Source organism: Inquilinus limosus (assembly GCF_002195995.1).
Taxonomy (GTDB): domain Bacteria; phylum Pseudomonadota; class Alphaproteobacteria; order DSM-16000; family Inquilinaceae; genus Inquilinus; species Inquilinus limosus_C.
In genome coordinates this window covers 1-54,728 of the sequence record NZ_NHON01000017.1, presented here as the reverse complement: position 1 = coordinate 54,728, position 54,728 = coordinate 1, and the positions used below count along the sequence as shown (strand labels likewise).

At 71.0% G+C, this 54,728-nt stretch carries 56 protein-coding genes (1 of these 56 running past the window's edge); 32 read left to right on the top strand and 24 right to left on the bottom strand.

Annotation, left to right across the window (positions count from 1 at the left end):
- Window positions 1-931, top strand: partial view of an aminotransferase gene (locus BWR60_RS11915; protein WP_088151242.1) — the 3' portion only. 479 nt of this gene lie to the left of the window's left edge; the window shows 931 of its 1,410 coding nt (coding positions 480-1,410); the start codon falls outside the window, past its left edge; the stop codon is at window positions 929-931.
- Complete coding sequence (cysQ, locus tag BWR60_RS11910) at window positions 931-1,725, top strand: 3'(2'),5'-bisphosphate nucleotidase CysQ (protein ID WP_088151241.1); 795 nt, start codon at window positions 931-933, stop codon at window positions 1,723-1,725. Before BWR60_RS11915 ends, cysQ begins: the two co-directional genes overlap by 1 nt.
- 459 nt (window positions 1,726-2,184) lie before the next feature.
- On the opposite strand, the gene BWR60_RS11905 is transcribed toward cysQ, so the two are convergent.
- The 3 genes from BWR60_RS11905 to BWR60_RS11895 all read right to left on the bottom strand — a co-directional run bounded on the left by BWR60_RS11905 (window position 2,185) and on the right by BWR60_RS11895 (window position 5,133).
- Window positions 2,185-3,192, bottom strand: coding sequence for an OmpA family protein (locus BWR60_RS11905; protein WP_088151240.1), 1,008 nt, complete (start codon window positions 3,190-3,192; stop codon window positions 2,185-2,187).
- A gap of 445 nt (window positions 3,193-3,637) precedes the next feature.
- On the bottom strand, window positions 3,638-4,276 hold the full coding sequence (locus tag BWR60_RS11900; RefSeq protein WP_088151239.1) for a cyclodeaminase/cyclohydrolase family protein: 639 nt from the start codon (window positions 4,274-4,276) through the stop codon (window positions 3,638-3,640).
- Entirely contained in the window at window positions 4,273-5,133 is an 861-nt protein-coding gene (locus BWR60_RS11895) for a bifunctional 5,10-methylenetetrahydrofolate dehydrogenase/5,10-methenyltetrahydrofolate cyclohydrolase (protein ID WP_088151238.1), read from the bottom strand. Before BWR60_RS11895 ends, BWR60_RS11900 begins: the two co-directional genes overlap by 4 nt.
- A 176-nt stretch (window positions 5,134-5,309) precedes the next feature.
- Here BWR60_RS11895 and folK point away from each other — a divergent pair, with 176 nt between their 5' ends.
- The gene (gene folK, locus BWR60_RS11890) at window positions 5,310-5,804 is read left to right on the top strand and encodes a 2-amino-4-hydroxy-6-hydroxymethyldihydropteridine diphosphokinase (protein WP_088151237.1); all 495 of its coding nucleotides are present in this window, start codon (window positions 5,310-5,312) and stop codon (window positions 5,802-5,804) included.
- Here the strand turns inward: folK and BWR60_RS11885 are convergent.
- On the bottom strand, window positions 5,801-6,829 hold the full coding sequence (locus BWR60_RS11885) for a LacI family DNA-binding transcriptional regulator (protein ID WP_088151236.1): 1,029 nt from the start codon (window positions 6,827-6,829) through the stop codon (window positions 5,801-5,803). The genes folK and BWR60_RS11885 overlap by 4 nt on opposite strands.
- A gap of 18 nt (window positions 6,830-6,847) precedes the next feature.
- A complete protein-coding gene (locus tag BWR60_RS11880) occupies window positions 6,848-7,924 on the bottom strand; it encodes an MGH1-like glycoside hydrolase domain-containing protein (protein ID WP_088151235.1) in 1,077 nt (358 codons plus the stop codon).
- Between the two features lie 218 nt (window positions 7,925-8,142).
- On the opposite strand from BWR60_RS11880, the gene BWR60_RS11875 reads away from it, so the two are divergent.
- From BWR60_RS11875 to BWR60_RS11865, 3 genes are all read left to right on the top strand, one after another.
- Entirely contained in the window at window positions 8,143-8,691 is a 549-nt protein-coding gene (locus BWR60_RS11875; RefSeq protein WP_088151234.1) for a hypothetical protein, read from the top strand.
- Entirely contained in the window at window positions 8,688-9,329 is a 642-nt protein-coding gene (locus BWR60_RS11870; RefSeq protein WP_144445598.1) for a hypothetical protein, read from the top strand. Before BWR60_RS11875 ends, BWR60_RS11870 begins: the two co-directional genes overlap by 4 nt.
- A 97-nt stretch (window positions 9,330-9,426) precedes the next feature.
- Complete coding sequence (locus BWR60_RS11865) at window positions 9,427-10,365, top strand: bifunctional riboflavin kinase/FAD synthetase (protein ID WP_088151232.1); 939 nt, start codon at window positions 9,427-9,429, stop codon at window positions 10,363-10,365.
- A gap of 12 nt (window positions 10,366-10,377) precedes the next feature.
- Here BWR60_RS11865 and BWR60_RS11860 read toward each other — a convergent pair whose 3' ends face one another.
- Both BWR60_RS11860 and BWR60_RS11855 read right to left on the bottom strand, forming a co-directional pair.
- Complete coding sequence (locus BWR60_RS11860; protein WP_088151231.1) at window positions 10,378-10,686, bottom strand: type II toxin-antitoxin system RelE/ParE family toxin; 309 nt, start codon at window positions 10,684-10,686, stop codon at window positions 10,378-10,380.
- Window positions 10,683-10,952, bottom strand: coding sequence for a CopG family ribbon-helix-helix protein (locus BWR60_RS11855; protein ID WP_088151230.1), 270 nt, complete (start codon window positions 10,950-10,952; stop codon window positions 10,683-10,685). Before BWR60_RS11855 ends, BWR60_RS11860 begins: the two co-directional genes overlap by 4 nt.
- 285 nt (window positions 10,953-11,237) lie before the next feature.
- On the opposite strand from BWR60_RS11855, the gene ileS reads away from it, so the two are divergent.
- The 7 genes from ileS (at window position 11,238) to BWR60_RS11825 (ending at window position 19,000) form a co-directional block, all read left to right on the top strand.
- Entirely contained in the window at window positions 11,238-14,123 is a 2,886-nt protein-coding gene (gene ileS / locus BWR60_RS11850; RefSeq protein ID WP_088151229.1) for an isoleucine--tRNA ligase, read from the top strand.
- The gene (gene lspA, locus BWR60_RS11845; RefSeq protein ID WP_088151228.1) at window positions 14,120-14,656 is read left to right on the top strand and encodes a signal peptidase II; all 537 of its coding nucleotides are present in this window, start codon (window positions 14,120-14,122) and stop codon (window positions 14,654-14,656) included. Before ileS ends, lspA begins: the two co-directional genes overlap by 4 nt.
- Complete coding sequence (locus BWR60_RS11840; RefSeq protein ID WP_144445597.1) at window positions 14,653-15,291, top strand: DUF3035 domain-containing protein; 639 nt, start codon at window positions 14,653-14,655, stop codon at window positions 15,289-15,291. Before lspA ends, BWR60_RS11840 begins: the two co-directional genes overlap by 4 nt.
- A gap of 78 nt (window positions 15,292-15,369) precedes the next feature.
- The gene (pgi, locus tag BWR60_RS11835; RefSeq protein ID WP_088151226.1) at window positions 15,370-17,010 is read left to right on the top strand and encodes a glucose-6-phosphate isomerase; all 1,641 of its coding nucleotides are present in this window, start codon (window positions 15,370-15,372) and stop codon (window positions 17,008-17,010) included.
- 139 nt (window positions 17,011-17,149) lie between these two features.
- On the top strand, window positions 17,150-17,944 hold the full coding sequence (gene tam / locus BWR60_RS11830; protein WP_088151225.1) for a trans-aconitate 2-methyltransferase: 795 nt from the start codon (window positions 17,150-17,152) through the stop codon (window positions 17,942-17,944).
- Window positions 17,945-18,012: 68 nt separating this feature from the next.
- Window positions 18,013-18,156, top strand: a complete 144-nt coding sequence (locus BWR60_RS36980; protein ID WP_179221727.1) for a hypothetical protein — start codon at window positions 18,013-18,015, stop codon at window positions 18,154-18,156.
- 31 nt (window positions 18,157-18,187) lie between these two features.
- Window positions 18,188-19,000: an MBL fold metallo-hydrolase gene (locus BWR60_RS11825; RefSeq protein WP_088151224.1), complete on the top strand. Its 813-nt coding sequence runs from the start codon at window positions 18,188-18,190 to the stop codon at window positions 18,998-19,000.
- Between the two features lie 34 nt (window positions 19,001-19,034).
- On the opposite strand, the gene BWR60_RS11820 is transcribed toward BWR60_RS11825, so the two are convergent.
- The gene (locus BWR60_RS11820; RefSeq protein ID WP_088151223.1) at window positions 19,035-19,982 is read right to left on the bottom strand and encodes an alpha/beta fold hydrolase; all 948 of its coding nucleotides are present in this window, start codon (window positions 19,980-19,982) and stop codon (window positions 19,035-19,037) included.
- Window positions 19,983-20,059: 77 nt separating this feature from the next.
- Between BWR60_RS11820 and BWR60_RS11815 the strand changes: the two genes are divergently transcribed.
- The 10 genes from BWR60_RS11815 (at window position 20,060) to BWR60_RS11770 (ending at window position 28,456) form a co-directional block, all read left to right on the top strand.
- Complete coding sequence (locus BWR60_RS11815) at window positions 20,060-20,677, top strand: TetR/AcrR family transcriptional regulator (protein ID WP_088151222.1); 618 nt, start codon at window positions 20,060-20,062, stop codon at window positions 20,675-20,677.
- A gap of 125 nt (window positions 20,678-20,802) precedes the next feature.
- Entirely contained in the window at window positions 20,803-21,513 is a 711-nt protein-coding gene (locus BWR60_RS11810) for an SDR family NAD(P)-dependent oxidoreductase (protein WP_088151221.1), read from the top strand.
- A 99-nt stretch (window positions 21,514-21,612) separates the two neighbouring features.
- Complete coding sequence (locus BWR60_RS11805; RefSeq protein ID WP_088151220.1) at window positions 21,613-22,170, top strand: fasciclin domain-containing protein; 558 nt, start codon at window positions 21,613-21,615, stop codon at window positions 22,168-22,170.
- An 83-nt stretch (window positions 22,171-22,253) separates the two neighbouring features.
- The gene (locus tag BWR60_RS11800) at window positions 22,254-22,811 is read left to right on the top strand and encodes a sigma-70 family RNA polymerase sigma factor (protein WP_088151219.1); all 558 of its coding nucleotides are present in this window, start codon (window positions 22,254-22,256) and stop codon (window positions 22,809-22,811) included.
- Window positions 22,808-23,533, top strand: coding sequence for an anti-sigma factor (locus BWR60_RS11795; protein ID WP_088151218.1), 726 nt, complete (start codon window positions 22,808-22,810; stop codon window positions 23,531-23,533). The genes BWR60_RS11800 and BWR60_RS11795 overlap by 4 nt, the downstream gene beginning before the upstream one ends.
- Window positions 23,534-23,587: 54 nt before the next feature.
- Window positions 23,588-25,444 carry a DNA mismatch repair endonuclease MutL gene (gene mutL, locus BWR60_RS11790; RefSeq protein WP_088151217.1) on the top strand — a complete coding sequence of 619 codons (1,857 nt, stop codon included), beginning with the start codon at window positions 23,588-23,590 and terminating at the stop codon, window positions 25,442-25,444.
- Window positions 25,445-25,450: 6 nt separating this feature from the next.
- The gene (locus BWR60_RS11785) at window positions 25,451-26,080 is read left to right on the top strand and encodes a YdeI/OmpD-associated family protein (protein ID WP_088151216.1); all 630 of its coding nucleotides are present in this window, start codon (window positions 25,451-25,453) and stop codon (window positions 26,078-26,080) included.
- 119 nt (window positions 26,081-26,199) lie between these two features.
- Window positions 26,200-26,583, top strand: coding sequence for a DUF6481 family protein (locus tag BWR60_RS11780; RefSeq protein ID WP_088151215.1), 384 nt, complete (start codon window positions 26,200-26,202; stop codon window positions 26,581-26,583).
- Window positions 26,584-26,603: 20 nt separating this feature from the next.
- Window positions 26,604-27,077, top strand: a complete 474-nt coding sequence (ybaK, locus tag BWR60_RS11775; protein ID WP_088151214.1) for a Cys-tRNA(Pro) deacylase — start codon at window positions 26,604-26,606, stop codon at window positions 27,075-27,077.
- 188 nt (window positions 27,078-27,265) lie between these two features.
- Complete coding sequence (locus BWR60_RS11770; RefSeq protein ID WP_088151213.1) at window positions 27,266-28,456, top strand: NAD(P)/FAD-dependent oxidoreductase; 1,191 nt, start codon at window positions 27,266-27,268, stop codon at window positions 28,454-28,456.
- A 134-nt stretch (window positions 28,457-28,590) separates the two neighbouring features.
- Here BWR60_RS11770 and BWR60_RS11765 read toward each other — a convergent pair whose 3' ends face one another.
- Complete coding sequence (locus BWR60_RS11765; protein ID WP_088151212.1) at window positions 28,591-28,941, bottom strand: putative quinol monooxygenase; 351 nt, start codon at window positions 28,939-28,941, stop codon at window positions 28,591-28,593.
- An 84-nt stretch (window positions 28,942-29,025) separates the two neighbouring features.
- Window positions 29,026-29,325 carry an HlyU family transcriptional regulator gene (locus BWR60_RS11760; RefSeq protein WP_088151211.1) on the bottom strand — a complete coding sequence of 100 codons (300 nt, stop codon included), beginning with the start codon at window positions 29,323-29,325 and terminating at the stop codon, window positions 29,026-29,028.
- Between the two features lie 377 nt (window positions 29,326-29,702).
- On the opposite strand from BWR60_RS11760, the gene cml reads away from it, so the two are divergent.
- Complete coding sequence (gene cml / locus BWR60_RS11755; RefSeq protein ID WP_088151210.1) at window positions 29,703-30,881, top strand: CmlA/FloR family chloramphenicol efflux MFS transporter; 1,179 nt, start codon at window positions 29,703-29,705, stop codon at window positions 30,879-30,881.
- Between the two features lie 38 nt (window positions 30,882-30,919).
- Here cml and BWR60_RS11750 read toward each other — a convergent pair whose 3' ends face one another.
- The gene (locus tag BWR60_RS11750; protein WP_088151209.1) at window positions 30,920-31,285 is read right to left on the bottom strand and encodes a nuclear transport factor 2 family protein; all 366 of its coding nucleotides are present in this window, start codon (window positions 31,283-31,285) and stop codon (window positions 30,920-30,922) included.
- Window positions 31,286-31,395: 110 nt separating this feature from the next.
- On the opposite strand from BWR60_RS11750, the gene BWR60_RS11745 reads away from it, so the two are divergent.
- Window positions 31,396-32,193, top strand: coding sequence for a helix-turn-helix domain-containing protein (locus tag BWR60_RS11745; protein WP_088151208.1), 798 nt, complete (start codon window positions 31,396-31,398; stop codon window positions 32,191-32,193).
- Between the two features lie 108 nt (window positions 32,194-32,301).
- On the top strand, window positions 32,302-32,448 hold the full coding sequence (locus BWR60_RS36975) for a hypothetical protein (protein ID WP_179221726.1): 147 nt from the start codon (window positions 32,302-32,304) through the stop codon (window positions 32,446-32,448).
- Here BWR60_RS36975 and BWR60_RS11740 read toward each other — a convergent pair whose 3' ends face one another.
- Window positions 32,449-32,988, bottom strand: coding sequence for a metallophosphoesterase family protein (locus BWR60_RS11740; RefSeq protein WP_088151207.1), 540 nt, complete (start codon window positions 32,986-32,988; stop codon window positions 32,449-32,451).
- 159 nt (window positions 32,989-33,147) lie between these two features.
- On the opposite strand from BWR60_RS11740, the gene BWR60_RS11735 reads away from it, so the two are divergent.
- The gene (locus BWR60_RS11735) at window positions 33,148-34,302 is read left to right on the top strand and encodes an esterase-like activity of phytase family protein (protein WP_088151206.1); all 1,155 of its coding nucleotides are present in this window, start codon (window positions 33,148-33,150) and stop codon (window positions 34,300-34,302) included.
- A 250-nt stretch (window positions 34,303-34,552) separates the two neighbouring features.
- Window positions 34,553-34,801 (top strand): hypothetical protein, encoded by a 249-nt coding sequence (locus BWR60_RS36970; protein WP_088151205.1) that lies wholly within the window; start codon window positions 34,553-34,555, stop codon window positions 34,799-34,801.
- 47 nt (window positions 34,802-34,848) lie between these two features.
- On the opposite strand, the gene BWR60_RS11725 is transcribed toward BWR60_RS36970, so the two are convergent.
- The 8 genes from BWR60_RS11725 to BWR60_RS11690 all read right to left on the bottom strand — a co-directional run bounded on the left by BWR60_RS11725 (window position 34,849) and on the right by BWR60_RS11690 (window position 48,781).
- Window positions 34,849-36,114, bottom strand: a complete 1,266-nt coding sequence (locus BWR60_RS11725; protein WP_230983028.1) for a TCR/Tet family MFS transporter — start codon at window positions 36,112-36,114, stop codon at window positions 34,849-34,851.
- 38 nt (window positions 36,115-36,152) lie between these two features.
- The gene (locus BWR60_RS11720) at window positions 36,153-37,106 is read right to left on the bottom strand and encodes a glycosyltransferase family 2 protein (protein WP_088151203.1); all 954 of its coding nucleotides are present in this window, start codon (window positions 37,104-37,106) and stop codon (window positions 36,153-36,155) included.
- A gap of 55 nt (window positions 37,107-37,161) precedes the next feature.
- The gene (locus BWR60_RS11715) at window positions 37,162-40,260 is read right to left on the bottom strand and encodes an efflux RND transporter permease subunit (RefSeq protein WP_088151202.1); all 3,099 of its coding nucleotides are present in this window, start codon (window positions 40,258-40,260) and stop codon (window positions 37,162-37,164) included.
- A gap of 334 nt (window positions 40,261-40,594) precedes the next feature.
- Complete coding sequence (locus BWR60_RS11710) at window positions 40,595-41,812, bottom strand: efflux RND transporter periplasmic adaptor subunit (RefSeq protein WP_088151201.1); 1,218 nt, start codon at window positions 41,810-41,812, stop codon at window positions 40,595-40,597.
- Window positions 41,813-41,827: 15 nt separating this feature from the next.
- A complete protein-coding gene (locus tag BWR60_RS11705) occupies window positions 41,828-43,138 on the bottom strand; it encodes a glycosyltransferase (RefSeq protein ID WP_088151200.1) in 1,311 nt (436 codons plus the stop codon).
- 49 nt (window positions 43,139-43,187) lie between these two features.
- Window positions 43,188-47,525, bottom strand: a complete 4,338-nt coding sequence (locus BWR60_RS11700) for a non-ribosomal peptide synthetase (protein ID WP_088151199.1) — start codon at window positions 47,523-47,525, stop codon at window positions 43,188-43,190.
- A gap of 47 nt (window positions 47,526-47,572) precedes the next feature.
- Entirely contained in the window at window positions 47,573-47,920 is a 348-nt protein-coding gene (locus tag BWR60_RS38660) for an MbtH family protein (RefSeq protein WP_275542380.1), read from the bottom strand.
- Window positions 47,921-48,055: 135 nt separating this feature from the next.
- Window positions 48,056-48,781, bottom strand: a complete 726-nt coding sequence (locus BWR60_RS11690; RefSeq protein ID WP_179221725.1) for a helix-turn-helix transcriptional regulator — start codon at window positions 48,779-48,781, stop codon at window positions 48,056-48,058.
- A gap of 505 nt (window positions 48,782-49,286) precedes the next feature.
- On the opposite strand from BWR60_RS11690, the gene BWR60_RS11685 reads away from it, so the two are divergent.
- Window positions 49,287-49,643: a hypothetical protein gene (locus tag BWR60_RS11685; protein WP_088151196.1), complete on the top strand. Its 357-nt coding sequence runs from the start codon at window positions 49,287-49,289 to the stop codon at window positions 49,641-49,643.
- Between the two features lie 38 nt (window positions 49,644-49,681).
- Here BWR60_RS11685 and BWR60_RS11680 read toward each other — a convergent pair whose 3' ends face one another.
- Window positions 49,682-50,272 (bottom strand): DNA-3-methyladenine glycosylase, encoded by a 591-nt coding sequence (locus BWR60_RS11680; protein WP_088151195.1) that lies wholly within the window; start codon window positions 50,270-50,272, stop codon window positions 49,682-49,684.
- A 129-nt stretch (window positions 50,273-50,401) separates the two neighbouring features.
- On the opposite strand from BWR60_RS11680, the gene BWR60_RS11675 reads away from it, so the two are divergent.
- Together BWR60_RS11675 and BWR60_RS11670 are read left to right on the top strand one after the other, a co-directional pair.
- Window positions 50,402-50,716 (top strand): chorismate mutase, encoded by a 315-nt coding sequence (locus BWR60_RS11675; RefSeq protein ID WP_088151194.1) that lies wholly within the window; start codon window positions 50,402-50,404, stop codon window positions 50,714-50,716.
- 445 nt (window positions 50,717-51,161) lie between these two features.
- Window positions 51,162-52,019: an SDR family NAD(P)-dependent oxidoreductase gene (locus BWR60_RS11670; RefSeq protein WP_088151193.1), complete on the top strand. Its 858-nt coding sequence runs from the start codon at window positions 51,162-51,164 to the stop codon at window positions 52,017-52,019.
- A gap of 232 nt (window positions 52,020-52,251) precedes the next feature.
- Here BWR60_RS11670 and BWR60_RS11665 read toward each other — a convergent pair whose 3' ends face one another.
- The 3 genes from BWR60_RS11665 to BWR60_RS36325 all read right to left on the bottom strand — a co-directional run bounded on the left by BWR60_RS11665 (window position 52,252) and on the right by BWR60_RS36325 (window position 54,393).
- On the bottom strand, window positions 52,252-52,731 hold the full coding sequence (locus BWR60_RS11665; RefSeq protein WP_088151192.1) for a GNAT family N-acetyltransferase: 480 nt from the start codon (window positions 52,729-52,731) through the stop codon (window positions 52,252-52,254).
- 220 nt (window positions 52,732-52,951) lie between these two features.
- Window positions 52,952-54,037, bottom strand: a complete 1,086-nt coding sequence (locus BWR60_RS11660) for a 3-deoxy-7-phosphoheptulonate synthase (protein WP_088151191.1) — start codon at window positions 54,035-54,037, stop codon at window positions 52,952-52,954.
- Between the two features lie 89 nt (window positions 54,038-54,126).
- A complete protein-coding gene (locus BWR60_RS36325; protein ID WP_144445595.1) occupies window positions 54,127-54,393 on the bottom strand; it encodes a hypothetical protein in 267 nt (88 codons plus the stop codon).
- Between the two features lie 31 nt (window positions 54,394-54,424).
- On the opposite strand from BWR60_RS36325, the gene BWR60_RS11655 reads away from it, so the two are divergent.
- On the top strand, window positions 54,425-54,728 hold a 304-nt coding region (locus BWR60_RS11655), incomplete at its 3' end, for a hypothetical protein (RefSeq protein WP_218823455.1).

Sequence of the window (54,728 nt, the reverse complement as noted above, 5' to 3'; positions counted from 1 at the left end):
CTATCACGGCGTCACCGTGATGTCGGGCAGCCTGACCGGGCTGGCCTATGCGCAGGACGGCTTCGACCTGCCGGTCAGCCGGGTGGTGCATGTCGACACGCCGCACCATTATCACGGCGCCGCGCCGGGCGAGAGCGAGGAGGACTACGCCACCCGCCTGGCCGAGCAGCTGGAGGCGACGATCCAGGCCGAGGGGCCGGAGACGGTGGCCGCCTTCATCGCCGAGCCGGTGATGGGCGCGGGGGGCGTGATCGTGCCGCCGCGCACCTATTTCGAGAAGGTGCAGGCGGTGCTGCGCCGCCACGACATCCTGTTCATCGCCGACGAGGTGATCTGCGGCTTCGCCCGCACCGGCGCCTGGTTCGGCTGCGACAGCTTTGGCATCCGGCCGGACATCATGACCGTGGCCAAGCAGCTGTCGGCCGGCTTCCTGCCGATCGCGGCGACCCTGGTCTCCGGCCCGGTCTATGAGGCGCTGGTGGCGGGCAGCGACAAGCATGGGCTGTTCGGCCACGGCAACACCTATGGCGGCCACCCGGTGGCCGCCGCGGTGGCGCTGGAGACGCTGAAGATCTATCGCGAGATGGACATCGTCGACCGTGTCCGCCGGGTCGGCGCGTCACTGCAGGAGGGGCTGCGCCGTTACGCGGATCACCCGCTGGTCGGCGAGGTGCGCGGCCTCGGCCTGATCGCGGCGGCCGAGCTGGTGGCCGACAAGGCCGCCCGGACCAATTTCGACAAGGGGCGCGGCATCGGCGCCGGGCTGGTTCGCCGGGCCCAGGCGCATGGCCTGCTGACCCGCGCCCTGCCGGGCGATGCCATCGGCTTCTGCCCGCCGATGGTGATCGACGAGGCGGGTGTGGCCGAGATGCTGCACCGCTTCGACCTGGCGCTGGACGAGACCTGGTCGGCGCTGCGCGAGGCCGTGTGATGGCCGCCGGCGCCCTTCCCCCGGTCGAGGCCCCCCTGGTGGAGGCGGTCGTCGACCTCGCCCGCCGTGCCGGCCGGGTGGTGCTGGAGATCTACAACAGCTTCGACGGCGCCGCCCTGCGCAAGGAGGATGGCAGCCCGGTCACCGCCGCCGACCATGCCGCCGAGGCGCTGATCATCCCCGGCCTCCGGGCCCTGCTGCCGGGCGTGCCGGTGGTGGCGGAGGAGCAGTGCGCCGCCCAAGGCATCCCGCCCGCGGCCGACCGCTTCTGGCTGGTCGACCCGGTCGACGGCACCAAGGAGTTCCTGCGCCGCAATGGCGAGTTCACGGTCAATATCGGGCTGGTCTCCGGCGGCGTGCCGGTGCTGGGCGTGGTCGAGGCTCCGGCCTTCGGCCGCCGCTTCTGGGCGGCCGGGGGCGAGGCCTGGCAGCAGCAGGGTGACGAGGCGCCGCGGCGCATCGGCGTGCGCCGGCCGCCGGCGGAAGGGATGGTGGTGCTGACCAGCCGGTCGCATCGCGACGATCCCCGGCTCGACGCGGCGCTGGAAGGCCGGTCGGTGGCCGAGCGCCGGATCCTCGGCAGTTCGCTGAAAATCGCGCTGATCGCGGCGGGGGAGGCGGATCTCTATCTCCGCTTCGGCCCGACCATGGAATGGGACACGGCGGCGGCCGACGCCGTGCTGCGCGCCGCCGGCGGCATCATCGACGACGCGTTGTCCGGCCATCCGCTGGCCTATGCCAAGCCGGGCTTCGCCAATGCCGGCTTTGTCGCGCGCGGGGCCGCGGCCGGCTAGCTCAGCCGTTTCAATCGAAGGGGTGAATTGTTGCCTCTTCCGCTTGCGAGACCTTTCAACACGCCTCACCCTTCGCCGTCATTGCGAGGAGCGTAGCGACGAAGCAATCCAGGGGCCGGTTCGTACTGGCCCCTGGATTGCTTCGCTTCGCTCGCAATGACGTGCTCAGAATTCTGACAAGGTCTCCCTTGCAGGAGAGATCGGAGACGCGAAGCGGCTCCGGGTGAGGGGGTATTTCGTCGAGAGGCCGGGACCAGCCCTCACCCGCCAGCGCTGCGCGCTGTCGACCTCTCCCGCGTCCAGCGGGAGAGGCAACGCGAACCGGATGCTGCGGCCAAAGCAAAGGGCCGTCCCACGCGCTGGGACGGCCCTTTGCTTTGGCTCTTGCCGGATCCCGGATGAAGAAAGGGGCGCCCCGAAGGACGCCCCAATCTCCCGATGGGATCTTTATAGACCGTCTTAGTTGATGACGATCTCGACGCGGCGGTTCTGCGGCTCGCGCACACCGTCGGCGGTCGGGACCAGCGGATCGGACTCGCCGACGCCGCGGGTGACGATCAGGCTGTCGGCAACGCCGTCCGCGACCAGCTCGCGGCGGACCGACTCGGCGCGACGCACCGACAGGGCCTGGTTGTACCGGTCCGAACCCGAACGGTCGGTGTGGCCGGTGACGTCGATGCGGGTGGTCTTGCCCTGGAGGGCGTCAGCAGCGGCCGAGGCCACGATCTGCTTGGCTTCCGGGGTCAGACGCGAGCTGTCGAAGTCGAAGAACACCAGGTAGCTGCGGCCCTGGGTCTGCACGACCTCCTGGACCGGCTCCGGCGCCGGGGCGAAGGTGTAGCGAACGCCAACCAGGATGGTGTGGTTGTTGCTGCTGTCGTACTTCAGCTTGGCGCCCTGGTCGCTGAAGGTCGGCTTGGTGTTGCCGAAGTAGCGGTACTCGAGGTTCGCAGCCAGGTTCGGCGAGAAGTTGTACGACACACCCGCGATGCCCTGATAGGCGAACTGGGTGTTGAAGTCCTTGAACGTGCCGCCGCCGCCCTTCAGCTCGGAGTCGAGCAGGGCGACACCGACACCGCCGCCGATGTACGGCACGAACGGCGAGCCGAAGTCGAAGTCGTAGTAGCCGTTGGCCATGATGCCGATGGTCCGGAAATGACCATTCTTGAAGATGGTCTGACCGTTGACCTTGGCATCCTTGACATCGTTGGTGCGCAGGCTGACTTCGGCGTCCGCACGGAACGAGCCCCAGTCGTAACCGAGGTAGATGTCGCCGGCCGGGCCGATGTCGTAGCGCGACTTGCCGTCGATGTTGGTGTTCTTGACGCTCCAGCTGTCATTCTGGCGAATGTTCACGCCAGCGCCGGCACCGACATAGAGGCCAGTGGCCTGATATTCCTGCGCCATCGCCGGGGCTGCAACGAGCAGGGCGGCCGCACCGACGGCGTACATCACGTTCTTGTTCATATCCAATACCTCGCTGATCACGGTTCAACCGAGGTCTCGTCCCCCGCTTCCTTCAAGGGCTGCGACCAGACCGCTCCCTTTGGATGTACGATGGTCGGGCGTAGACCGCAATTGAAATGGACCATGCTGTTGCGAATTTCGCGCAGTGTTGCAGCGATGCACCACCGTCCGGCACGGCCATTCGAGATCGGGTTAACCGATTGTTCGGATTTTGGAAACGGAAAAGCGCCGGGCTTCATGAGGCGGCGTGAATGCAACAATTCCATGACAGGGCCGGGGTTTGCCTCGATTTCGGCAAAACCAAGGATTTGCAAATAAATTCAAATAATTGGATCGGAAATCTTCGACGGGATCGTCATTCCGGCCCTGCATCGGACGATCCCCGACGGTCCGGCCCGGCCCGGATGGCCACCGGCCGGGCCGTCCGATTCCGGAGAATCAGCGCTCAGCGCAGCCGGTCGCGCACCAGCCGGGCAATGCCGTCCGCGCGCTGCCCGGCCGCCGCCAGCAGGCGGTCGCGGCTGTCGGCATAGACCTGGCGGCGGCCCGCATCGTCCAGCCCGCGCAGATTGACGTCGACGGCGTAGAGCACCGCCTCGACCGCGCCGCGCAGGGTGGCGGCGCCGGCGCCGACGTCGCTGACGATCTGGGTCGTCGCCAGCGTCGCCGCCTGGCCGGCCAGGTCCAGGGCCTCCAGCGCCGACTGCGCCGCGTTCAGCGGGATCTCGGTGGCGGCGATCGTCGCCTCCCGCAGCGCAGTGCGCCGGGCCGCCTTCTCCTCCTCGGTCGCCTTGGGCAGCTTCAGCGCCGCCATGTAGGCGTCGAACACGGCGATGTCGGCTTCGGCATGGGCCGACAGCTCGGCGATCAGCCGGTCGCCCGACAGGATCAGCGTGTCCAGGAAGCCGCGGTCGGGCGTCTTGTTGGCGGTGATGCGCAGCGCCATCACCACGAGGCCGAGCCCGAGCGTCGCCGAGACCATCGCCGCCGAACCGCCGCCGGGCGTCGGCGAATCGCTGGCCAGCGTGTCGCGGAAGGTGGTCAGCGGCCAGCGCCACAGGCTGTCCTCGGTCTCGACGGTCATCTCACATTCCTCCCGGCGCGGCGCTGCAGCTCCATGGCCCGCAGCAGGTTGGCGAAGATCAGCGTGGCGGTCAGGGGGCCGACCCCGCCCGGCACCGGCGTCAGCGCGGCTACCACCGGGCGGACGCTGTCGGCGTCGACATCGCCGACCACGCGGCCGTCGACCACCGAGATGCCGGCATCGACCACCACCTGGCCCGGCCGGGCCATCGTCCCCGTGACCAGGCCGGGCCGGCCGGTCGCGACGAAGACGATGTCGGCGGCGGCGACCGCGGCGGCCAGGTCGCGGGTGCGGCTGTGGCACACCGTCACCGTGGCGTCGCGGTTGACCAGCATCGGCGCCAGGGCCCGGCCGACGGCGCGGCCTCGGCCGACCACCACCGCGCGGGCGCCCTTCAGGTCGGCGGCGGTCCCGGCCAGCCGGATGCAGGCGTCCGGGGTGGCCGGCAGCAGGGCGTCGGCCTCGCGCCCGGCGGCGATCAGGCCGAGATTGTGCGGCGTGAGCCCGTCGACATCCTTCAGCGGGTCGAGCTGCCGGACCGCGACGTCGGCGTCCAGCCCGGCGGCCAGCGGCAGCTCCAGCAGGATGCCGTGCACGCCCGGATCGGCCGACAGCGCGGCGAGGCGGGCATCGAGCGCGGCCTGGCCGCCGGCGGGATCCACCGTCTCGACCCGGAAGCCCAGGCCCAGCGCGTCGGCGGTGCGCTGCTTGGCGGCGGCGTAGCGGGCGACCGCGGCGTCGTCGCTGGCCACCACAACGGCCAGGCAGGGGCGCAGGCCCGGCGGCGTCTCCGCCAGGATCCGCGATCGGATCCGCTCCGCGATCGGCTTGCCCAGCAGGGCGGCGGCTTCGGCCATGGCGTGGTCCCGTTCAGGCGTCCGGCCCGGCATACACCATCGCGGCGCGGCCCGGCTCGACATTTCCGACGGACAAGGCCATAACGCCGCCGCCCCGCGCCACTGGGGCCGCGACACCGACCGGCCGATTCGCGGCGCAACGCGAATCCGGCCCGCAGCAAGCCCCGGAGCGAGCCATGGTCCCCGTCCTGTTCGCGCTCGGCACCAATCTCGGCGACCGCGAGGCCAATCTGCGCCGCGCAATCGCCTGGCTGCGGCGCGAGACCGCGGTCGACGCCGTCTCCGCCGTCTATGAGACGGCGCCGATGTACGACACCGACCAGGGCGCCTTCCTCAACATGTGCGTCGCCGCGCGCACCGATCTCGCCGCCGAGGCGCTGCTGGCCCGGCTGAAGGCGGCGGAGGCGGAGATCGGCCGGGTGCCGAGCCGTCCGAACGGGCCGCGGCTGATCGATCTCGACCTGCTGCTGTACGGCGATCGCGTCATCGACCTGCCGGAGCTGGCGGTGCCGCATCCGCGCATGGCGGAGCGTGGCTTCGTCCTGGCACCGGCCGCCGATGTCGCCGCCGGCTGGATCCATCCGGTCGAGGGTCGCAGCGTGGCCGAGCTGCTGCAGCGGCTGGGGCCGCTCTCCGGCGTCACCCGGCGCGGGGATCTGCGCCCGGATTAATCGGCCGGCGCCGGCCCGGCCGAGCCGCGCTCGACCAGCTCCGGCACCCCCAGCTGCGACGGCGGCGTCTCGCCGCGCAGCAGCGCCAGCACCTGCCGGGCCAGAGTCTCGCCGAAGGGGCGCAAGGAGGTGCGGAAGGTGGTCAAGGGCGGGGTGGCCATCACCGCGATCGGGATGTCGTCGCAGCCGATGATCGAGACGTCGCGGCCGACCGACAGGCCGGCGTTGCGCACCGCGCCGGCGGCGCCGAACGCCATCTCGTCATTGCCGCACAGGATCGCGGTCGGCCGCGGCGACAGCGCCAGCAGGGCCCGGGTGGCCGCGCAGCCGCTCTCGGCGGTGTAGTCGCCGCAGCGGTGCCAGGCCGGGTCGGCGGCCAGGCCGGCCTCGGCCATCCCCTCCTGCCAGCCCAGCAGGCGCTGCCGACTGCCATTGACCTGCGCCGGCGTGTTGATCAGGGCGATGCGGCGATGGCCGCGGGCCGTCAGCCAGGCGGTGGCGATGCGGCCGCTGGCGCGATGGTCGGCATCGACGAAGGGTGTTTCCGGCCGGTCGCCGTCGCGGCCGAGCATGGCGAAGGGAAAGCCCTGCCGGCGCAGATAGGCCGCGCGCGGATCGTCGACGCGGACCCGGGTCAGGATCACCGCGTCGACCCGGCGGCCCTCGACCAGCCGGCGCAGCGTCTCGATCTCGTGCTCGTCCGGCGCCGCGCCGGCGACCAGCAGGGCATAGCCCGCCGGCGCCAGCACCGCGTCGAGGCCGGTCAGGAGCGGCAGGAAATAGCTGTCGACAAGGCCCGCGGGCGACGGGGTCAGCAGGAAGGCGACCGCGTCGGCCCGGCCGCGGCGCAGGGTGCGCGCCAGGGCGTTCGGCGTGTAGCCGACCTCCCGCGCCGTCGCCAGCACCCGCTTGCGGGTCTCGTCGGCGACGTCGCTGTGGCCGTTGAGCGCGCGGGAGACGGTGTAGGTCGACAATTCGAGCAATCGGGCCAGTTCGACGATGCCCACCCGTTTGCCATCCGCCATTCGCGCGTCATCCTGTGATCAGTCCTCGATCTCCGCGAACAGCAGCACTGCGGCCGCCGTGCCGGAGGCGCCGGTGCCGCCGAGCCCCTCGCCGGTGATCGGGTCGAAATACTCGCGGAAGCCGCTTCGCTCGACAACGGCCATGCTGTCGCGGCGGATGCGCGCCGCCAGCTCCGGAAGGCCGGCGCGCCGCAGCCCGTCATGCAGCAGCCAGTTCAGGGCCGGCGAGACCGCGCCGTGCCAGGGGCGCCGGGGGTCGAATTCGGGCCGGCCGGGCTCGGCGCTCGGCACCGCGACCGCGGCCTGATCCAGCCAGCCCTCCAGCCCGGAGATCAGCTGCGGGTGCCGGTCCGCCAGGGTCGGGTCGGCGTAAAGCGGCAGGAACCCGCCGATCCCGGGCCCGCCGATGGTCTGGCCGGTGGCGGCATCGCGCGAATGATACAGGCCGCCGGCCGGGTCCCAGCAGGATTCCAGTGCCGTCCGGGTCCGGGCGATCATGCGGTCGACCTCGGCCATGCCGGCGCGGTCGTCGATCATGTCGAGGAGGAAGCGCAGGTCGCGATTGGCGCGCTGCAGGATGGCGTTGAAGCCGATCTCGGCGATCCGGAACGGGGGCTCGGCGGCGCCGCGGACGGGGCTGTCGTCGAGCCCGCTCTCCCGCGGATCGACGATCTCCGCCAGGCCGGTGACCGCGGAGTCCCGCGCCGTGGCGAACCAGCGATGCCAGTCCAGCAGCCTCGGGGCCAGCACCTGCAGGCGGGGGCGCGACCGCTGCACGCCGTAGCGTTCGAACAGGTGGCGCACGACGCAGGTGGCCAGCGGCGGATGGGTCGGCGCCAGTTCCTCCGGCTCGCCGGGACCATCGGAATGGATCAGGATGCGCGGCACCATGCCGTCCGGCCGCTGCCCGTCCAGCAGGGTCTCGATCTCGGTCCAGGCCCGGCCCTCGTCGAACGCGGCGAGGCCCAGCGCGGCCAGGCAGGACTCCCAGTTGCGCTGGAGTCCGGCGGGGGCGGCGTCGGTCGGTGCGGTATAGGAGCCGCGATCATTGCCCTGGAGGACGGCGATCGCGGCTGCGGTCAGCTCGATGGTCATCAATGCTCGCGTCGGTTCGGGCAGGCCGGCGTTCCGTGGATTTATATAAAGCTTTAGGAAAATTCAATGAATAATCCGACGGCGGCACCCGGGCCGGACGCGATGACGGCTTTACCGCGAGGCGGCGGCCAGCCACACTGATCGGCATGAGGCGCTTGGCGTCATGCGCCCCCGTCATCGTCCTGGCGGCATGGGGGGTGGCCGCCCACGCGGCAGAGATGACGGTCGCGGGGATCACCTTCAGCGACGCGGAAGGCGGCTTCGTGCTTGAATCCGCCACCGGCGCGGGCCGGCTGGACGACCCGTTCGTGGTGGTCGAGCGGATCACCGGCAAGGGTGAGGCGGCGCTGACCGTCGCCGGGCTGACGGCCGCGTTCGGCAATCGGGTCGGCACCGCCCATCTGGCCGGCTTCGCCCTGGTCAAGGTGGTGCGCAACGACACGGCGGACACCTGGCGCGACTTCCCGCTCGAGCTGCAGGAGCGGCGCGGCGACCAGAGCCCCTATGGCGACGGCCTGTCCTTCGCCCAGGCGCCGGAGGGGGAGCGCGGCGTCCGCGCCGACCGCTTCGCCGCGGCCCAGATGTATGACGAGCCACGCGACATGGTGGTGTTCCATGACGGCACGGTGCCGCCGGGCGGCACGGTGGTGCTGCGCGTCGTGATCACCGACAACACCCCGGCGGCGCGCTTCTATGTGGTGCAGCGCCGGCTGCAGCCGACCGCGTCCCTGCCGCCGCGGCACATCGTGGCCCGGGCCGGGCCGTGAGGGGCGTTCTGCGCCAGGTGGTTCTGGCTGGCCTGCTGCTGTGCCTCGTGTGCCTGGGGCTGCCGGGCGCGGCGCGGGCCGGGGAGATCACCGCGGAAGGGCTGGTGTTCAGCGATGCCGAGGGCGGCTTCGTGCTGGAATCGGCGACCGGGACGGGGCGGCTGGACGACCCGTTCGTGGTGGTGGAGCGGATCACCGGCAACGGCGAGGCAGCGCTGACCATCACCGGGCTGACCGCCGGCTTCGGCAACCGCATCGCCACGGCGCATCTGACCGGCTTCGCCATGACCAAGATCGTGCGCAACGACACCGGCCAGGCCTGGCGCGACTTCCCGGTGGAGCTGGAGCGCAAGCGCGGCGAGGGCAGCACCTATGATGACGGCCTGTCCTTCGCCCAGGGGCCGCAGGTGCACCGGTCGATCTGGGCCGAGGGCTTCGCCTCCGGCCGGGTGATCGACGAGCCGCATGACGGGCTGGTGTTCGAGGACGGCGTCATCCCGCCCGGCGGCACGGTGACGCTGCATCTGGTGGTCACCGACAACATGCCGGCCGGGCCAATCTATCTGGTGCAGCGCCGGCTGGCGCCGACCGCGCTGCTGGCGCCGGGCCGGCGCCGGACGGGCGCGACGCCGTCATAGCGCCCGGCCCTCGCGCCGGCCTGCCCCTGGCCGGCGGTCGCAGTCCCCGCTATATCCTGCCGGACCCGGCATGACCGGCCGGGCCGGGATAGGGCGCATGCAGATCTTTCGTCACACCGAAAACCTGCCGGCCGCGGCGCGCGGCGCGGTGGTCGCCATCGGCAATTTCGACGGCGTGCATCGCGGCCACCAGACCGTGGTCGCGGCGGCGCAGGCCGAGGCGCGCCGGCTGGGCGTGCCGCTCTGCGTGCTCAGCTTCGAGCCGCATCCGCGCAGCCTGTTCCGCCCGGACGACCCGCCGTTCCGCCTGACGCCGTTCCGGATCAAGGCGCGGCTCCTGGAGGCGCTGGGCGTCGACCTGCATGTGGTGCTGCATTTCGACCAGGCCTTCGCCGCCCGCTCGGCCGAGGATTTCATCGAGACCGTGCTGGTCGGGGCGCTGGGCGCCCGCCATGTCGTGGTCGGCTATGATTTCTGCTTCGGCCATCGCCGCGCCGGCACGCCGGAGACGCTGACCGCCTTCGGTCGGCTCCTGGGCTTCGGCGTCACCATCGTCACCCAGGCGTCGGACGAGACCGGCGGCCTCTTTTCCTCCAGCCGGGCGCGCGAACTGCTGGCCGAGGGTGATACCCGCGGCGCCGCCGAGATCCTGGGCCGGCCCTGGGAGATCGAGGGCCGGGTCGAGCATGGCGACAAGCGCGGCCGTGAGCTCGGCTTTCCCACCGCCAATGTCGAGCTGGGCGATTTCCTGCGCCCGGCCTACGGCATCTACGCCGTGCGCTGCGCGGTCGACGAAGGCGGGCCGCTGGCCTGGCACGACGGCGTCGCCAATCTCGGCATCCGGCCGATGTGGCGCACCGAGGCGCCGCTGCTCGAGGCCTATCTGTTCGACTTCTCCGGCGACCTCTATCACCGCCACCTGCGGGTGCAGCTGGTGGAATGGCTGCGCGGCGAGGAGAAATTCGACTCCCTCGAGGCGCTGGTCGCCCAGATCGACCGCGACTGCGAGGCCGCCAGGCAGGTGCTGGCGCGATAGGCCGCTGCCAGGTCAATTCGGCCATTCCTCCGCCGGCCAGCCCCGAGCTGTGTGGATGACGCGCAGAATGACGACGCTTTCCCGGCCGGCGATCGATCGCAGTTCGTAGGCGATGACATAGGGGAGGCGGCTTACCGATTTCTCGTAGGTGCCGGTCACCCGGCCAGGCCGGCCCGTGGCGAGGTTGCCAAGAGCTTCGCCCGCATCTCGAAGGCGATCGGCGATCCGCCTTGCGGCCAGGGGATTATCCCGCGCGATGAACGCAACCTGACCTTTGATGTCGTCCAAAGCTTCGCGCGACCAGCCGACAGGCCGCTTCACGACTTGTCTGAACGCTTCGCTTCGGCCGCCTCGATGGCGGCATAGATCTCGGCCATGGCCTCATCGTGCGGCACGATCCGTCCCGACTCCGCGTCGGCCACGCCACGCTTGATGCCTTCAATGATTTCAAGCTCGCGATCGACATAGGCCGCAACCGCTTCGCCGGCGAGGAACGACTTGCTCCGCCGTGTGCCGACCGCAATCCGTTCGAGCTTCTCTTTTACATCGGGCCTGATCCGGATCGTCATGGTGGTGCTGGCGCCCATCGCACAAACCCTGTGTTGACTTGTACACAACCTAGCACGCTATTGCCGTGCTCTCCAGGTCAGTGGCGCGCCTTGACCCCGGGCGCCCTTCCGGTACGATGAGACCCATGCGCAAGCCGGCCGCCCTGTTCCGAATTATCCGCCCGGCCCTCTGACGGGGGTCGGGTCACCGCGCCGCGCGCGCCCCTCCACATGCCGCCCCGCCGGCCCGATCGGGTCGTCCGGCTGGCATCCGAGCGTCAAAGCGGGTATTGAGCCCCGCGTGGATCCACGAGCCTTCATGTCATGACCGCCCAGCCTGCCGAGACACCGGGCGCCGCCCCGGCTGCTTCCGACTACCGATCCACCGTCTTCCTGCCGAAGACGGATTTCCCGATGCGTGGCGGTTTGCCCCAGAAGGAGCCGGAACTGCTGGCCCGCTGGGCGGAGACCGACCTGCTGGGCCGGATCCGCGCCGCATCCAAGGGGCGGGAGAAGTTCGTGCTGCATGACGGCCCGCCCTACGCCAATGGCGACATCCATATCGGCCACGCCGTCAACAAGATCCTGAAGGACATCGTCGTCCGCACCCGGCAGATGCTGGGCCGGGATTCCGTCTATGTCCCGGGCTGGGACTGCCACGGCCTGCCGATCGAGTGGAAGATCGAGGAGAAGTACCGCAAGGCCGGCCAGGACAAGGACGCGGTGCCGGTGCTGCAGTTCCGCGAGGAATGCCGCGCCTTCGCCCGGCACTGGGTCGGGGTGCAGTCGGAGCAGTTCCAGCGCCTCGGCGTGATGGGCGACTGGGCCGATCCGTACCTGACCATGACCGACGCGGCCGAGGCGCAGATCGTCCGCGAGATCCACAAGTTCCTGCTCAATGGCGGCCTGTATCGCGGGCTGAAGCCGGTGCTGTGGTCGGTGGTCGAGAAGACCGCCCTGGCCGAGGCCGAGGTCGAGTACCAGGACCTGACCTCCGACATGGTCTGGGTGCGCTTCCCCGTCACCAAGGCGTCGCGGCCGTCGCTCGACGGCGCGGCGGCGGTGGCCTGGACGACCACGCCCTGGACCCTGCCGGCCAACCGCGCCATCGCCTACGGCCCGGATTTCGAATACGGCGTCTACAGGGTCGACGCCGTGGCCGAGGGTAGCCTGGCCAAGGTCGGGGAGACGCTGCTGCTGGCCACGGCGCTGGCCGATGCGGTGGCCAAGGACCTCGCCGTCACCGGCTGGACCGCGATCGACAAGTTCGCGGGGGCCGAGCTTGCCGGCACCGTGGCCCGCCACCCGCTGGCGGGGCAGGGCTACGACTTCGAGGTGCCGTTCCTGCCCGGCGGCCATGTCACGGTCGATGCCGGCACCGGCCTGGTCCACACCGCGCCCAGCCACGGTGCCGACGACTTCGACCTCGGCCGCGCCCATGGCATCCCGGCCAGCGAGACGGTGACCGAGGACGGCCGCTACCATGTCAGCGTGCCGCTGTTCGCCGGCCATGTGATCTACCGGCCGGACGGCAAGAAGGGCGACGCCAACAAGGTCGTCACCGCGGCGGTCGAGGCCGCCGGCGGCCTGCTGGCCAAGGGACAGATCCGCCATTCCTACCCGCACAGCTGGCGCTCCAAGGCGCCGCTGATCTTCCGCGCCACGCCGCAATGGTTCATCTCGATGGAGACGAACGGGCTGCGCGAGACGGCGCTGGAGGCGCTGCGCCACACCCGCTTCGTGCCGGAGCAGGGCTACAACCGCCTGTTCTCGATGATCGAGAGCCGGCCGGACTGGGTGATCAGCCGCCAGCGCGCCTGGGGCGTGCCGATCGCGATCTTCGTCGACAAGGTGACCGGCGAGCCGCTGCGCGACCCGGCGGTGTGCCAGCGCGTCGCCGCGGCCTTCGAGCTCGAAGGCTCGGACGCCTGGTACAAGCACGACGCCCAGTTCTTCCTCGGCGAGACCTTCAAGGCCGAGGATTACGAGCAGATCTTCGACATCGTCGACGTCTGGTTCGAATCCGGCTCGACCCACGCCTTCGTGCTGGAGCAGCGGCCCGACCTGAAATGGCCGGCCGACCTGTATCTCGAGGGCTCGGACCAGCATCGCGGCTGGTTCCACTCCTCGCTGCTGGAAAGCTGCGGCACGCGCGGCCGGGCGCCGTATGACGCGGTGCTGACGCACGGCTTCACGCTCGACGAGCAGGGCCGGAAGATGTCGAAGTCGCTCGGCAACGTCGTCGCGCCGCAGACGGTGGTCGACCAGTCCGGCGCCGACATCCTGCGCCTCTGGGTGGTCTCGACCGACTATTCCGAGGATATGCGCGTCGGCAAGGAGATCTTGAAGTACCAGGCAGACGCCTATCGCCGGCTGCGCAACACGCTGCGCTACCTGCTGGGCGCCCTCGACGGCTTCCAGAAGGCCGAGCGGCTGCCGGCCGCGGAGCTGCCGGAGCTGGAGCGCTGGGTGCTGCACCGGCTGCAGGAGCTGGACGGCACGGTCCGCCGGGCGATCGAGGCCTATGACTTCCACGCGCTGTCGACGGCGCTGCACAATTTCTGCGCCGTGGACCTGTCGGCCTTCTATTTCGACATCCGCAAGGACTCGCTGTACTGCGACCGGCCGGACGATCCACGCCGCCGCGCGGTGCGCACCGTGCTCGACATCCTGTTCGACCACCTGACGGTCTGGCTGGCGCCGATCCTCTGCTTCACGGCGGAGGAGGCGTGGCTGGCCCGGCACGGCGACGGGGCCGACAGCAGCGTCCATCTGCAGATCTTCCCGGAGGTGCCGGAGGCGTGGCGCGACGACGCGCTGGCGGCGCGTTGGGCCCGGCTGCGCGACCTGCGCCGCGTGGTCACCGGCGCGCTGGAGCTGGAGCGCGCGGCCAAGCGCATCGGCTCGTCCCTGCAGGCCCATCCGGTGCTGCATGCCGGGGCGGAGGAGGCGGAGCTGCTGCGCAGCCTCGACTTCGCCGAGGTGTGCATCACCTCCGGCCTGACGGTCGAGACTGGCGCGGCACCGGACGGCGCCTTCACCCTGCCCGACGTGCCGGGCGTGGGCGTGGTCGTCGCCTCGGCCGAGGGCCATCGCTGCGAGCGCTGCTGGAAGGTCCTGCCGGAGGTCGGCACGGTGGCGGCCCATCCGGACCTGTGCGTCCGCTGTGCCGATGCCGTGGACGCCATCGGCATCGGGGCTCCGGCATGAGCGATCCGCGGCTGTTCCGGCGCGGCATCGTCATCGCCGTCGTGATCCTGGTCGCCGACCAGATCAGCAAATGGTGGGTGCTGAAGAGCCTGTTCGGCCTGCCCGACCCGATCACCACCGCCAGCTGGGCGCCGCCGATCCGGATCACCGGCTTCCTCGATTTCGCCATGGTCTGGAACTATGGAATCAGCTTCGGTCTCCTCGCCGGCGATACGCCGCTGGCGCGCTGGGGCCTGTCGGCCGTCGCGGCCGCCGTCGTCGCCGGGCTGGTGGCGTGGCTGTGGCGCAACGACCGGGGCCTCGTCGCCCTCGGCGTCGGGCTGATCATCGGCGGGGCGATCGGCAACGTGATCGACCGGCTGCGCTTCGGCGCCGTCGCCGACTTCTTGCATTTTCACGCCGGGGAGTATTCCTTCTGGGTGTTCAACGTGGCCGACAGCGCGATCAGCATCGGGGTGATGCTGCTGATCGCGGACAGCCTGTTCGGCCGGCGCACGCACCCGGTGACGGCGCAGCAGAGGGATCGAATGTGAGCGGGCAGTCTCGTTTTCTCCAGTCCACCTCCCTGTCCCAGCCCGTGCGGGCGCGGCGGGGCAGGCTGGTCACGCTGGCCGGCCTGGTCGTCGCCACCCTCGCCGTCGCCGGCTGCGGCGGGAACCAGACGGTGCAGGAGATGATCGGCTACGACCGGTCGACCCCCGACGAATTCGCGGTGATGCCGCGCGCGCCGCTGGCCATGCCGACCTCGATGGACGAGTTGCCGCCGCCGACGCCCGGCGCCCCGCGGCCGCAGGAGGCCCAGCCGCGCGAGCAGGCGGAAGCCATCCTGTTCGGCCAGGGCCAGAAGGTGACGCCCGCCGCCGCGGCTCCCGCCGCGACCGGGGCCGGCGCCTCCGCCATCCTGGCCAAGGCCGGGCAGGCGGACCAGGACATCCGCGGCACGGTGGACCAGGAGACGACGCAGCGGGCGGCCAGCGACGACGGCTTCATCGACCGCCTGATGTTCTGGAACTCCAAGCCGCTGCCCGGCACCGTGGTCGATCCCTACAAGGAATCGGCGCGCTTGAACACCAATGCCGAGGCCGGCAAGCCGCTGACGACCGGCGACACGCCGATCATCATCCGCAAGCGGCCGGCGCCGCTGGAAGGGCTCGTCCCGACCTTCTGAAGGTAGAGTTCCGCGGGCCGGCCCATGCCGGCCCGTTTTTCTTGATCCGACACGCTGCCGCACCGGAGGCGCCTGCCCATGTCCGATCTGACCCGCTCGCCCGCCTGGACCGCGCTCGACGCGCACCGCAAGACGATGGAGGGCGTGCAGATGCGCGACCTCTTCGCCGCCGACCCGAAGCGCTTCGACCGCTTCTCGCTGCGCCTCGGCGATGTCCTGCTCGACTATTCCAAGAACCGGGTGACCGAGGAGACGCTGGGCCTCCTCTTCGCCCTCGCCCGCCAGCAGGGCGTCGAAAGCTGGCGCGACCGCATGTTCGCTGGCGACCTGATCAACGGCACCGAGCACCGCGCCGTGCTGCACACCGCGCTCAGGGCCGAGCTGACCGGCTCGGTCACGGTCGACGGCCAGAACGTGCTGCCCGAGGTGGCGGCCGTGCTGAAGCATATGCGCGAATTCTCCGACGCGGTGCGCGACGGCAGCTGGACCGGCTATACCGGCAAGCCGATCACCGACGTCATCAACATCGGCATCGGCGGCTCCGACCTCGGCCCGGTGATGGTGTCCGAGGCGCTGGTGCCCTATCAGCACCCACGCATCAAGCTGCACTTCGTCTCCAATGTCGACGGCACCCACATCGCCGAGACGCTGAAGCGGATCGACCCCGAGACCAGCCTGTTCCTGATCGCGTCGAAGACCTTCACGACGCAGGAGACGCTGACCAACGCCCACACCGCCCGGCGCTGGTTCCTGCATTCCGGCGCGCCGGAGGCGGCGATCGCCAAGCATTTCGCCGCCCTGTCGACCAATGCGGCCGAGGTGTCGAAGTTCGGCATCGACACCGCCAACATGTTCGGCTTCTGGGACTGGGTCGGCGGCCGCTACTCGGTGTGGTCGGCGATCGGCCTGCCGGTGATGATCGGCATCGGCGCCGACGCCTTCGAGCGGTTCCTGGCCGGCGGCCGCGCCATGGATGCGCATTTCCGCTCCGCCCCGCTGGAGCAGAACCTGCCGGCGGTGATGGGCATCCTCGGCGTCTGGTACGTCAATTTCTGGGACGCGCAGACCCATGCGGTGCTGCCCTACGACCAGTACCTGCACCGGCTGCCGGCCTATCTGCAGCAGGCGGACATGGAGTCGAACGGCAAGTCGGTCGACCGCCAGGGCCATCGCGTCGATTACCAGACCGGCCCGGTGATCTTCGGCGAGCCCGGCACCAACGGCCAGCACTCCTTCTACCAGTTGATTCACCAGGGGACGAAGATCATCCCCGCCGACTTCATCGCGCCGGTGGAGAGCCACAACCCGATCGACGACCACCACCCGATCCTCTTGTCCAATGTGCTGGCGCAGACCGAGGCGCTGATGGTCGGCAAGACGCCGGACCAGGTGCGGGCGGAGCTGACCAAGGCGGGGATGTCCGGCGCGGCGCTGGAGGCGCTGCTGCCGTTCAAGGTGTTCGAGGGCAACCACCCGTCGAACACCGTCCTGGTGCGGACGATCGACCCCTACACCCTCGGCCTGCTGGTCGCGCTGTACGAGCACAAGATCTTCGTCCAGGGCATCATCTGGAACATCTACTCCTTCGACCAGTGGGGGGTGGAGCTGGGCAAGCAGCTGGCCAAGGCCATCCTGCCCGAGCTCCTGGGCGAAAAGGCGCCGGGCGCGCATGACAGCTCGACCCTCGGCCTGCTCGCCGCGATCCGCGACTGGTCCTGAAGCTTTGCCGGCCGATCCATATCGATTGCATATGGATCGGCCGGAATCACACTATTGGACATGATGGCTGCCCCGGCTCATCTCTAGGGTGTCCGGGACCAGCGCGTCCCGCGAGCCGCCCGCGAGCCGAGGACACGCCATGACCAAGGACTGGAACCCCGCCCTCTACCGCCGCTACGAGGACGAGCGCACGCGCCCGGCCCGCGACCTGCTGGCCCGTGTCGATCTCGATCCGCCGGCGAATGGCCGGCCGCTGGTGGTCTACGACCTCGGCTGCGGCCCGGGCAATTCGACCGAGCTGCTGGTCGAGCGGTTCCCGGGGGCCCGGGTCACCGGCATCGACAGCTCCGAGGCGATGCTGGCCGATGCCCGCGCCCGCCTGCCGGGCTGCGGCTTCGAGCGGCACGACGTCGCCGAGTGGCAGCCGGAGGACGCGCCGGACCTGATCTACGCCAACGCCACGCTGCAATGGCTGCCGGGGCACGAGATCCTGGTGCCGCGGCTGTTCGGGCTCTTGGCCCCCGGCGGCGTGCTGGCGGTGCAGATGCCCGACAACCGGGAGGAGCCGACGCACCGGCTGATGCGCGCGGTGGCGGGAGAGGGCCCCTGGAAGGAGACGATCGGCGAGGCCGCGCTGGTGCGGACGAAGATCCTGCCGCTCGACGCCTACTACGACCTGCTGGCGCCGCTGGCGGCCGAGACCGATGTCTGGCGCACCGCCTACCAGCATCCGATGGCCTCGCCGGAGGCGATCGTCGACTGGGTGCGCGGCACCGGGTTGCGGCCCTTCATCGACCCGCTGAGCGGCGAGCAGCGCGCCGGCTTCCTGGCGGACTACACCGGCCGTATCGCCGGGGCCTACCGGCCGAAGGCGGATGGCAAGCTGCTGCTGGCCTTCCCGCGGCTGTTCTTCGTCGCCCGCCGCCCGCGCTAGACGCGGGCCTTTCCGGCGGTGGGGCGGGTCCCCACATGGCGGGGAGGGCCATGACGACGGAGCCTGCCATGTCGATCCCCCACCTCGCCGCGATCGGGTCGCTGCTCAGCCTGCTGCTGCTGCTCGCCGCCTGCGAAGGCATCGAGGTCAAGCCGTACTCGCCGAATGCCGGCCGCAGCTCCCTCGGCGCGGGCAGCAGTGGCCGCCATTGAGGCTGCCGCGATCCCGTGACAGGATCGCGGCATGACTCTCTATCTCTGCCGCACCTGCGGCACCCAATATCCCGACAGCCCGGCGCCGCCGGCCGCCTGCCCGATCTGCGAGGACGACCGGCAATACGTGCCCGAATCCGGCCAGGCCTGGCTGACGGCGGAGGAGCTGCGGCGGGATCACCGCGTCACCTTCACCCCGGTCGAACCCGGCCTGCAGCAGCTGCTGGTCGAGCCGGAATTCGCGATCGGCGAACGCGCCTTCCTGATCGGGCTGCCCGGCGGCGGCGTGGTGATGTGGGACTGCCTGGCGCTGCTCGACGACGCCACCGAGGCGGCGATCCGGGGGATGGGGGGCCTGCGTGCCATCGCCATCTCGCACCCGCACTACTACACGACGATGGTGGATTGGGCGCACCGCTTCGACTGCCCGGTCCATCTCCATGCCGATGACCGGGAATGGGTACAGCGCCCGGACCCGGCGCTGTCCTTCTGGACCGGCGGGACCCTGGATCTGGGCGACGGCCTGACCGCGATCCGCTGCGGCGGCCATTTCGCCGGCGCCGCGGTGCTGCACTGGGCGGCGGGGGCGGAAGGGCGCGGCGTGCTGCTCAGCGGCGACACCATCCAGGGCGTGCCGGACCGGGGCTGGGTCTCCTTCATGTACAGCTACCCCAACCTGATCCCGCTGCCGGCCGCGGCGGTGCAGGGCATCGCCGACGCGGTGGCGCCCTACGAATTCGACCGGCTGTACGGCGCCTTCGTCGGCCGGCAGGTCAAGGCCGATGCCCGCGGCGCCGTGCTGCGCTCCGCCGATCGCTACATCCGGGCGATCCGGGGCGGCTGAACCGGCCGGCCCCGGGCGCGCGGATCCGGGCGGCTCAGCCGCCGGCCGCGGCGGTGGTGAAGGCGGCGAGCTCCCGTCCGAACCGGGCCGGTTCCTCGTAGAAGGGGCTGTGGCCGCTCTCCGCATAGACCGACAGGCGGCTGTCCGGGTGCAGCGCCTTGATCCGCTCCGACATGGCCAGCCGGACCAGCCGGTCATGGGCCCCGTGCGTCAGCAGGACCGGGCCGGCATAGGCCCGGAAGACGGGCTCGAGATCGGGCGTCGCGGTCTTCACGAAGCCTTCGTTCACGGCACGCGCCGTCATGCCGTTGACGACCAGCATGCGCTGCAGCTCCACCCCCGCCGGCGGCTGGTGGAAGCAGGCGGCAAGGAACTCCGCCGTCGCCGCGGTCCGTTCCGCCAGGTCGCGCGAGATCGCGGTCCGGGCGAAATCGCCGGCCAGCGGTGTCAGCAGGTCCGGCGACAGCTTGGTGACGGCGTCGACCAGGTTGATCCCCGCGATCTGCGCGCCGCCGTATTTCCGCAGATAGGCACCGGCCACGAAGCCGCCGAGCGACCAGCCCACCAGCACCGGGCGGCGCAGCCCCGCGCCGGCGATCACGGCGGCGACGTCATCCGCCCACCGGTCGGCGTCGGCATAGGCGTCCGGGGAGTCGGGCTTGTCCGAATCGCCGTGGCCGCGAAGGTCGAAGCGGACCAGGCGGAAGCCCGCCAGCGCCGGATCGGCGAACTGCCTGTCCCAGCTCAGCCGGCTCTGGCGCAGGCCGTGGATGAACAGGATCTCGGGCGCCCGGGGGTCGCCCTGCGCCTCGCCCGCCAGCATCGTGCCGTCGGCCGAGCGCACGGAGAACGGCCCGCGCCCGGCGCCTTCGGTCGGGGCCGGGCCGGAGGGTGACCCCGCGGCATGAGAGACCCTGGCCCGGCTGGCCAGGAAAGCGAGGCCGGCGGCACCGGCCAGGAACCCGCGTCGTGAGCGATCCATGTGCATCATCCTGTTGTTTAGTGATCGCTATTCAACGAACTTGACGGTGCCTGTCAAGCTGTTGTTTAGTGGCTGCTATGGAACCGGATGCGAAATCGCGCGGCGGGCGGCCCTGGAGCTTCGACCGCGACACGGCGGTCGAGACCGCGATGCGGCTGTTCTGGCGGCACGGCTATGAGGGGGTGTCGATCGGCGACCTGACCAAGGCGATCGGGATCGCGCCGCCCAGCCTCTATGCCGCCTTCGGCAGCAAAGCCGGGCTGTACCGGGAGGCGCTGGCCCGCTACGAGGACGGCGTCGGCGCGCTCAAGATGGACCCGCCCGGCTCCGTCGGCACGCTGGCGGAGGCCGTGCGGCACCTGCTCGAGGCCGCGGTCAGGGCGGTCACCCATCCCGACCGGGAGCGCGGCTGCATGATCTCCAGCGGGATGATCACCTGCCATCCGGGGCACGAATCCCTGGCCCGCGACCTCGCCGCGCGGCGCGACGCCATGCGCGAAAGGATCGCGCGGGCGCTGCTGCCGTTCACGGAGGGGGACAAGGCGGGGCGCCTGGCCCGGCACCTGGCCGCCATCATGCAGGGAATCTCGATCCAGGTGCGGGACGGCGCCACGCCGGCGGAACTGCAGGAGGTCGTCGACGACGTCGTCGCGGGTGTCGAGGTGTGGCAGCCCCGGGCCGGATCAGGCCCCTGACGGCCCTGATCGGCGCTCCGCCACCATCATGAAACCCACACCTGCCGGGCAACCGGCGGCTTGCTTGCCCCGCCGGCCGCTTCGCCGCATCCTGCCCCGCCAGATCGGACATAAGGGGAAGAGGCATGGCCCGCAGGATCGTGATCACCGGCGCCGGGGCGGGGCTGGGGCTGGAATTGACACGATGGTACGCGACGCGCGGCGACACCGTGGTCGGCGTCGCCCGCAGCGACGCGGCGGCGGCCGATTTCACCGCGGCGGCCGGGCCGGCGGGCATCCTCGTGAAGGGCGACGTCACCGACCAGGCCTGCGCCGACGCGCTGCGCCGGGTGCTGGCGGAGCGGGCGCCGGCGGTCGACCTCCTCTACAACAACGCCGGCATGTCCGGCCGCGGCGCCCAGCTGGCCGGCATCCGGGTCGAGGATGTGCAGCAGGCGCTCGATGTCCACTGCCTGGCGGCGCTGCGCATCAGCCAGGCGGCGATCGACGCGCTGCTGGCGGCGGAAAAGCCGGCCATCGTCAATGTCAGCAGCCGGCTCGGCTCGATCGGCCGGGTCGCGGCTGGCGATTTCGACCATCTCGGTATCGCCTACGCCACCCGAATCTCCAAGGCGGCGCAGAACATGCTGACCGCCTGCCTGGCCCGGGAGTTCGGGCCGCGCGGCCTCGCCGTCTACGCCGTCCATCCCGGCCGGATCCGCACGAAGATGGCCAGCGCCGACGCGGATCTGGAGGCGCCGGAGGCGGCGGCGCGGCTGGCCGGCTGGGTCGACCGCATCCGGCCGGACCGGCAGGTCTTCTACGGCGAGCCGGAGCTCGGCACTTTTCCCTGGTAACCGCTTTTTCCCGCCGGTCCTGAAACTTTCGCGGCACGCATTCCGTAAAGCCTCCCCGTCCCGGTCATCCGGCGACGCAACCCAATGGGAGAAACCGAGATGCGTGCCGTTCGTATCGTCTCCAGCGCCGTCGGCGCCTGCCTGTTCCTCGCCTCCGCCAGCCCGGTCTTCGCGGAAGCCACCGTCATGGTCGGCGGCGCCGCCATGTACCCGAGCAAGACCATCGTCGAGAACGCGGTCAACTCGAAGGACCACACCACCCTGGTCGCTGCGGTCAAGGCCGCCGGGCTGGTCGACACCCTGAACGGCGCCGGCCCCTTCACCGTCTTCGCCCCGACCAACGCCGCCTTCGGCAAGCTGCCCAAGGGCACGGTCGACACTCTGGTGATGCCCGAGAACAAGGCGATGCTGACCCAGATCCTGACCTATCACGTCGTGCCCGGCCGGCTGACCGCGGCCGAGCTGCAGAAGGCGGTCAAGGCCGGCCACGGCAAGGCCATGCTGAAGACGGTCGAGGGCGAGCCCCTGACCGTCGAGTGGAAGCATGAGCGGCTGGAGGTGGTCGACGCCAAGGGCGGCACTGCCTGGGTGACCATCCCCGACGTGCTGCAGTCGAACGGCGTGATCCATGTCGTCGACACCGTGCTGATGCCGTAGTGGCCGCCGAGAGCCTGGACGATTTCCCGACGGCGTGCCGGGGCTCTGCTGCTAGAGTCCCGGCACCCTTGAGGCGGGAAGCGATGCCGGCCGAGGACGACGACTTGACCCGGATGCTGCAGGCGGCCGGCCGCGGGGACCGGCGCGCCTTCAAGGCGCTGTACGATCGCACCGCGCCGCTGCTGTTCGGCATCGTGCTGCGCATCCTGCGCAACCGGGCGACGGCGGAGGAGGTGCTGCAGGATGCCTATCTCCGCATCTGGCGCAACGCCGCCGCCTTCTCGCCGGGAACCGGCACGCCGTTGGGCTGGATGGCGGCGATCGCCCGCAACCGCGCGATCGACGTCGCCCGGCAGCGGCGCGAGGTGCTGGTCGAGCCGGACGAGGACGGCCGCGACTGGCTGGAGGCGATCCCCGATCCGCGCGCCGAGGGGCCGGGCTTCGTCGCCCTGCGTCAGCTCGGCCATTGCCTGGGCCTGCTGGAGGACAGCCACCGCAGCTGCGTGCTGCTGGCCTATTATGAAGGCTATTCGCGCGAGGAGCTGGCGGCCCGCTTCGACCGGCCGGTCAACACCATCAAGACCTGGCTGCATCGCGGCCTGGCCGCCCTGCGGGACTGCATGGACGGAGCCGGACCATGACCGAGGAGCAGGAGGGCCGGATCGCCGAATACGTCCTCGGCACCCTGCCGGCGGAGGAGCGGGCGGTGTTCGAGCGCGAACTGGCGGCCGACCCGGCGCTCAGGGCCGAGGTCGCGGCCTGGGAGCGGCGCCTGGCCGGGCTGGCGGCGCAGGTGCCGCCGGTCCAGCCGGATCCTCGGGTCTGGGCGGCGCTGGAGCGGGCGATCGGTCCCGAGGCGCCGCCCGCCGCCGCGGACCCCGCGGTGCTGACGCTCTCCGCCGAGGCGCGCCTGCGCCGGTCGCGCGCCTGGTGGCGCAGCGCCGCCCTGGCGGCCGGGGCGCTGGCCGCCGGCCTCGCCGCCTTCATCCTGCTGCCGCGGGGCGAGCTGCCCGCCCGCCCGGACAGCTATGTCGCGGTGGTCAATCGCGGCGGCGACCTGCCGGCGCTGATCGTCCGGGTCGACACCCGCGCCGGCGTGGTCCAGGTCCGGCCGGTGCGGGCCGAGGTGCCGGCCGACCGCAGCCTCGAATTGTGGTTCGTCGCCGCCGGCGCCGCGCCGCGCTCGCTCGGCCTGATCGACACCGGCGGCCGCAAGCGCCTGGCGATCCCGGAGGCACTGCGCGGCTCCGCCCTCGAGGGCGGCACGCTGGCGGTCAGCGTCGAGCCGGCCGGCGGCTCCCCCACCGGCGCCCCGACCGGGCCGGTCGTCTATTCCGGCACGCTGATCGACGACCCGTCCTGATCGGGCTGTCCTGACCGATTCCCTCCGGCGCGATCCGGCTCTAGAATCGGCGGCATGACCATCGAGTCCCTGCGCACCATCCGCCGCCTGCCGCCGACCCTGGTGAACCAGATCGCCGCCGGCGAGGTGATCGAACGCCCGGCCGCGGCGGTGAAGGAGCTGGTGGAGAACGCGATCGACGCCGGCGCCCGCCGCATCGACGTGTCGCTGCGCGACGGCGGCCGCAGCCTGATCGCCGTGGTCGATGACGGCGCCGGCATGGACTCGGAGGAGCTGGTGCTGGCGATCGAGCGCCACGCCACCTCCAAGCTGCCGGACGACGATCTGGTGCGGATCTCGACCCTCGGCTTCCGCGGCGAGGCGCTGCCCTCGATCGGCGCCGTGTCGCGCCTGTCGATCGCCAGCCGCCCGCGGAACGCCGCCGAGGGCTGGAGCCTGTCGGTCGAGGGCGGCGCGGTGGCGGCCCCGGTGCCGGCGGCGCTGAACCACGGCACCCGGGTCGAGGTGCGCGACCTGTTCTACGCTACCCCGGCACGGCTGAAGTTCCTGAAGGGCGAGCGGGCCGAGACCCAGGCGACGGTCGACGTGGTCGAGCGCCTGGCCATGGCCCACCCGACCCTCAGCTTCACGGTATCCGACGCCGCCCGTACCCTGCTGCGGCTGGAGGCGGCGCAGGGCGAGCTGTTCGACGCCAGGCTGGCCCGCGTCGGCGCCGTGCTGGGCGGCGACTTCGCCGAGAACGCCTTGCCGATCGACGCGGTGCGCGAGGGCGTGCGCCTGACCGGCCATGCCGCGCTGCCGACGCTGAACCGCGCCACCGCCCAGGCGCAGTACCTGTTCGTCAACGGCCGGCCGGTGCGCGACCGGCTGCTGCTCGGCGCCATCCGCGGCGCCTATGCCGATGTGCTGCCGCGCGACCGCCACCCGGTGCTGGCCCTCTATCTCGAGTTGCCGCCGGAGGAGGTCGATGTCAACGTCCACCCGACCAAGGCCGAGGTAAGGTTCCGCGACCCGGCGCTGGTGCGCGGGCTGATCGTCAGCGCCCTGCGCCACGCCATCGCCGCCGCCGGCCACCGCGCCTCGACCAGCGTCGGCGCCGACACGCTGGCGGCGTTCGTCACCCAGGGCGGGGGCGCGCCTGACGGCCCCGCGCCGATGCAGGCCCCGCTGTCCCGGTTCAGCGGCCAGACCTCCTGGTTCCAGACCCGCGGCCCGGCGCGGCCGCCCGCCGGCCTGGCCGAATCGGCGGCCGCCTGGCAGGCCCCGATCGCGTCCGACCTCGCCCGTCCCTCGGCCCGCGCTGAGGTCGCAGTGGAGGAGCCGGCGCCGGACCATCCGCTCGGCGCCGCCCGGGCGCAGGTCCATGCCACCTACATCGTCACCCAGACCGCCGATGGGCTGGTGATCGTCGACCAGCACGCGGCGCATGAGCGCATCGTCTATGAGCGGATGAAGGCCGAGCTGCTGTCCGGCACGGTCCGGAGCCAGGGCCTGCTGCTGCCGGAGGTGGTGGAGCTGAACGAGGCCTCGGTCGACCGCCTCGCCGCCCGCCAGGCGGAGCTGGGCGAGCTGGGGCTGGAGCTCGAGCCCTTCGGCCCCGGCGCCGTGGTGGTGCGCGGCGTGCCGGCCCTGCTGGGCCAGTCCGACGTGCCCGGCCTGGTGCAGGACCTGGCCGACGCCCTGGCGGAATGGGACGATGCCAGGCCGTTGACCGAACGCCTGGCCCATGTCTGCGCCACCATGGCCTGCCATGGCAGCGTCCGCGCCGGCCGCCGCCTGAACGCGGCGGAGATGGACGCGCTGCTGCGCAGCATGGAGGTCACGCCCAATGCCGGCCAGTGCAACCACGGCCGGCCGACCTATGTCGAGCTGAAGCTGTCCGACATCGAGAAGCTGTTCCAGCGGCGGTGAGGCGGCATGACCGGCCCCGAACAGTTGGGCGAGCACCAGGGCCTGCCGCTGCTGCGCTGCGCCGACGCCGAGTCCTGGGCGGCCTGGCTGGCGGCGAATCACGCGACCTCTCCCGGCGTCTGGCTGGCCATCGCCCGGGCCGGCTCGGGCGCGGCGTCGGTGAGCTATGAGCAGGCGCTGGACCTCGCCCTCTGCCAGGGCTGGATTGACGGCCGCAAGCAGGGTGGCGATGCCGTCGCCTGGCGGCAGAAATTCACCCCGCGCGGGCCGCGCAGCGCCTGGTCGCAGCGCAACTGCGAGAAGGCCGAGGCGCTGATCGCCGCCGGGCGGATGGCGCCGGCCGGGCTGGCGGCGGTCGAGGCGGCGCGGCGCGACGGGCGATGGCAGGCGGCCTACGGCCTCAGCCGCCATCGCGGCGTGCCGGACGACCTGCAGGCGGCGCTCGATGACAATCCCGTGGCAGCGGCATTTTTCGCCACGCTCGACTCGCGCAACCGGTACGCCGTGCTGTATCGTGTGCAGACCGCCAGGAAGCCCGAGACCCGTGCCCGCCGAATCGCCGATTTCGTCGCCATGCTGGCACGCGGCGAGCGGATTCATCCCTCGCGAGCCGGCAGGGCCGGCCCGGCCGCGTGACCGGCATGCCGGAACGGCAGTTGGCACCGCCGGTGAGGAAGCATATCTAGGGCGTCCGCGCGGGAGGCATTCATCCCCCGCCGGTGAATCGGGGATACATGCAACGAGTCGACGGAACGATGAGCGGGTATAAGGAAAAGGGGTTCGGGGACCGGCTGAGCAGCGCTCAGAATGCAAAGAAGGCGGCGCTGGAGCGGTTCCGTGCCAAGGTCTCTCCGGACAATCCGGAGCTGGCCCGGCAGCGAGCGGAGCGGCAGGCCGTCGCCGAGGCGCGCGAGAAGCGCGAGGCCGAGCGACGTGCGGCGCGGGAAGCCGAGGAAGCACGGCTGAAAGCCGAGGCGGAGGCGCGGGCGCAGGAAGAGGCGCGGCTGAAGGCCGAGGCCACCGAGGCCGAGGCCCGGGCCCGGCGCGAGGAGGCCGAGCGGATGGTCGCCCTCCTGGCCGAGCAGAAGGCCGAGCGCGACGCCCGCTATGCCGCCCGCAAGGCGCGCGTCAAGCGCTGACCTGAGAGGCGCGGGCCGTCATGTCGAAGACCACCCGCGCCACCCAGGCGCTGGAACGCGCCGGCATCGGCTTCGCCGTCGCGACCTATGACTACGACCCCGGCGCCGACCGAATCGGGATGCAGGCGGCCGAGGCCATGGGCGTGCCGCCGCGGATCGTGCTGAAGACGCTGATGGCGGAGGCCGACGGCAAGCCGGTCTGCGTCGTCGTGCCGTCCGACCGCGAGGTCGGCATGAAGAAGCTGGCCGCGGCCTTCGGCGCCAAATCGGCGCAGATGATGCGCCCGGCCGATGCCGAGCGCGTCACCGGCTACCATGTCGGCGGCATCAGCCCGCTGGGCCAGAAGCGGCCGGTACCGACCGCGATCGAGGAAGCGGCGATGGCCGAGGCCGAGATCTTCGTCAATGGCGGCCAGCGCGGGCTGCAGATCCGCCTCAGGCCGCAGGACCTGCAGGCGGCGCTGAAGGCCAAGGTGGCGCCGCTGGTGGCCTGAGGGCGGCAATGTATTGCCTCTCCCGCTTGCGGGAGAGGTCGGAGACGCGAAGCGGCTCCGGGTGAGGGGATTTTGTCGAGGCCGGGACCAGCCCTCACCCGGTCTCGCTGACGCGAGCCCGACCTCTCCCGCCAGGCGGGAGAGGTTGCGCGCAAGATTGGGCGTGATCCGGCCGGAACGGAGACCCGGTGCAGTCCTTCGACGTGGTGGTGATCGGCGCTGGGGCCGCCGGGATGATGTGCGCGGCCGAGGCCGGCCGGCGCGGCCGGTCGGTGCTCGTGCTCGACCATGCCGCCGCGCCGGGCGAGAAGATCCGCATCTCCGGCGGCGGGCGTTGCAACTTCACCAACCTGCACGCGGCGCCGGCCAACTTCATCTCCGCCAACCCGCATTTCTGCATCTCGGCGCTGCGCCGCTACACCCAGCGCGATGTCATCGCCCTGGTCGACCGCCACGGCATCGCCTGGCAGGAGAAGACGCTGGGCCAGCTGTTCTGCGACGGCTCCTCCCGCCAGATCATCGACATGCTGCTGGCCGAGATGGGCCGGGCCGGCGTGACGCTGCGCCTGTCCACCCGGGTCGACTCGGTCGAACGCGACGCCGACGGCTTCGTCCTGGCGCTGGCGGGCGAGGCGACGGGGCCGGTGCGCTGCCAGTCCCTGGTGGTCGCCACCGGCGGCCGGTCGATCCCGAAGATGGGGGCCACCGGCTTCGGCTACGACCTCGCCGCCCGCTTCGGCCTCAAGGTCACCGAGACCCGGCCGGCGCTGGTGCCGCTGACCTTCGAGCCGGCGCTGCTGGAGCGGCTGAAGCCGCTGGCCGGCATCGCCGTCGACGCCGCTGAGATCGGCAGCGGCCGCACCCGGTTCCGCGAGGCGATGCTGTTCACCCATCGCGGCCTCAGCGGCCCGTCGATTCTGCAGATCTCCTCCTATTGGCGCGAGGGGCAGGAGATCGAGGTGTCGATGCTGCCGGGCACCGACGTGTTCGAGTGGCTGCGCGGCGCCCGCGCCGCCAGTGGCCGCCGGGCCCTGCACACGGTGCTGGCCGAGGCGCTGCCGAAGCGGCTGGCCCAGGCGATCGCCGACGCCGAGGGCGCGGCCGGCAACCTCGCCGACCTGTCCGACAAGGTGCTGCGCCGGGTGGCGGAGGCGGTGAATGGCTGGCGGGTGCGGCCGGCCGGGTCCGAGGGCTACCGCACCGCCGAGGTGACGCTGGGCGGGGTCGACACCGTCGGCCTCGATTCGCGGACGATGGAGGCGAAGGCGGTGCCCGGCCTCTATTTCATCGGCGAGGTGGTGGACGTCACCGGCTGGCTCGGCGGCTACAACTTCCAGTGGGCGTGGTCGTCGGGGTGGTCTGCGGGACAAGCCGTCTAAGAGCCGGTGAGCTTATCCTATGCCGTCATGGCGAGGAGCGTAGCGACGTGGCCATCCAGGGCCGCTCGCACTGGCCCCTGGATGGCCACGCCCCTTCGGGGCTCGCCATGACGGCATTGGGTGCGCGTTCCTCTTCAGCTGATAGCCGTCGCGAAATCGCCACGCATCGGCTGCCAGATGGCGATGCCGCGTTCCTGCCGCAGGATGTCCGGCAGCGCCGCGATATAGGCCTGGCGGTAGGCGCGGGGGATCTGCACCTGCACCAGCTCATCGAGGTCGGCCCAGGTCTCATAGATCATGAACAGCGTCGGGTCGTCCGGCGACCGGTGCAGCACGGCGTTGATGAAGCCCGGCTCGTGCCGCATCGCGTCCAGCACCGGCGTCAGCAGGCCCAGGAACTCGGCCTCGCGGCCCGGCTTCACATGCAGGGTGACGATGATGGCGACGGCGGTGTCGCCGGGGCGGGCGGTGGTGGAGACCGGCATCTCGTCCTCGGGGCTTGCAGATGCCCCGAGGATCGCCGCGGCCGGGAACGGAACCAATACCCTCGCAGGTAATGGCGGACGGCGTCAGTCCGCGAACACGCGGTCGCCCTGCTCGTCGATGATCTGCTGCGCCTTGGTCACCGAGAAGGCGGTGGCGTCGTCCTTGCTGGCGTGCTTGTCGGCGCGGATGAAGTGGTGGGTCTTGGTGCCCTCCGGGAAGTCCTTCTCGATCAGGCCCGCGGTCTGGTACTGGCCGCCGGCCTGGAACGGGGCCGGGCGGATGCGGAAGCCCTTGTACTCGACCGCCGGCCCGGCCGGGGCCTCGCCGGGCGAGGCCTCCTCGCGCTTGCCGCCGCCGAACAGGGATTTGAGGAAGGAGACCATCGTGCCGCCCGTTGCGCAGGAAAGGGGAGGCGCAGCCTAGCCTGGATCGGGCCAAGGATCACGTATCGTCAAACCCCATACCGTCATTGCGAGGGGGCGAAGCCGACGAAGCAATCCAGGGGCTACGCCAAACCGCCCTGGATTGCTTCGCTACGCTCGCAATGACGGTTGGTGGAGTGGTGTCGCTCGGTTGACGCCCCGTCCCGCACCGGCTACAGCCAATCCCGCCGTTATCCGGAGACCTGCGATGAGGACCGACTCCACCGCAACCCGCTGAGCCGCACCAACCCGTCCGGTTGTTGCGGCGCGCCCGATCACGGCCTTCCCAGTCCTGATGCGGACCGCCGCCGAAATCCCCTTTCCGCGGAGGTCTTCCCATGCCTGCACCCAGGCCATGGCCCTATTCCCTGGCAGCCACGCTGCTGCTCTTGTCCCCCTTCGACCTGATCGCCTCGCTCGGCATGGATGTCTACCTGCCGGTGGTGCCGGAAATGCCGGTGGCCCTGGCGGCGACGCCGGCGCTGGTCCAGCTGACCCTCAGCCTCTATCTGCTGCTGCTCGGCTGCGGCCAGCTGCTGTTCGGGCCGCTGTCCGACCGCATCGGCCGGCGGCCGGTGCTGCTGGGCGGTGCGCTCCTGTTCACCCTGGCCTCGGCCGGGCTGGCGCTGACCGCCTCGGCCGGCCTGTTCCTGGCGCTGCGCCTGGCCCAGGCGGCCGGCGCGGCGGCCATGCTGGTCGCCACCTTCGCCACGGTGCGCGACGTCTATGCGACCCGGCGTGAGGGCGCGGTGATCTACAGCCTGCTCGGCTCGATGCTGGCCTTCGTGCCGGCCTTCGGGCCGCTGCTCGGCGCCGCGGTCGACCATGGCTTCGGCTGGCGCGCCATCTTCTGGCTGCTGGCCGGGCTCGGCGTCCTGGCCGGGCTGCAGGCGCTCTGGCGCTGGCCGGAGACGCGGCCGGAGGATGGCGACGGCGTGCGGCTGCGCCATGTCGGCGCCATCCTCGGCAGCGGGCCGTTCTGGACCTACACGCTGGGCTTCAGCGCGGCGATGGGCGCGTTCTTCGTCTATTTCTCGACCGCGCCCGCGGTGCTGATCGGCGGGCTGGGCCTCGACCCGATCGGCTTCAGCCTGGCCTTCGGCACCGCGGCCCTGGTGATGATCGCGACCGCGCGCTTCGCCGGCCGCTTCACCGCGCGCTGGGGCCGGCGCGGCTGCCTGACCCGCGGCATGGCGCTGCTGCTGGCCGGGGCGGTGCTGCTGGCGCTGGGGCAGGTCGTGACAGGCCCGTCGCTGTGGGCCTTCCTGGGGCCGGTCTGGGTGATCTCGGCCGGCATCTCGGTCACCTGCGCCGTCACCGCCAACGGGGCGCTGCGGGGCTTCGGCCATGTCGCCGGCACCGCCACCGCGCTCTATGCCTGCCTGGAAGGGCTGATCGTCGGCGCCGCCGGCACGCTGGCGGTGCTGGTGCTGCCGGCCGGGCTGGCGCTGGCCGGGTTCTGCGCCGCGGCGGCGCTGGTCGTCACCGGACTGGCGCTGCGCCTGCCGGCTGAATGAAAGGGCAGGGGCGGGCCTTCCCGGTCCGCCCCGTCCCGTCACGCCGCCATCGCCGGGGCCTGGTCGAGGAAGCCGGTGATGCCGGACAGCAGGCCGCCGGCGATTTCGCCGAAATCGGTGCCGGCGACCAGCGGCGGCGCGCCGTCCGGTCCCAGCTCCCAGCGGAAGCGCACCTTCCCATTGTGCTCGTCGACCGGGCCGACGCGGCGGAAGCGGTGGCCGGGGAACCGCTCCTGCACCGCGGCGATCATGGCGTCGATGCCGGCCCGGCCGTCGCCCCGCATCATCGGGTCGAGATAGAAGGCGCCCTCGGTCCAGGTGGCGTCGATCAAAGCGCGCCGGCGGCCGGCATCGGTCTCGTTCCAGATCGCGATGTAGCGGTCGACCAGGTCGGTGGCGGTCATCTCGGCTCTCCATCGGTGGTTGCGATGGCCGGATCCTGTCCGGCCCGTACGGCGAAAGCGATTACCTGCCAGGTCATGGATGCGCCGCCCTCCGCCGGCTATCGTCGGGCATGGCCCACACCGCTCCCAGCTTCGGCGACCATCTGCGCGACTGGCGCCGGCGCCGCCGCCTCAGCCAGCTCGACCTCGCCTGCGAGGCTGACATCTCCACCCGCCACCTCTCCTTCATCGAGACCGGGCGGTCGCGGCCGAGCCGCGAGATGGTGCTGCACCTGGCCGAGCGGCTGGAGGTGCCGCTGCGTGAGCGCAACACGCTGCTGGTCGCCGCCGGCTTCGCCCCGGCCTATCCGGTGCGGCCGCTGGACGACCCGGCGCTGGCCCTGGCCCGGCGGGCGGTGGAGCGGGTGATCGAGGCACATGCGCCGAACCCGGCCCTGGCGGTCGACCGGCACTGGCGGCTGGTGGCCGCCAACGCCGCGGTGCCGCTGCTGCTGGGCGGGGTATCGCAGGATCTGCTGCAGCCGCCCGTGAATGTGCTGCGGCTGGGCCTGCATCCGGACGGGCTGGCGCCGCGGATCGTGAACTATGCCGAGTGGCGCGGCCATCTGCTGGAGCGGCTGCAGCGCCAGGTCGAGACGGCCGGCGACCCGGTGCTGGTCGAACTGCTGGCGGAGCTGCAGGCCTATCCGGCCCCGCCCGCGACCCTTGCCGTGCTGGCCCCGCCGGAGGAGGCGCATCCCGACGTGGTGGTGCCGTTCCGCCTGGCCACCGACTCCGGCGTGCTGTCCTTCCTGTCCACCACCACCGTGTTCGGCACGCCGGTCGACGTCACCCTGTCGGAGCTGGCGGTGGAATCCTTCTTCCCGGCCGACGCCGCCACCGCCGAGGCCTTGCGTCGCCTGGGCTGAACCGGTCCGGCAACGCTCCGTAACAAAATTGTCCCCGGCTTGTATTTGACATAATTCCCGTAACGTCGTCACATAGGTGTCAGACTTCCTTGGAAGGGGAGCCAGCCGATGCGACGGGTGTTGAACTGGATGCGGCTTCTGGCAGCCGCCATGGGCGACGACGACGGGCATGAGCGCGAGTTGCATGCCGCGCTGCGCAAGGCCAATCGCGGCCCGAACCGGTGCCGCCGGCCGCTGCCGGACCCCGAGGTCTGATCACCCCTCTTCCGGAGTCTTCTTTCCAGCCAACGGTTTCCGCCGGCGCTTGCGCGCGATGATCTGATCCAGCGTCGCCGGCCGCAGCTCCTGCACATCGACCCCGACATCGTATTGCCGCGTCATCGGCGCGAGCATGCCGTGCGAATGGCCGTGCAGGTTCAGCGACCCTCGGCCGATCTGGTTCCAGGTGCGGAACGGGTAGTGGCACAGGATCAGGTGCCGGCCCTCGATCTTCAGCTCGGCATAGGCCTGCACCGACTCCCAGCCCGGCACCGCCAGCGTCCCCGGCCCGTCATTGTTGCCGGTGACCAGGTGCTTGCGGCCGTGCAGCCGGGCCAGCAGCGCCGCCACCGCCTCCGGCGGCGGCCCGAGCGCGACGTCGCCCAGGTGCCAGACCTCGTCCTCCGGCCGCACGGTCTCGTTCCATCGCGCGACCAGCGCCGCGTCATGCTCCGCCAGGCTGGCGAAGGGGCGCCGGTCGATCCCCAGCACGCGCCGGTCGCCGAAATGGGTGTCGCTGGTGAAGTAGATGGTCATGTCCGCAGTCTCGGTCGAAGCAGGGCTGGCAGTCCGTAAAAACAAGGCATCGAATGCTACAAATAAAACAATGATCTCGTCACAATAAATTAACTTTCTGCCAGAATCCGGACTGTGCTTGATCCGTCCCCGGAAGATCCAATCCGATGGAGATGGGGGATGATGATTCGTTCCGTTGCGGCCGCCCTGTGGGTCGCCGCCGCGCTGCTGGGCGCCCAGCCGGCCCAGGCGCAGACGCCGGCATCCGACTCCGTGCAGCAGGGCTGGCCGGGCCATGGGGGCGGCGACATCGGCGAGCTGCGGCTGATCGGCCAGGCGACGCTGCCGAATGCCCCGCCGTTCCAGGGCACCGTTGTCGGCGGCCTGTCGGGCCTGGACTGGAACCCGTTCACCGGCCGCTGGACGGCGCTCAGCGACGACCGCTCCTCGGCCAACGGCCCGGCGCGCTTCTACACCCTGGCGATCGACTATGACGCCCTGGCCGTGCGCGGCATCCGCGTCACCGGCGTGACGCCGCTGCGCGACAAGGCCGGGCAGACCTACGCCCCCGGCGCGGTCGACCCCGAATCGATCCGGCGCGACCCGCTGCGCGGTGTCCTGTACTGGAGCAGCGAGGGCGACATCTCGGCCGGCATCGACCCGTCGGTCAACGTCATCTCGCCGGGCGGCTTCCTCCGCCGCAGCATGGATCTGCCCCAGCGCTTCAAGGCGTCGGCCGCCGGCAAGAGCGGCCCGCGCAACAACCTGGTGTTCGAGGGGCTGGCCCTGTCCCGGGACGGCCGCACGCTGTTCGCCTCGATGGAGGCGCCGCTGATCCAGGATGCCGACATCCCGGCGACGCCGGCGCCCGGCCCGGTCCGCATCACCGCCTTCGACACGCTGACCGGCCGCGCCGGGGCGGAATATGTCTATGTCGCCGACCCGCTGCCGGCGGGCAATGGCGGCAGCTTCGGCGTCTCCGAGATCCTGTCCGCCCCCGGCTTCGGCGGCGACCTGCTGGTGCTGGAGCGGACCTTCATCGCCGGGGTCGGCAACAAGCTCCGGCTCTATGTCGCCGACCGCGCCGGGGCGACCGACGTCTCCCGCATCGACTCCCTGGCCGGCACCCGCTGGCGGCCGATGCGCAAGACGCTGCTGCTCGACTTCGACACGCTGAGCGGCGTCCGCCTCGACAATTTCGAGGCGATGAGCTGGGGCCCGCGGCTGCGCAACGGCAACCCGAGCCTGGTGATCCTGTCCGACGACAATTTCAGCGCGACCCAGATCACCGAGGCGCTGGTGTTCGAGCTGCGCCGGCCGGGACGGTGGAACTGAGCGCACCGAAGCGGAAGCCCATTGACGGGGACGGCATCGTCCCCGATCCTTCCGGAATGAACGCCATCCTCAACACCTCGCTGCACATGCGACGCCGGCGCCGTCCGGCGGCGGGCGTGCTGCGCGTTGAGGAAGGGATGTCCCCGGGGGCCTAGGCCCGCACCGACCAGACTCTCCCTCGCGTTCACCAGCCCGCCGCGGATCTCCCCGGCGGGTTTTTTGTTGCCTCGCTCACGAAAGGATCAGGGTCATGAGCCCGCCCGCTCCCGACAGGGTGCCCTATCTCCGGTTGGTGCCGCCGGCCGGATTCGAGACGCAGCCGCCGCTGCGCCCGATCCGCCTCGGCCTGGGACTGCAGCTCTCGATCCTGGTCGAGACCCTGCGCCGCCGGAGCCGTGCCCTGCAGGTCGAGCGGCTGAGCGACCATGAGCGCCGCGATGTCGGGTTGCCGCCGCATCCCCGGGAGGCGCATCCGCGCGATCTGATCCTGTGGCGGTGAATCGCAGGTCGGGTTCGCCTCGGCGAACCCAACATCCCGGCGGGCCGCTATTCCGCCGGCGGCAGGGCCGGCTCCGCATCCGGCTGGGAACCTTCCGCCCGGGTGATCCGCCAGGCCATCACCAGGGAGATCGCCAGCAGCGCCGACGCCAGCCCGTAGGGCAGGCCGGGCAGGTCCAGGCCTGCCGCGGGCGCGATGCCGATCGCGAAGCTCTGGGTGAACAGCACCGGGCCGATCATGCCGGTGATGCCATGCAGCCCCGACAGCGCGCCCTGCAGCCGTCCCTGCTCCTCCGCCCCGACCCGGCGCGACATCAGCGCCTGCAGCGCCGGCCCGGTCAGGGCCCACAGCGACAGCAGCGGGATCGCCGCCAGGATCAGCCGGCCGGTCGGGGCCAGGGCGAACAGGGCGAAGCCGGCCACGCCGAAGACCAGCCCCGCGGCCATCGCCCACCGCTCGCCCAGCCGGGCCACGGCCGGGCCGATCAGGGCCGCCGACACTACCATCGACCCGGCGCCGACCGCCGCCAGCGACAGCCCGACCGCCGCCTCGTCCCAGCCATAGCGCTGCATGACATACAGCACGTAGAGGCTGGGCAGCGATTCCTGCGCCAGGAAGATCAGGGCGGTCGCGCCGGCCAGGCCGAGCAGCGCCGGGGATGAGCGCAGCAGCGCCAGGGCGCCGAAGGGGCTGGCGCCCGCCCAGGTGAAGCGCGCGCGCCGCTCCGGCGGCAGCGATTCCGGCAGGATCAGCAGGCCGTAGGCGGCGTTGGCAAGGCTGAGCGCCGCCGCGGCCCAGAACGGCAGCCGGGGATCGATGCCGGCCAGGAGCCCGCCCAGCGCCGGCCCGGCGATGAAGCCCAGGCCGAAGGCGGCGCCGAGCAGCCCGAACTTGGCGGCGCGCTGCTCCGGCGGCGTCACGTCGGCGATGTAGGCGATGGCGGTCGGGGCGCTGGCGGAGGTGATGCCCGAGACCAGCCGCCCGACCAGCAGCCAGGCCAGGTTCGGCGCCAGCGCCATCAGCACGTAGTCGAGGCCGAGGCCGAGGCTGGACAGGAGGAGCACCGGCCGCCGCCCGAACCGGTCGGACAGCGCGCCCAGCACCGGCGAGGCCAGGAACTGCATCGCCGCCCAGGCCAGGCCGAACAGCCCGCTGATCACCGCCGCCCGCTCGACATCGCCGCCCTCGAACTCGACGATCAGCCTGGGCAGGACCGGCACCATCAGGCCGACCGCGAGGATGTCGAGCAGGATGGTCACGCAGACGAAGGCGACGGCGGCCCGGCCCGGTGGGCGCGGAGGCGGGCAGGACATCTGCATTTCTCCCAACAATGAACCGGCCCCGATGGTCTCTAGCGGCTAGCCCGGCGTTCCGCGACGCCTTGCGCAAAGCGCAGGGCCAGGCGCGGGCGTGCCTGCTCGACCGGCCCGAGGCGCCCGGCCAGCCCGTCGACAAGCCCGGTCACGATGCCGGCGAGCTTGGCGAGCTTGGCATCCTCGAGCAGCGCAATGTGGAAGACCTCCCACACGGTGAACAGGTTGGCCATGATGACGACGGGATATCGCCTGCCGTATCGCAAGGCGAGCTGGACGCCGTTGCGGGCGCTGTAATAGCGCCGGTGCCAGGGGTGGTTCATCGTGGTCAGCTCGAACGGGCCGAGCTTGTGGCTGCGCCGGTCCCCGATCCGGTGCGACAGCGTCAATGACGGGGTCACGTAGAGCGGGACGTCGGATGCCCAGGCCCTGAAGCAGTATTCGGTGTCGACATGGTCGATGAACAGCTTTTCGTCGAACGGGCCGAGCGTCGCGAAGGCGGCGCGCGAGATCATGCAGCCGGAGGAGGTCAGGACCGCGCAACGCTGCAGGCCGGAGTCATCGCGCATGTCGACGCGTCGTGCGGTGACGCCATTGCTTTGCAGCACCGGGAGATACTGCTGGACGACCTCGTCGAAGATCCGCGGCCCGACCAGGAAGGGCTGCGCGGCCAGATCCGCGCAGATTTCGCGCATGGCCGGAAAATAGTGGTCCGGCACGACCGAGTCCTGGTCGATCAGGACGACAGCGTCCATGCCGCGATCGAACTGGTTCGCCAGCCCGCGATTATGGGCTCCGGCGATGCCGTTCCTGTTCCCTTCGTGGATCAGGACGATGTCGTGTCCCTCAAGCAGGGCCGCCAGGCGGTCATCGGGCTGCGGCGTGTTGTCGACGACCGCGAGGCTGTCGCAGCGCCGGCGCAGCTCGACGATCCGCCCGATCTGCTCCGCCGTCGGATGAAACAGGACGACCACCGCTCCAAGGGCTGTCATTGGGCCTCACCGTGTTCGTATGCAGCCGACCCGGCGCTCCGATCCTCGAATTGACCTATTCCGCCGGCGCGGCCGGCTCCGGCTCGTCGCGGGCGCCGACGAAGCGGCCGAAGACCCGGCCGAACAGCCGGTTCAGATCGTCCAGCACGGTGAACACCGCCGGCACGAACACCAGGCTCAGCACGGTCGAGGTGATCAGCCCGCCGATCACCACCGAGGCCATGGGCGAGCGGAAGGCCCCGCCCTCGCCCCAGCCGATGGCCGAGGGCACCATGCCGGCGATCATCGCCAGGGTGGTCATCACCACCGGCCGGGCCCGCTTGCGACCGGCCTCCATCAGCGCCTCGGTGCGTTCGGCGCCGGCGGCGATGGCCTCGATCGCGAAATCCACCAGCAGGATCGCGTTCTTGGTGACGATGCCCAGCAGCATCAGGATGCCGATCACCACCGGCAGGCTGATCGGATAGCCGGTCACCAGCAGCGCCAGGAAGGCGCCGCCGATCGACAGCGGCAGCGACACCAGGATGGTGACCGGTTGGGCGATGTCGGCGAACAGCAGCACCAGCACGGCCAGCACCAGCAGCACGCCGGCGCCCATCGCCAGGGTGAAGCCCGAGAACACCTCCTGCATGATCTCGGCGTCGCCGAAGGGCCGGATGCTGACGCCGGGCGGCAGGTTGCGTACTGAGGGCAGCGCCAGCACCGCGTCCATCGCCTGGCCCAGCGGGGTCTTGCCGACCAGGTCGCCCTCGATCGAGACGCGGCGCTGGCGGTCGTAGCGGTCGATGGTGGTGGCGCCCTCGCCGAAGGCGATATGGGCGACCGAGGTCAGCGGCACCTTGCCGCCGGTCGCGGTCGGCACCCGCAGCGTCTCGAAGGTGGCCAGCTTGCCGCGGGCGTTCTCGGCAATCTGCACCCGGATCGGCACCTGCCGGTCGCCGGCGGAGAACTTGGCCAGGTTGGCGGAGATGTCGCCCAGCGTCGCGATCCGCACCGTCTCGGCGATCTGCGCCACCGACACGCCCAGCGCTGCGGCCTCGGCCAGGCGCGGCACGATGCGGATCTCCGGCCGGTCGATCGCGGCGGTGGACACGACATTGGCCAGCACCGGCACGCGCTCGCGGATCTCGCGCTCGATCGCCAGCGACGTCCGCACCAGCTCCTCGGAATCATTGCCGGAGAGCAGCAGCGTGTATTCCCGCGCGCCGCCGCCGCTGAAGCTGAAGCGCAGATCGGGCTCGGCGGCCACCTTCGGCCGCATCGAACTCTCCCACGCCTTCTGGTCCAGGCCGCGGTCGGCCCGCGGCACCAGGGTGGCGACGATGGTGGCCTTGCGCACCTCGCCGCCGGCGATGTCGAGCGGGTTCACGCCGTCGCCGCCGAGGACGGCATAGACGCTCTTCACCTCCGGCTGGGCGCGGAACAAGGTCGACAGCCGGTCGGCCACGGCCTGGGTGTCCTCCAGCGTCGACCCGGGCGGCAGCTCGATCGACAGGGAGGAGCGGGAGATGTCGTTGTTCGGCAAGAGGCCGGTCGGGAACAGGCTGGCCAGGGCGGCGGAGGCGACGAAGATGCCCAAGCCGGCGGCGATGGTGCGGCCGCGATGCCGGATCGACCAGTCCAGCAGCCGCAGATAGAAGCGCATCGCCGCGCCGTCGCGCTCCTCGTGATGCCCGTGGTCGCGCATCAGATAGGCGGCCATCAGCGGCGTCACCAGCCGCGCCACCAGCAGCGAGAAGGTGACGGCGACCGCCACGGTGATGCCGAACTGCTTGAAGTACTGGCCGGCGATGCCGCCCATGAAGCTGACCGGCAGGAACACCGCGACGATGGTCATGGTGGTGGCGACCACGGCCAGGCCGATCTCGTCCGCCGCCTGGATCGCGGCGCGATAGGCCGACTTGCCCATGCGCATGTGGCGGACGATGTTCTCGATCTCGACGATGGCGTCGTCGACCAGGATGCCGGTGGCCAGGGTGATCGCCAGCAGGCTGATCGAGTTCAGCGAGAAGCCCAGCGCCTCCATCACCGCGAAGGTCGGCAGCACCGACAGCGGGATGGCGACGGCGGAGATGATCGTGGCGCGGAAGTCGCGCAGGAACAGGAAGACGACGATCACGGCCAGGATGGCGCCTTCGATCAGCGTCTCCATGGTCATGTCGTAATCGGCGCGGGTGTAATGCACCAGGTTGTCGATTTCGCCGATCTGCAGCTCCGGATGCTCGACCGCCAGCTGCTGCAGCCGGGCCTGGGCGGCATCGGCGACGACGACGTCGGAGAAGCCCTTGGCCCGGTACAGGCTGAAGGCGACCACGGGCTTGCCGTCGACCCGGGCGAAGGTGCGCGGCTCGGCCCCGCCATCGGTCACGGTGGCCAGGTCCTGCAGCAGCGCCTGGCGGCCGCCGGGCAGGCTGATGCGGCGCTGCGCCAGCTGCTCCACCGTCGCCGCTCCGGCCAGGGTGCGGATCGACTGCTCCTGCACGCCGACCGTGCCGCGGCCGCCGGCTAGGTCGATGTTGCTGGCGCGCAGCTGGTCGTTGACCTCCGACGCGGTGATGCCCAGCGCGGCCAGCCGGTCGGGCCTCAGCTCGACCCGGATCTCGCGGTCGACGCCGCCGATGCGCTTGACCTGGGCGATGCCCGGCACGCCCTGCATCGCCCGCACCACCGTGTCGTCGACGAACCAGGACAGCTGGTCGACGCTCATGCCGGGGATCGACGCGGCATAGGTCAGGATCGGCAGCCCGGCCACGTCGATGCGCTGGATCACCGGCTCCTCGATGCTCTGCGGCAGGGTGGAGCGGATCTTGGAGATGGCGTCGCGGACATCGTTCACCGCCCGGTCGGTCGGCGTCTCCAGCACGAACTCGATCATGGTGACGGCGGCGCCGTCGGAGAGGGCGGAGGTGACGTGCTTGACCCCGGTCAGCCCGGCCACGGCGTCCTCGACCGGCCGGGCCACCTGGGTCTCCAGCTCGGTCGGCGCCGCGCCGGCCTGGGCGATGGTGACGGTCACCACCGGCACGTCGATGTTCGGCATCTGGGTGACGGGCAGTGACCGGAAGCTGACGAAGCCGATGACGATCAGCACCGCGAACATGACCAGCGGCGGAATCGGCTTGCGGATCGACCAGGCGGAGATGTTCAGGGCCATGTCACGCACACGGTGGCAATGGTTGATCCGTCGTCGCGAGCGTCTAAAGGCGCTGGAGCGCGTTGCCTCTCCCGCTTGCGGGAGAGGTCGGACATCCGAAGGATGTCCGGGTGAGGGCCAGCGGCGCTGCCTTCCTCATCGACCTCGCCAGGCGCGAGCGCGCGATCCGCCTTATCCTGAAGCGCTGATCCCCGGGGCCAAGGACGGAAGCCCTCACCCGGAGCCGCTTCGCGTCTCCGACCTCTCCCGCAAGCGGGAGAGGCAACGCGGACGACGCCCAAAGATGTGTGATGGCGCCGAGCGAGAGAGGAGGCTGCCGTCTTCATCACTCGGCTCAGCCCGCCTTGTCCGCGGCGGCGACCGGCGGCTGCGCCGGGGCGATGCGGTCGCCGCTGCGCAGGAAGCTGCCGGCGCGCAGCACCACCGCCTCGCCCTCGGCCAGGCCGCGGCGGATCTCCACCCTTCCGTCGCCGACGAAGCCGGTCTCGACCGGCCGGCGGTCGACCACGGCGTCGTGCACCGCCTGGACATAAGCGCCGTCGGCGCTGAAGAACACGGCGGACAGGGGGACAGTCAGGGCCCGGCGGCGGCCGGTCTCGATCGTGCCCTCGGCGAACACGCCGGGGCGCAGCCCGGGCTCGGCCGGCAGGGTGACGGCGACGCGGCCCAGGCGGCTGGTGGGGTCGACCGTCGGGTCGACCAGCCGCACCGTGCCGCGCACCGGCCGGGCGAAGCCGGTCAGCTGCAGCTCCACCGGCTGGCCGATGGCGACGCGCGGCATGCCGGTCTCGGTCACCTCGGCCCGGAACTCGACCTCGCCGTCGCGGATCAGCCGGAACAGGGGCGCGCTCGACATGCCAACCACGGCGCCGATCCGCGCCTGCCGCTCCGACACCACGCCGGCCACCGGGGCCTTGATCTCCGACCGGGCGATGCGCAGCGCCACGTCGTCGCGCTGCGCCTGGGCCAGCGCCTTGTCGGCCAGGGCCGAGCGCGCCGTCTCCCGGGCCGAGGCGATGCGGGCCGCAGCGACCTTGACCTCGGTCTGCCGCGCCAGCAGCTGCTCGGCCGAGGCGTTGCCGTTGGTCCGCAGGGCCTGGGTCCGCTCCAGCGACGCCTGGGACTGGATGGCGGAGGCCTCGGCCTCGTCGATCGAGGCCTGGGCCTGCTGGGCCGCGGCCTCGGCCTTGGCGATGCTGGCGTCGCTCTGCGCCAGCTGGGTGTCCAGCTGGGCGTGGTCCAGCCGGGCCAGCACCTGGCCGGCGGTGACATGGTCGCCGACATCGACATCGAAGCTGACCAGGCGCAGCCCGTCGACCTCGGCGCCGACCAGCACCTCCTCGCGTGCGGCGAGCGTGCCGGTGACCGCCAGGGTCTCGACCACCTCGTGCATCTCCGCCCGGGCGAGGGTTGTGACGGGGACGGGGGCGGCGGGATCGCCCGCAGGCCCGACCCGGTCGGAGGCCAGGATGCGCCAGCCACCGGCCACCACCGAAAGGCCGACCACCGCCAGGGCCAGGAACCCGAGCCGGCGGGAACGGATGACTCTCATCGCGGAACCTCTCGCTCAGGCCGTGGCGCGGCGCTGCCCTTGGCCGGAGACCAGATCATCCAGGATCGTGGCGATTTCCCGGCGGGCGTCATGCCGCGCGAAATCGGCCTGCACCGCCTGCGCCCGGCGCCGGTAGCGCGGGTCGGACAGCACGGTGCGCACCGCGTCGCGGATCTGCTCCGGCCGCGGATGGCCGGTGCCGAGATTGATCCCGGCCCCGGCCCAGGCGACGCGGGCCGCGATCTCCGGCTTCTCCTCGGTGTCGCCCGCCACCACGATCGGGACGCCGAGGCTGAGGGCGTGGTTGACCGAGCCATAGCCGCCATTGGTGACGAACACATCGACCTTCGGCAACAGCCGATCATAGGCCACGAAGGGCGTGGCGCGCGTGTTGGCCGGGATCGGCACCGGGATCTCCTCGACCGGGGGGCCGCCGGTGGTGGCGACCATCAGCATGTCCTCGTCCTTCAGCGCGGTCAGGGTCGGGCCGATCAGCTGGCCGAAATCCTCATTGGCGAAGGTGCCCTGGGTCGCCACCACCACCGGCTTGCCGCCGTCCAGCTCGGGCCACCAGGCGGGCGGGGTGAAGCTCTTGGTCGGCGGCGCCAGCAGCGGGCCGACGAAGCGCACCGTCTCCGGCAGGTCGCTGCGCGGATATTCGAAGGATTCGCCGGTCAGCTGCAGGTACAGGTCGGGCAGGCTGACGAAGGCGTCGAACATGAACTCCGGCAGCGGCGGGCAGCCGATCGATGCCAGCGTCTCGTCGAACTCCTGCTGCATGCCGGCGCATTGCGCCTGCATGTTGCGGTGCATGGCGATGTTGCGGGCCCGCCCCTCCGACGTCCCGGACGGCGTCATGCCGGAGCCGAAGAACGGCGTGTCGACGCTGGTGGCGGCCAGGGCGGTGATGCCGATGGTGATCACCGGCGGCCGGGCCTCGCGCGGGCCCAGCAACATCGGCACGGTGCCGGCGAAGACCGTGTCGACCAGGATGGCGTCGGCCGGGAACCCGCTCAGGATCCCGTCCAGCCCCGCCTTCTGGCCCAGCATGGTGCGGCACAGGTATCGCAGGCCCAGCATCAGCTTCAGCGGCCCGCGCTCCGCCTCGTGATAGTCGGGGAACAGCTCGCTGATCCGGCGGTAGTCGAAGTCGATCTCGGCCGGGAAGGGGACGAAGCGCGCCCCGGTCGCCTCCGCCTTCTCGCGGAACAGGCTGGCGGTGTTGAAGACGACCTCGTGGCCCTGGCGGACGAGGTGCTGGGCGATGGCGAGAAGCGGCGAGACATGCCCGGGCAGGGCGGTCGCGGCGAGGATGTAACGGGCCATGCTGGGTCCTTCCGCCGGGCGGCGCTGCCGCCGCCCGGCCTTGCTGCAATCACTCGGCGGCGACGGGGGTCGGCTCCGGCGCCCAGGCCTCGGCCGCCTCGACCGAGTCCAGGATCTTCAGGTTGCGCAGGTAGCGCTCGATCAGGTCCGGCCCGACCGGCGGGATCGCGCCGCCAATCTCGTCCATCCGCGCATGGGTGGCGTCGCAGGACAGGGTCGGCGGGGTGATCGACGTGTCATACTGGTTGAGGATCGAGAGCACGGTGGCCAGGTAGTGGTCCTGGCTGTCGACCAGGCTCTGCTTCGCCCGCTCCAGCCAGGGCAGCAGCCCGAGCGGCTCGAGCGGCAGGCCCAGGCGCTGGAACATCGGCACCATGTCGCGCAGGTAGATCGCGCCCTGGCTGACCAGGTGGTAGACGCCGCCCCAGGGCCTGTCGCTGCGCGCCAGCCGCAGCATCGCGTCGGCGATGTCGTCGGCCGGGGTCATCGCCATGTGGATGTCCGGGATGGCGCCGATGCTGGCCGAGGCCCGCACCACCCGCCAGATCATGTCGGCTTCGTTGCAGATTCCCTGCGCCCGGTCGCCGGTGATGGTGCCCAGCCGGTACACCGACACCGGCAGGCCGCGCGCCTGGGCCCGGCGCGCCAGCGTGTCGCCGGCCCATTTGCTCTGGGCATAGCCGCCGATCAGGCCCTGCCAGCTCTCCAGCCCCGACGCCTCGGTGATCAGCTCCGGCCCGGTGGACGGGTCGATCACCGACAGGGTCGAGACATAGTGCAGCGCCTTCGGCCGGCCGGAAGCGGTCCAGCCGATCAGCGTGTGCACCGCCTCGACATTCGACGGCTTCAGCGCGGCATAGGACTGCAGGAAGTCGACCATCGCGCCGCAATGGAAGATGGCGTCGCACTGGTCGCGGACGATGGCGACGCCCTTCGGGTCGAGGCCGAGATCCGGCTCGGCCAGGTCGCCGACCAGGATCTTGACGCGGTTCTCGTCCCACAGCCCGATCAGTTGCCGCTCCGTCAGGGCGCGGCGCAGCCGGGTGCGGGCGGCGCCGGCGCTCATCGCCCGCACCAGGCAGAAGATGCGGGCATTGGTGTCGCGCAGCAGCGTGGCCAGGATCTGGCTGCCGACGAAGCCGGTGGCGCCGGTCAGGAACACCTCGTCGAACGCGACCGGCGGCAGCTTCGCCTGGGGCCGGATGTCGTCGGCCAATTGCGCGTCGGCGGCCAGGTTCAGCGAGGCGCCGGCGAAGCCGCCGCGCGCCTGGTCGACCTTCTCCGCCAGGCCGGCGATGGTCGAGACCTCGAACAGCACGGCCAGCGGCAGGTCGACGTCGAAGGTCGCCTTCATCCGGCCGACCAGCTGCGCCACCAGCATGGAATGGCCGCCGAGCTCGAAGAAGTTGTCCTCGACGCCGACGCGCTCCAGCCCGAAGGTCTCGGCCCAGATCGCTGCCAGGGCCTCCTCGGTCGGCGTCCGCGGCGCGACGAAGCCGGCGGAGGCCTGGCGCTCGGGTTCCGGCAGCGCCTTGCGGTCCAGCTTGCCGCTCGGGGTCAGCGGCAGGGCGTCCAGCGCCGTGAAGGTCGCCGGCACCATGTAGTCGGGCAGGTGCCGTCCCAGCGCCTGCCGCAGCGCCGCCGGGTCCAGCGCCGCGCCGGCCTCCAGCACCACATAGGCGGCCAGGTAGCGGTCGCCCGACTTGTCCGTGCGGTCGATCACCGCGGCCTGCAGGACGGTCTCGCTGCGCACCAGTGCCGCCTCGATCTCGCCCAGCTCGATGCGGAAGCCGCGCAGCTTCACCTGGTGGTCGATGCGGCCGAGGAAGTCGAGCGTGCCGTCGGCGCGCCAGCGCACCAGGTCGCCGGTGCGGTACATCCGGCTGCCGGGCGCGCCATAGGGGTTGGCGACGAAGCGTTCGGCCGTCAGCGTGGCGCGGTTGATGTAGCCGCGGGCCAGGTTGGCGCCGGCCAGGTACAGCTCGCCATTGACGCCGGCGGGAACCGGCTGCAGCCCGGGATCGAGCACGTAGAGCTGGGTGTTCCAGATCGGCCGGCCCAGCGGCACCGGCCCCTCGGCGCTCTGGCGGCACTCCCAATAGGTGACGTCGACCGCGGCCTCGGTCGGGCCGTACAGGTTGTGCAGCGGCACCGCCGGCAGGGTGGCATGGAACCTCGCCGCCAGATCCTCGGGCAGGGCCTCACCGCTGCAGAAGACGCGCCGAAGCCCGGTGCAGGCCGCCGCTTCCGGCTCCTGCAGGAAGGCGTGCAGCATCGACGGCACGAAGTGCAGGGTGGTGATCCGCTCGTCGCGGATGATCTCGGCCAGATAGGCCGGGTCGCGGTGCCCGCCGGGCTTGGCCACCACCAGGGTGGCGCCCTGGATCAGCGGCCAGAAGAACTCCCAGACCGAGACGTCGAAGCCGGACGGCGTCTTCTGCAGCACCCGGTCATCGGCGGCGAGGCCATATTCGCCCTGCATCCAGCGCAGCCGGTTGACGATGGCGCCATGCGAGACGGCCACGCCCTTCGGCCGGCCGGTCGAGCCGGAGGTGTAGATCACATAGGCGGTGTCCAGCGGGTCCGGCGCATCGGCCGCGAGGCTGGTCGGCTCGGCCGCGGCCAGCTCGGCCTCCGTCTCCGCCGCGTCGAGCACCAGCCGGTCGGCATCGTCCGGCACCACCCAGGCGGTGTCGCGGTCGGTCACCACGGCTACCGGCCGGGCGTCGCCCAGCATGAAGGCGATGCGGTCCAGCGGATAGTCGGGGTCGAGCGGCAGATAGGCGGCGCCGGTCTTCAAGATCGCCAGCAGGCCGACCACCAGCCCGACCGACCGCGGCAGCGCCACGGCGACGATCCGCTCTGGCCCGGCGCCGCGCGCGGCCAGCAGCCGGGCCAGCCGGTTGGCGCGGCCGTCCAGCTCGGCATAGCTCAGCGTCTCCGGCCCGAACACCAGCGCGGTCGCGTCCGGCGTGGCCCGGGCCTGGGCGTTCAGCAGCGCCGTCAGCGTCTCCGCCGCCACCGGATGGTCGGTGCGGTTCCAGTCCGCCAGGATCCGCTGCCGGTCCGCCGGGGCCAGGATGTCGATCGCGCCGATCGCCTGGGCGGGATCGGCCAGCATCGCCCGCGCCAGGCGCAGCAGCTGCTCGCGATGCGTGACCAGCTCCCCGGCCGTGTACAGGGCCGAGTTGGCGTCGAAGTCGATGCACAGGCCCTTGTCGTCGCCGCGGTCGTAGATGAACACGCCGAGATTGTTGGTCGAGCCGTTCGACAGGTTCTGCGGCGTCATCGGCAGGCCGCCGAAGCGCAGGTCGTAGTCGAAGGGCTCGATGTTCACCAGCATGGTGAACAGCTGCTGGTTGTTCGGCAGCAGGTTCAGGTCGCGCCGCATGTCCTCGTAGCGGTACTGCTGGTGCCGCAGGCACTGGCGCACCTCGGTGCCGACCTGGCGGATCACGTCCTGCATGCTCAGGCCCGGGTTCATGCGCAGCCGCAGCGGCACGGCGTTGGCCAGCATCGACGGGGTGCGCCGCATCCGGGCATTGGCCCGCGCGGTGACGGTCAGGCCGACGATCAGGTCCTCGGCCCCGGTCACGCGGTAGAGATAGGCGTTGGTCAGGGCGATCAGGATCTGCGGCAGGCTGGCGCCCGTGGACTGCGCCAGGGCGCGCAGGGAGGCCACCAGTTCGGGGTCCATGAAGGATCGGTCGCGCACCAGGCTGCCGGCCGCCTGCCGGCGGTGCGACAGGGTGATCGGCGACGGCGTGTCGGCGAAGCGCTCCATCCAGTATTCGCGGTCGCGCAGGAACCGGTTGGAGGCGCGGTAGCCCGTCTCCTCCTCCAGGATCTCCGCCAGGCTGCCGAAGGCGGTGTCGTCGGTCGGGGCGCGGCCCTCGACCAGCGCGGTGTACAGCTCCGCCACGCGGCGGGTGCACAGGCCCCCGGACAGGCCGTCCATCAGCAGATGGTGGACGCGGTGGTACCAGATGAAGGATCCGTCCGCGATCTTCAGGATGGCGGAGAACCACAGCTCCTCGGTCAGCGGGTTCAGCGGGCGGTCGTAATCCGCCTTCATCCAGCGGCCGGCGGCCTCGCGCGGGGCCGGCTCGGCGCTGAAGTCGATGAAGGGGATGTCGCCGCCGTATTCGTGCCGGATCACCTGCCGCGGGCCTTCGTCGCCCTCGACGAAGCGGACGCGCAGCGCCTCGGCCTCCCGTGTCAGCTGCCACAGCGCCGCCTGCATCAGGCCGGTGTCGAGCGGACCGTGGATCTCGATCGCCTCGGCCAGGTTGAACTCGATCTCGGGCATGAACTTCTGCGCCAGCCACATGCCGGTCTGGGCGGTCGTCAGGGGCAGCGCGGCGCTGCCGAAATCGATGCTGTCCATGGCTCAACTCGCTCGCAGGATAATGGAGGGGCGCCCGGCTGCCGTCGTCAGCAACCAGCCAGCGATTTCGGGCGCAGATCGGTCCAATGGGTGTCGATATGGTGCTGGCAGTCGGGGCGGGCGGCATCGCGCAGCACCGGGGTCCAGCCGTCCGGGACCGGGATGAAGGCCGGCCACAGCGAATGCTGCCCTTCGCCGTTGATGAGGACGTGGAAACGGCCTTCCGGATTGTCGAAAACGCTGGTCACGTCACGCTCCACCATGCCGGCGCGCAGCCATGCCGGCGGCGCCGCGACGCGGCGCTGCCAGGGGCTGGCGCAAATTGTCGAAGAGGATTCGCGTTGGAAGCTTTCGCCGCCCGGCGGCGGTGCCTCGAGCCATCGCGATCCGCACATCGCCTCGCTTCGCTGGGCCGGACAGCGCGGGGCAGGCGCGCCGTTCCGGAACCAGCAGCCCCAATGAGTCCTAATCGCGCGGACTGTGGTGGGAATCGAAAGCTGTTGTGAGCTGTATAGGTTTACAGGTTTCGATCACGCGCAGATGATGATGTCATGCATCAATCCTCTGGCGATCGCCTGTGACAGGGTCGCCACCCCGAATTTCTGTTTCGCATTCTCGGTGTGGAACACCACCGTCCGGCGGCTGATCCGCATGATCTCGGCGATATCCGACGCGCTCTTGCCCTTGGCCGCCCATTGCAGGCAGTCGATCTCGCGCGGCGTCAGCGTCGGCCGCGCCTGCGGCTCGGGCCGCTCGTCCTGGCGCAGCCGGGCGTGAAGATGCAGCGCGACCAGGTGCAGGGCGTGCTGGTGCCGGTCGATGCAGCGCTGGAAGTCCGGCTCCAGGCCGAATTCGGCCAGCGTCAGGCTGGAGGCGCGGCCCTGGCGGTCATGGATCGGGATGGTGACGCCGCGGCGGATGCCGGCCTCGGCCGCGTCGTCGAGGAACGCCTTCAGCCGGCGGGTCGACGGCTGGGCCAGCGTGTCGAGCGTCCAGGCGAAGGGCAGCATGGTGCCGACCGCGCGGGCGATCACCGGGTCGACGCGGTCGTAGCGCTGCTCGCCATAGCGCTCGACCCAGCTGTCCGGATAGGTGGTCAGCATCAGCGGCCTGTCGGCCTCCCCCGACGGGAAGCTGACGTAGGCGTAGTGTCTCAGGCCATATCCGTGAATCGTCCGCTCCAGCAGGTCGTGGATCGCCTGCCGGCTGTGGACCGTTGGTAGGTATAGGATGAAATCCCGAAAAATTTGATCCATCTTTGATCCTCGCCGCATCGTGCTTTCTTGTTTGTTATCCCCCCAGTTATTTTAATTTTATGCATTATTTTAGTTATGCCGTGTCACATTACAGTCACTTCGGCAATCCTCATCCTATTTCTATTGGCGCTTCTCGCCAAGAAAGATTCGCATAAGGTGGTATGGAAGGCCGGCCTGCGACAAGCCGCCACGGGGATGTTTGCGCGGATTGATCCGTCCGAGGCCCGTTCTGGCGCGGAGATGACTCGATCTGAGGGCCGACAAGTCCAGTCAATCTGCATAACATATCAGGTATATTTGAAGACATGGAATGATAGGAATGGCTTCCGTCGGCCGATTTCTGCGCTTCGGCCGATCTGGCGCCCGGGAGGTGGCGAGTCCGCTGGATATATTCTTTTCTCGGTCGGGAAAGAATATCTCTCGCGGTGCTTTCTTCTGAAACGGCCCGATCAAGGCGGCCCGGCCCGGCGCGGATCCGAATCCTTGCGACACACAGGAGAAGTTCATGAGCGGCATTCTTGATCTGACCGGCCTTCTCGGCGGCCTGCTGCACGATGCCGGTGACGTGCTGGGCGGCGCGGTCGCTGGCGTCGGCAGCACCGTCGGCACGGCGGTGGGTGAGACCGGCGAGATCGTCGGCGGCGTGGTGGGCGAAGTCGGCGCGGTCGTCGGCGACGCGGTCGGCGACGTGGTCGGTGGCGCCACTCACGCCGTCGGCGCGGTGCTCGATGGCGCCCAGTCGGCCGTCGGCGATGTGGTCGGCGGCGTGGGCGAGGCGGTCGGCCATGTGGCGGACGGCGTCGGCGACGCGCTGGGCAGCGTCCTGGGCGGCCTGTTCGGCCACCTCGACTTCCACCTCTGAGCGGGGCGGCCGGGGCAGGGTTCGCCCGCCCCGGCCCTTCAGCGGAGCGGCCTGCTGAGATAGGGCGATCCGGCCAGGCCGAAGCGCCAGGGCGTGGCGACGCCGCGGGTCAGGCCGATGCGCGGCCCGACCGCGATCGCCGGCTCGGCCTCGGTCCGCGGCAGCAGCCGGAAGGGCGGCGCGTCCAGCGGCAGGCCGGTCATTGCCCCGGTGACGCCCAGCGCCTGGGCCAGCCGGCCGGGGCCGGCGCACAAGAGGCGCGGCGCCTCCAGGCCGCGCCGCGCGCGCATGATCTCGATCCCCTCGGTCGGCGCGATCGCCCGGATCAGCACGGCGCTGCCCGGGCGGGCGGCGTCGCACACCAGGTTCAGGCACCAGTGCAGCCCGTAGGACCGGTAGACATAGGCGTGGCCGACCGGCCCGAACATCGGGGCGTTGCGCGGGGTCGGCCCGGCGAAGCTGTGTGACGCCGGGTCGGTCGGGTCATAGGCCTCGGTCTCGACCACCACGCCGCCGACGCCGTCGACCAGCAGGGTGGTGCCGATCAGGGCGCGGGCGACGGAGACGACATCCGCCGTGAAGGCGCTGCGGTCCAGCGGCGCCGGGGCAGGGGAGGGCGCATCGGGCATCCGGCCTGTCTCCGTGACCGCGGCGGCCTGCGCAAGCGGAATCCACCCTTTGCCGCAGCCTGGGCTCCCCGGCTTGGCCCGGCGGAAGAGGTGCCGTATGGTCGGACCTTTCCGATCCCAGGTGACCTGATGGACCAGCAAGCCCAGAAGCCCGCCATCCCGCCCGAGCTGGCGGCGCTGCGCAGCAGTATCGACAACATCGACGCGGCCCTCGTCCACCTGCTGGCCGAGCGCTTCAAATGCACGCAGACGGTCGGGCGGCTGAAGGCGACGGTCGGCCTGCCCCCGGCCGATCCGGGGCGCGAGGCGGCGCAGATCGCACGGCTGCGCCGGCTGGCCGAGGAATCGCATCTCGACCCGGACTTCGCCGAGAAGTTCCTGGCCTTCATCGTCGCCGAGGTGATCCGCCACCACGAGGCCATCCGCGACGGCGTGCGGGGTTAGGCTGACACTCACCCTTCTCTCCCCGACTACGGCATCTGCACATCGCGTGCGGTGGCGAACGGCCGGCCTACGCACAGATTGCCTCTCCCGCTTGCGGGAGAGGTCGGACATCCGAAGGATGTCCGGGTGAGGGCCAGCGGTCTCGCCAGGCGCACGGACTTTGCCGTGAGCAAGCGCTCGATCCGTCCTGTCCTGAAGCCGTGAGTCTAGTGTCGCCGCCGCAACGCCCTCACCCGGAGCCGCTTCGCGTCTCCGACCTCTCCCGCAAGCGGGAGAGGCAACACGGAGAGGAGCAGGATCCGGCGGCGCATCGCCGATCATATCGGTCCGCTTGGCCTTGCCGGCCAGCCCCGGCCGGACCAGATCTCTGGGGCCCAGACCCCTGGGGCCGTCCCCGGCGGGGCGGCCGACCGGCATCGCCGCAGACATCTCCGAGGAGCTTCCCATGCCCATCCATCCCGCGATCCGGGCCGGCCGGGTCGCCGTCATCACCGGCGCCGCCGGCGGCATCGGCCTGGCCGCCGCGAAACGCTTTGCCTCGATCGGCCTCAAGATCGTGCTGGCCGACCTGGCCGGCGAGGCGCTGGACCGCGCCGCAAGCGAGGTGTCGGAGATCGCCGCCGGCGGCGCGCCGGATGTCCGCGCCGTGCCGACCGACGTGTCCCAGATCGGCCAGGTCGAGGCGCTGCGCGACGCCGCCCTGTCGGCCTTCGGCGAGGTCGGGGTGCTGATGAACAATGCCGGCATCGGCAATGGCGGCGGCCCGTGGGAGAATGTCGACCGTTGGCGCCGGGTGCTGGACGTCAACCTGTACGGCGTGATCCACGGCGTGCAGGCCTTCGCCCCGGCGATGATCGCCCAGGGCGCTGACGGGCTGATCGTCAACACCGGGTCGAAGCAGGGCATCACCACCCCGCCGGGCGACACCGCCTACAATGTCTCCAAGGCCGGGGTGAAGGCGCTGACCGAGGGGCTGGCGCATGCGCTGCGCGAGACCGAGGGCTGCCGCGTCACCGCGCATCTGCTGATCCCGGGCTACACCTTCACCGGCATCACGGCGCGGGGCGCCACCGAGAAGCCGGCGGCGGCCTGGAGCGCGGAGCAGGTGGTCGAGTTCATGCTCGGCAGCCTCGGCCGGGGCGACTTCTACATCCTCTGCCCCGACAACGACGTCACCCGGGCGATGGACGAGAAGCGCATCCGCTGGGCGGCGGACGACATCATCCGCAACCGTCCGGCCCTGTCGCGCTGGCATCGCGACCACAAGGACGATTTCGCCGCCTATATGGCGCGGCCCGACTGACGCGCCCGCGCCGCCCCGGGCCTGTCGGGGCGGCGCATCGGTCCTTTTCGAGCGGGATCTTCAAATTTTATCCAATTTATTGATGCATTGAATGCACGCTTAAGTCGGATAAGAGGATTCGTCTTGCACCTCTAAGTAATCGAATATAAGAATCAAGTCCCAGCTTGAGCCCATAGCAGGCATTTCATCGTCCCCGCATTTTTCATCGGGGTTCAGGCTGGGGCCCTTTCCTTCAGCCGGAGAGTCCGGGCCGGTCCAGCGGCACCGGCTTGCTCATATAGACGGTGGTGCCCTCCAGGAACGGCTCCTCCCGGTCCACGGCGAAGCCGGCGCGGGCATAGAGGTCGACATTCCCGGCGAAGCGCGGATTGGTGTAGAGGCGCAGCAGCGGCCGCCCCAGCTCGGCCGCCAGCGCCTCGGCATGGGCCAGCAGGCGGCGGCCGTGGCCGCGGCGCTGGGCATCCGGCGCCACCGCCAGGTTCTCGATCAGCAGATGGTCGCCGCGGTCGATGATCTCGATCAGCGCGGCCAGGCCGTCGCCCTCGAACAGCAGGTCGATCCGGTGCTCGCGCACCGCCTGGTCGTAATCGGCCTTCATCGGCGTCGGCTCGCGGCCGATCACCGGCACCCATTTGGCATAGGCGGCGCGGGTCAGCGCGCGGACGGCGGCGGCGTCGTCGGCGGTGGCGCGGCGGATCAGCAGGTGGCTCATGGTCGGGTCCTTCGGGGACGGCGGTGACCGGCAAGAAAAAACCCGCCGGTCGGGGACGGCGGGTTGCGGTGGTCGGGATCCGGTTGGGATCAGCCGGGACGGGTCCCGGCGGCTCCCCCGCCTCTCCCGGCGCACCGCAGCGCCGCCGTCGTCATGGGACGACGTCGTTTGCTGGCGGTGGTAGCTCGGAAGAAGCGGGTCATGGTGTGATGATCCCGACTCAGGCGGTCGCCGTCAACGACTGTGGTGTTACAGCTGTCCGACGCGCCGCGACCGCGGCGGCCAGCCGCTCCAGCACCGCCACCGAATCGTCCCAGCCGATGCAGCCATCGGTGATGCTCTGGCCGTAGACCAGCGGCGTGCCCGGGACCAGCTCCTGCCGCCCGGCCACCAGGTGGCTCTCGACCATGACGCCGATGATGCGGCCGTCGCCGGCCTCGATCTGGCGCGCCACGTCGTCGACCACCTTCGGCTGGTTCTCCGGCTTCTTGCTGCTGTTGGCGTGGCTGGCGTCGATCATCACCGCCGGCCGCAGCCCGGCCTTGGCCAGCTCGGCGCAGGCGGCCGCGACGCTGGCGGCGTCGTAGTTCGGCGCCTTGCCGCCGCGCAGGATGATGTGGGCGTCGTCATTGCCGGCGGTCGAGGCGATGGCCGACCGGCCGGTCTTGGTCACCGCCATGAAATGATGCGGCTGGGAGGCGGAGGAGACGGCGTCGACCGCGATCTTGACGTTGCCGTCGGTGCCGTTCTTGAAGCCGACCGGGCAGGACAGGCCGGACGCCATCTCGCGATGGATCTGGCTCTCGGTGGTGCGGGCGCCGATCGCGCCCCAGCCGACCAGGTCGGCGATGTATTGCGGCGTGGTCATGTCCAGGAACTCGCAGGCCGCCGGCAGCCCCAGCCGGTTGACCTCCAGCAGCACGCTGCGCGCCCGCCGCAGCCCCTTGTCGATCTGGAAGCTGCCGTCGAGGTCGGGGTCGTTGATCAGCCCCTTCCAGCCGACCGTGGTGCGCGGCTTCTCGAAATAGACCCGCATGACGATCTCCAGCTCGCCGCCCAGGCGCTGGCGCAGCGGCTGCAGCCGGCGGGCATAGTCCAGCGCCGCCGCGGGGTCGTGGATCGAGCAGGGGCCGATCACCACGGCCAGGCGGTCGTCCGCCCCGTGCAGGATGCCGTGCAGGGCGCGGCGGGAATCGGTCACGGTGCGGGTGGCGACGGCGTCGCGCGGGAACTCGCGCATCACCTCCTCGGGTGTGCTCAGCTCCTTGATCTCGCGGATGCGCAGGTCGTCGGTGGTCTTCAACACGGCTTGGGCTCCTGGTTCACCCCGCCGGCGGCAACAAAAAAGCCGCCAGGAGGTCTGGCGGCTCTCGGGTCGGCTGTTGATCGTTCAGATCACGCGCACCCTCGCTCCGCCGCCGGAGGCGGGAAGCTAAAGTACCAGAAATAGGTGGCGCGAACGAAGGTCATGTCCTGCATATAAGCTGCGATCCCGGCTTTGTCACCATGGTTCTTTCGGGAAACATCAGGACCGGGCATCGGGGCTTTCGGGAAGTTGCCCGATGGCCACAGGGGCGGAACCGGGGCGCCGCCGAAGGGTTTTTCCGGGGCGCCGGTCGGAAGGGCTTGAGCCTTGCCGCCCGGCACGTCAGAACGGCGCATCGCCGTCGCGACCTGGAAGCGGAGCCTGTCGATGAAACCCGTCCGAGCCCTTCTGCCCGTCCTCGCCGCCGCCCTCCTGTCCACCACGGTCCTGGCGGTGCCGGCCCTGGCCCAGAACACCCAGCGCTACGCTCCCTGGCAGCCGCCGGGGCAGGACCAGACCAAGGCGATGCTCGACGAGCTGTCGCGGATGGTCAGCCAGGCCGAGCGCGACAAGGCGGCCAGTCCGGACTTCATCGCCGACCTGAAGGGGCTGGTGCAGCGCTACTCCGCCACCGTCGCTCCGCCGGCCGCCACCGCGCCGGTCCCGGCCCAGCCGCCGGCGGCGGCTGGGC

Bases quoted from the DNA above. Each gene is read 5' to 3' on its own strand.
- cysQ (WP_088151241.1), top strand. From the start codon at position 931: ATGGCCGCCGGCGCCCTTCCCCCGGTCGAGGCCCCCCTGGTGGAGGCG.
- BWR60_RS11905 (WP_088151240.1), bottom strand. From the start codon at position 3,192: ATGAACAAGAACGTGATGTACGCCGTCGGTGCGGCCGCCCTGCTCGTT.
- BWR60_RS11900 (WP_088151239.1), bottom strand. From the start codon at position 4,276: ATGACCGTCGAGACCGAGGACAGCCTGTGGCGCTGGCCGCTGACCACC.
- BWR60_RS11895 (WP_088151238.1), bottom strand. From the start codon at position 5,133: ATGGCCGAAGCCGCCGCCCTGCTGGGCAAGCCGATCGCGGAGCGGATC.
- folK (WP_088151237.1), top strand. From the start codon at position 5,310: ATGGTCCCCGTCCTGTTCGCGCTCGGCACCAATCTCGGCGACCGCGAG.
- BWR60_RS11885 (WP_088151236.1), bottom strand. From the start codon at position 6,829: ATGGCGGATGGCAAACGGGTGGGCATCGTCGAACTGGCCCGATTGCTC.
- BWR60_RS11880 (WP_088151235.1), bottom strand. From the start codon at position 7,924: ATGACCATCGAGCTGACCGCAGCCGCGATCGCCGTCCTCCAGGGCAAT.
- BWR60_RS11875 (WP_088151234.1), top strand. From the start codon at position 8,143: ATGACGGTCGCGGGGATCACCTTCAGCGACGCGGAAGGCGGCTTCGTG.
- BWR60_RS11865 (WP_088151232.1), top strand. From the start codon at position 9,427: ATGCAGATCTTTCGTCACACCGAAAACCTGCCGGCCGCGGCGCGCGGC.
- BWR60_RS11855 (WP_088151230.1), bottom strand. From the start codon at position 10,952: ATGGGCGCCAGCACCACCATGACGATCCGGATCAGGCCCGATGTAAAA.
- ileS (WP_088151229.1), top strand. From the start codon at position 11,238: ATGACCGCCCAGCCTGCCGAGACACCGGGCGCCGCCCCGGCTGCTTCC.
- lspA (WP_088151228.1), top strand. From the start codon at position 14,120: ATGAGCGATCCGCGGCTGTTCCGGCGCGGCATCGTCATCGCCGTCGTG.
- pgi (WP_088151226.1), top strand. From the start codon at position 15,370: ATGTCCGATCTGACCCGCTCGCCCGCCTGGACCGCGCTCGACGCGCAC.
- tam (WP_088151225.1), top strand. From the start codon at position 17,150: ATGACCAAGGACTGGAACCCCGCCCTCTACCGCCGCTACGAGGACGAG.
- BWR60_RS36980 (WP_179221727.1), top strand. From the start codon at position 18,013: ATGTCGATCCCCCACCTCGCCGCGATCGGGTCGCTGCTCAGCCTGCTG.
- BWR60_RS11825 (WP_088151224.1), top strand. From the start codon at position 18,188: ATGACTCTCTATCTCTGCCGCACCTGCGGCACCCAATATCCCGACAGC.
- BWR60_RS11820 (WP_088151223.1), bottom strand. From the start codon at position 19,982: ATGGATCGCTCACGACGCGGGTTCCTGGCCGGTGCCGCCGGCCTCGCT.
- BWR60_RS11815 (WP_088151222.1), top strand. From the start codon at position 20,060: ATGGAACCGGATGCGAAATCGCGCGGCGGGCGGCCCTGGAGCTTCGAC.
- BWR60_RS11810 (WP_088151221.1), top strand. From the start codon at position 20,803: ATGGCCCGCAGGATCGTGATCACCGGCGCCGGGGCGGGGCTGGGGCTG.
- BWR60_RS11805 (WP_088151220.1), top strand. From the start codon at position 21,613: ATGCGTGCCGTTCGTATCGTCTCCAGCGCCGTCGGCGCCTGCCTGTTC.
- BWR60_RS11800 (WP_088151219.1), top strand. From the start codon at position 22,254: ATGCCGGCCGAGGACGACGACTTGACCCGGATGCTGCAGGCGGCCGGC.
- BWR60_RS11795 (WP_088151218.1), top strand. From the start codon at position 22,808: ATGACCGAGGAGCAGGAGGGCCGGATCGCCGAATACGTCCTCGGCACC.
- mutL (WP_088151217.1), top strand. From the start codon at position 23,588: ATGACCATCGAGTCCCTGCGCACCATCCGCCGCCTGCCGCCGACCCTG.
- BWR60_RS11785 (WP_088151216.1), top strand. From the start codon at position 25,451: ATGACCGGCCCCGAACAGTTGGGCGAGCACCAGGGCCTGCCGCTGCTG.
- BWR60_RS11780 (WP_088151215.1), top strand. From the start codon at position 26,200: ATGAGCGGGTATAAGGAAAAGGGGTTCGGGGACCGGCTGAGCAGCGCT.
- ybaK (WP_088151214.1), top strand. From the start codon at position 26,604: ATGTCGAAGACCACCCGCGCCACCCAGGCGCTGGAACGCGCCGGCATC.
- BWR60_RS11765 (WP_088151212.1), bottom strand. From the start codon at position 28,941: ATGCCGGTCTCCACCACCGCCCGCCCCGGCGACACCGCCGTCGCCATC.
- BWR60_RS11760 (WP_088151211.1), bottom strand. From the start codon at position 29,325: ATGGTCTCCTTCCTCAAATCCCTGTTCGGCGGCGGCAAGCGCGAGGAG.
- cml (WP_088151210.1), top strand. From the start codon at position 29,703: ATGCCTGCACCCAGGCCATGGCCCTATTCCCTGGCAGCCACGCTGCTG.
- BWR60_RS11750 (WP_088151209.1), bottom strand. From the start codon at position 31,285: ATGACCGCCACCGACCTGGTCGACCGCTACATCGCGATCTGGAACGAG.
- BWR60_RS11745 (WP_088151208.1), top strand. From the start codon at position 31,396: ATGGCCCACACCGCTCCCAGCTTCGGCGACCATCTGCGCGACTGGCGC.
- BWR60_RS36975 (WP_179221726.1), top strand. From the start codon at position 32,302: ATGCGACGGGTGTTGAACTGGATGCGGCTTCTGGCAGCCGCCATGGGC.
- BWR60_RS11740 (WP_088151207.1), bottom strand. From the start codon at position 32,988: ATGACCATCTACTTCACCAGCGACACCCATTTCGGCGACCGGCGCGTG.
- BWR60_RS11735 (WP_088151206.1), top strand. From the start codon at position 33,148: ATGATGATTCGTTCCGTTGCGGCCGCCCTGTGGGTCGCCGCCGCGCTG.
- BWR60_RS36970 (WP_088151205.1), top strand. From the start codon at position 34,553: ATGAGCCCGCCCGCTCCCGACAGGGTGCCCTATCTCCGGTTGGTGCCG.
- BWR60_RS11725 (WP_230983028.1), bottom strand. From the start codon at position 36,114: ATGTCCTGCCCGCCTCCGCGCCCACCGGGCCGGGCCGCCGTCGCCTTC.
- BWR60_RS11720 (WP_088151203.1), bottom strand. From the start codon at position 37,106: ATGACAGCCCTTGGAGCGGTGGTCGTCCTGTTTCATCCGACGGCGGAG.
- BWR60_RS11715 (WP_088151202.1), bottom strand. From the start codon at position 40,260: ATGGCCCTGAACATCTCCGCCTGGTCGATCCGCAAGCCGATTCCGCCG.
- BWR60_RS11710 (WP_088151201.1), bottom strand. From the start codon at position 41,812: ATGAGAGTCATCCGTTCCCGCCGGCTCGGGTTCCTGGCCCTGGCGGTG.
- BWR60_RS11705 (WP_088151200.1), bottom strand. From the start codon at position 43,138: ATGGCCCGTTACATCCTCGCCGCGACCGCCCTGCCCGGGCATGTCTCG.
- BWR60_RS11700 (WP_088151199.1), bottom strand. From the start codon at position 47,525: ATGGACAGCATCGATTTCGGCAGCGCCGCGCTGCCCCTGACGACCGCC.
- BWR60_RS38660 (WP_275542380.1), bottom strand. From the start codon at position 47,920: ATGTGCGGATCGCGATGGCTCGAGGCACCGCCGCCGGGCGGCGAAAGC.
- BWR60_RS11690 (WP_179221725.1), bottom strand. From the start codon at position 48,781: ATGGATCAAATTTTTCGGGATTTCATCCTATACCTACCAACGGTCCAC.
- BWR60_RS11685 (WP_088151196.1), top strand. From the start codon at position 49,287: ATGAGCGGCATTCTTGATCTGACCGGCCTTCTCGGCGGCCTGCTGCAC.
- BWR60_RS11680 (WP_088151195.1), bottom strand. From the start codon at position 50,272: ATGCCCGATGCGCCCTCCCCTGCCCCGGCGCCGCTGGACCGCAGCGCC.
- BWR60_RS11675 (WP_088151194.1), top strand. From the start codon at position 50,402: ATGGACCAGCAAGCCCAGAAGCCCGCCATCCCGCCCGAGCTGGCGGCG.
- BWR60_RS11670 (WP_088151193.1), top strand. From the start codon at position 51,162: ATGCCCATCCATCCCGCGATCCGGGCCGGCCGGGTCGCCGTCATCACC.
- BWR60_RS11665 (WP_088151192.1), bottom strand. From the start codon at position 52,731: ATGAGCCACCTGCTGATCCGCCGCGCCACCGCCGACGACGCCGCCGCC.
- BWR60_RS36325 (WP_144445595.1), bottom strand. From the start codon at position 54,393: ATGCGCCGTTCTGACGTGCCGGGCGGCAAGGCTCAAGCCCTTCCGACC.